At 59.1% G+C, this 57,168-nt stretch carries 46 protein-coding genes (2 of these 46 running past the window's edge); 23 read left to right on the top strand and 23 right to left on the bottom strand.

Annotation, left to right across the window (positions count from 1 at the left end; genetic code table 11):
- The 3 genes in view from ABEB25_RS18910 to ABEB25_RS18900 are tightly spaced (at most 56 nt apart) and all read left to right on the top strand, a layout consistent with a single transcriptional unit that may run on beyond the window.
- A protein-coding gene (locus ABEB25_RS18910; RefSeq protein ID WP_345737998.1) for a S41 family peptidase crosses the window boundary here: on the top strand, positions 1-63 show its end. Its footprint begins 1,383 nt before the window's first position; only the last 63 of its 1,446 coding nucleotides appear in the window; the start codon falls outside the window, past its left edge; the stop codon is at positions 61-63.
- Positions 64-75: 12 nt separating this feature from the next.
- Positions 76-759, top strand: coding sequence for an SDR family oxidoreductase (locus tag ABEB25_RS18905; RefSeq protein ID WP_345737997.1), 684 nt, complete (start codon positions 76-78; stop codon positions 757-759).
- Positions 760-815: 56 nt separating this feature from the next.
- Complete coding sequence (locus tag ABEB25_RS18900; protein WP_345737996.1) at positions 816-2,285, top strand: sulfatase family protein; 1,470 nt, start codon at positions 816-818, stop codon at positions 2,283-2,285.
- A 224-nt stretch (positions 2,286-2,509) separates the two neighbouring features.
- On the opposite strand, the gene ABEB25_RS18895 is transcribed toward ABEB25_RS18900, so the two are convergent.
- Positions 2,510-2,974 (bottom strand): EVE domain-containing protein, encoded by a 465-nt coding sequence (locus ABEB25_RS18895; RefSeq protein WP_345737995.1) that lies wholly within the window; start codon positions 2,972-2,974, stop codon positions 2,510-2,512.
- 193 nt (positions 2,975-3,167) lie between these two features.
- On the opposite strand from ABEB25_RS18895, the gene ABEB25_RS18890 reads away from it, so the two are divergent.
- Complete coding sequence (locus tag ABEB25_RS18890) at positions 3,168-6,572, top strand: PVC-type heme-binding CxxCH protein (protein ID WP_345737994.1); 3,405 nt, start codon at positions 3,168-3,170, stop codon at positions 6,570-6,572.
- A gap of 123 nt (positions 6,573-6,695) precedes the next feature.
- Here the strand turns inward: ABEB25_RS18890 and ABEB25_RS18885 are convergent, their stop codons facing one another.
- The 4 genes from ABEB25_RS18885 to ABEB25_RS18870 all read right to left on the bottom strand — a co-directional run bounded on the left by ABEB25_RS18885 (position 6,696) and on the right by ABEB25_RS18870 (position 12,730).
- Positions 6,696-8,771 (bottom strand): M56 family metallopeptidase, encoded by a 2,076-nt coding sequence (locus ABEB25_RS18885; protein WP_345737993.1) that lies wholly within the window; start codon positions 8,769-8,771, stop codon positions 6,696-6,698.
- A 5-nt stretch (positions 8,772-8,776) separates the two neighbouring features.
- Complete coding sequence (locus tag ABEB25_RS18880; RefSeq protein ID WP_345737992.1) at positions 8,777-9,154, bottom strand: BlaI/MecI/CopY family transcriptional regulator; 378 nt, start codon at positions 9,152-9,154, stop codon at positions 8,777-8,779.
- A 352-nt stretch (positions 9,155-9,506) separates the two neighbouring features.
- Positions 9,507-11,066 (bottom strand): sulfatase family protein, encoded by a 1,560-nt coding sequence (locus ABEB25_RS18875; RefSeq protein WP_345737991.1) that lies wholly within the window; start codon positions 11,064-11,066, stop codon positions 9,507-9,509.
- A 17-nt stretch (positions 11,067-11,083) separates the two neighbouring features.
- Complete coding sequence (locus ABEB25_RS18870) at positions 11,084-12,730, bottom strand: sulfatase-like hydrolase/transferase (RefSeq protein WP_345737990.1); 1,647 nt, start codon at positions 12,728-12,730, stop codon at positions 11,084-11,086.
- A 78-nt stretch (positions 12,731-12,808) separates the two neighbouring features.
- On the opposite strand from ABEB25_RS18870, the gene ABEB25_RS18865 reads away from it, so the two are divergent.
- The 4 genes from ABEB25_RS18865 (at position 12,809) to rlmN (ending at position 16,424) form a co-directional block, all read left to right on the top strand.
- Positions 12,809-13,825: a DUF72 domain-containing protein gene (locus ABEB25_RS18865; protein ID WP_345737989.1), complete on the top strand. Its 1,017-nt coding sequence runs from the start codon at positions 12,809-12,811 to the stop codon at positions 13,823-13,825.
- Positions 13,826-13,899: 74 nt separating this feature from the next.
- Positions 13,900-14,556, top strand: a complete 657-nt coding sequence (locus ABEB25_RS18860; RefSeq protein ID WP_345737988.1) for a DUF4412 domain-containing protein — start codon at positions 13,900-13,902, stop codon at positions 14,554-14,556.
- A 99-nt stretch (positions 14,557-14,655) separates the two neighbouring features.
- The gene (locus ABEB25_RS18855; RefSeq protein ID WP_345737987.1) at positions 14,656-15,261 is read left to right on the top strand and encodes a hypothetical protein; all 606 of its coding nucleotides are present in this window, start codon (positions 14,656-14,658) and stop codon (positions 15,259-15,261) included.
- 26 nt (positions 15,262-15,287) lie between these two features.
- A complete protein-coding gene (gene rlmN, locus ABEB25_RS18850; protein ID WP_345737986.1) occupies positions 15,288-16,424 on the top strand; it encodes a dual-specificity RNA methyltransferase RlmN in 1,137 nt (378 codons plus the stop codon).
- Positions 16,425-16,536: 112 nt separating this feature from the next.
- On the opposite strand, the gene ABEB25_RS18845 is transcribed toward rlmN, so the two are convergent.
- The gene (locus tag ABEB25_RS18845) at positions 16,537-17,316 is read right to left on the bottom strand and encodes a creatininase family protein (RefSeq protein ID WP_345737985.1); all 780 of its coding nucleotides are present in this window, start codon (positions 17,314-17,316) and stop codon (positions 16,537-16,539) included.
- Positions 17,317-17,394: 78 nt separating this feature from the next.
- Between ABEB25_RS18845 and ABEB25_RS18840 the strand changes: the two genes are divergently transcribed.
- Complete coding sequence (locus ABEB25_RS18840; RefSeq protein WP_345737984.1) at positions 17,395-18,657, top strand: alpha/beta hydrolase family protein; 1,263 nt, start codon at positions 17,395-17,397, stop codon at positions 18,655-18,657.
- A complete protein-coding gene (locus ABEB25_RS18835; RefSeq protein ID WP_345737983.1) occupies positions 18,654-19,265 on the top strand; it encodes a molybdenum cofactor guanylyltransferase in 612 nt (203 codons plus the stop codon). The genes ABEB25_RS18840 and ABEB25_RS18835 overlap by 4 nt, the downstream gene beginning before the upstream one ends.
- Before the next feature lie 260 nt (positions 19,266-19,525).
- On the opposite strand, the gene ABEB25_RS18830 is transcribed toward ABEB25_RS18835, so the two are convergent.
- From ABEB25_RS18830 to ABEB25_RS18820, 3 genes are all read right to left on the bottom strand, one after another.
- A complete protein-coding gene (locus ABEB25_RS18830; RefSeq protein WP_345737982.1) occupies positions 19,526-20,869 on the bottom strand; it encodes a Gfo/Idh/MocA family protein in 1,344 nt (447 codons plus the stop codon).
- A 149-nt stretch (positions 20,870-21,018) separates the two neighbouring features.
- Positions 21,019-21,783, bottom strand: a complete 765-nt coding sequence (bamJ, locus tag ABEB25_RS18825; RefSeq protein ID WP_345737981.1) for a BamJ family beta-barrel-assembly machinery protein — start codon at positions 21,781-21,783, stop codon at positions 21,019-21,021.
- 71 nt (positions 21,784-21,854) lie between these two features.
- Positions 21,855-22,769 (bottom strand): hypothetical protein, encoded by a 915-nt coding sequence (locus tag ABEB25_RS18820; RefSeq protein WP_345737980.1) that lies wholly within the window; start codon positions 22,767-22,769, stop codon positions 21,855-21,857.
- A gap of 220 nt (positions 22,770-22,989) precedes the next feature.
- Between ABEB25_RS18820 and ABEB25_RS18815 the strand changes: the two genes are divergently transcribed.
- Genes ABEB25_RS18815 through ABEB25_RS18805 form a run of 3 tightly spaced genes read left to right on the top strand, consistent with a single transcriptional unit; the run spans position 22,990 to position 25,051 of the window.
- Positions 22,990-23,406: a hypothetical protein gene (locus ABEB25_RS18815; protein WP_345737979.1), complete on the top strand. Its 417-nt coding sequence runs from the start codon at positions 22,990-22,992 to the stop codon at positions 23,404-23,406.
- Entirely contained in the window at positions 23,400-24,185 is a 786-nt protein-coding gene (locus ABEB25_RS18810; protein ID WP_345737978.1) for a metal ABC transporter ATP-binding protein, read from the top strand. The genes ABEB25_RS18815 and ABEB25_RS18810 overlap by 7 nt, the downstream gene beginning before the upstream one ends.
- Positions 24,186-24,193: 8 nt before the next feature.
- Positions 24,194-25,051: a metal ABC transporter permease gene (locus ABEB25_RS18805; protein WP_345737977.1), complete on the top strand. Its 858-nt coding sequence runs from the start codon at positions 24,194-24,196 to the stop codon at positions 25,049-25,051.
- A gap of 10 nt (positions 25,052-25,061) precedes the next feature.
- On the opposite strand, the gene ABEB25_RS18800 is transcribed toward ABEB25_RS18805, so the two are convergent.
- Complete coding sequence (locus ABEB25_RS18800) at positions 25,062-25,883, bottom strand: TIGR00282 family metallophosphoesterase (protein WP_345737976.1); 822 nt, start codon at positions 25,881-25,883, stop codon at positions 25,062-25,064.
- A gap of 50 nt (positions 25,884-25,933) precedes the next feature.
- Between ABEB25_RS18800 and ABEB25_RS18795 the strand changes: the two genes are divergently transcribed.
- Positions 25,934-27,259, top strand: a complete 1,326-nt coding sequence (locus tag ABEB25_RS18795) for an N-acetylmuramoyl-L-alanine amidase (RefSeq protein ID WP_345737975.1) — start codon at positions 25,934-25,936, stop codon at positions 27,257-27,259.
- A complete protein-coding gene (locus ABEB25_RS18790; protein ID WP_345737974.1) occupies positions 27,256-28,713 on the top strand; it encodes a shikimate kinase in 1,458 nt (485 codons plus the stop codon). The genes ABEB25_RS18795 and ABEB25_RS18790 overlap by 4 nt, the downstream gene beginning before the upstream one ends.
- Before the next feature lie 3 nt (positions 28,714-28,716).
- Here the strand turns inward: ABEB25_RS18790 and ABEB25_RS18785 are convergent, their stop codons facing one another.
- Together ABEB25_RS18785 and ABEB25_RS18780 are read right to left on the bottom strand one after the other, a co-directional pair.
- A complete protein-coding gene (locus ABEB25_RS18785) occupies positions 28,717-31,014 on the bottom strand; it encodes an exo-beta-N-acetylmuramidase NamZ domain-containing protein (RefSeq protein WP_345737973.1) in 2,298 nt (765 codons plus the stop codon).
- Positions 31,015-31,073: 59 nt separating this feature from the next.
- Positions 31,074-31,445 (bottom strand): type II toxin-antitoxin system RelE family toxin, encoded by a 372-nt coding sequence (locus ABEB25_RS18780; protein WP_345737972.1) that lies wholly within the window; start codon positions 31,443-31,445, stop codon positions 31,074-31,076.
- 132 nt (positions 31,446-31,577) lie between these two features.
- On the opposite strand from ABEB25_RS18780, the gene ABEB25_RS18775 reads away from it, so the two are divergent.
- The gene (locus tag ABEB25_RS18775; RefSeq protein ID WP_345737971.1) at positions 31,578-32,051 is read left to right on the top strand and encodes a DUF2059 domain-containing protein; all 474 of its coding nucleotides are present in this window, start codon (positions 31,578-31,580) and stop codon (positions 32,049-32,051) included.
- A gap of 4 nt (positions 32,052-32,055) precedes the next feature.
- Here ABEB25_RS18775 and ABEB25_RS18770 read toward each other — a convergent pair whose 3' ends face one another.
- Positions 32,056-33,234: a CobW family GTP-binding protein gene (locus ABEB25_RS18770; RefSeq protein WP_345737970.1), complete on the bottom strand. Its 1,179-nt coding sequence runs from the start codon at positions 33,232-33,234 to the stop codon at positions 32,056-32,058.
- Positions 33,235-33,342: 108 nt separating this feature from the next.
- Here ABEB25_RS18770 and ABEB25_RS18765 point away from each other — a divergent pair, with 108 nt between their 5' ends.
- The gene (locus tag ABEB25_RS18765; RefSeq protein WP_345737969.1) at positions 33,343-35,145 is read left to right on the top strand and encodes a M3 family metallopeptidase; all 1,803 of its coding nucleotides are present in this window, start codon (positions 33,343-33,345) and stop codon (positions 35,143-35,145) included.
- Between the two features lie 144 nt (positions 35,146-35,289).
- On the opposite strand, the gene ABEB25_RS18760 is transcribed toward ABEB25_RS18765, so the two are convergent.
- The 5 genes from ABEB25_RS18760 to ABEB25_RS18740 form a co-directional block, all read right to left on the bottom strand.
- On the bottom strand, positions 35,290-36,420 hold the full coding sequence (locus ABEB25_RS18760) for a hypothetical protein (RefSeq protein WP_345737968.1): 1,131 nt from the start codon (positions 36,418-36,420) through the stop codon (positions 35,290-35,292).
- Between the two features lie 30 nt (positions 36,421-36,450).
- Complete coding sequence (locus ABEB25_RS18755; protein ID WP_345737967.1) at positions 36,451-37,638, bottom strand: PQQ-dependent sugar dehydrogenase; 1,188 nt, start codon at positions 37,636-37,638, stop codon at positions 36,451-36,453.
- A gap of 217 nt (positions 37,639-37,855) precedes the next feature.
- Positions 37,856-38,851 (bottom strand): SGNH/GDSL hydrolase family protein, encoded by a 996-nt coding sequence (locus ABEB25_RS18750; RefSeq protein WP_345737966.1) that lies wholly within the window; start codon positions 38,849-38,851, stop codon positions 37,856-37,858.
- Positions 38,852-38,861: 10 nt separating this feature from the next.
- Positions 38,862-40,433, bottom strand: a complete 1,572-nt coding sequence (locus ABEB25_RS18745) for an MBOAT family O-acyltransferase (protein ID WP_345737965.1) — start codon at positions 40,431-40,433, stop codon at positions 38,862-38,864.
- 3 nt (positions 40,434-40,436) lie between these two features.
- A complete protein-coding gene (locus tag ABEB25_RS18740; RefSeq protein ID WP_345737964.1) occupies positions 40,437-40,925 on the bottom strand; it encodes a hypothetical protein in 489 nt (162 codons plus the stop codon).
- A 345-nt stretch (positions 40,926-41,270) separates the two neighbouring features.
- On the opposite strand from ABEB25_RS18740, the gene ychF reads away from it, so the two are divergent.
- Positions 41,271-42,386 carry a redox-regulated ATPase YchF gene (gene ychF / locus ABEB25_RS18735; RefSeq protein ID WP_345737963.1) on the top strand — a complete coding sequence of 372 codons (1,116 nt, stop codon included), beginning with the start codon at positions 41,271-41,273 and terminating at the stop codon, positions 42,384-42,386.
- A 64-nt stretch (positions 42,387-42,450) separates the two neighbouring features.
- Here the strand turns inward: ychF and ABEB25_RS18730 are convergent, their stop codons facing one another.
- The 4 genes from ABEB25_RS18730 to ABEB25_RS18715 form a co-directional block, all read right to left on the bottom strand.
- Positions 42,451-43,392, bottom strand: a complete 942-nt coding sequence (locus ABEB25_RS18730) for a hypothetical protein (protein ID WP_345737962.1) — start codon at positions 43,390-43,392, stop codon at positions 42,451-42,453.
- Positions 43,393-43,465: 73 nt separating this feature from the next.
- Entirely contained in the window at positions 43,466-45,949 is a 2,484-nt protein-coding gene (locus tag ABEB25_RS18725; RefSeq protein WP_345737961.1) for a heme-binding protein, read from the bottom strand.
- A gap of 173 nt (positions 45,950-46,122) precedes the next feature.
- Positions 46,123-47,400 carry an ATP-dependent Clp protease ATP-binding subunit ClpX gene (gene clpX, locus ABEB25_RS18720; RefSeq protein WP_345737960.1) on the bottom strand — a complete coding sequence of 426 codons (1,278 nt, stop codon included), beginning with the start codon at positions 47,398-47,400 and terminating at the stop codon, positions 46,123-46,125.
- Positions 47,401-47,558: 158 nt separating this feature from the next.
- A complete protein-coding gene (locus ABEB25_RS18715; RefSeq protein WP_345737959.1) occupies positions 47,559-48,206 on the bottom strand; it encodes an ATP-dependent Clp protease proteolytic subunit in 648 nt (215 codons plus the stop codon).
- A 350-nt stretch (positions 48,207-48,556) separates the two neighbouring features.
- On the opposite strand from ABEB25_RS18715, the gene rpsB reads away from it, so the two are divergent.
- Together rpsB and tsf are read left to right on the top strand one after the other, a co-directional pair.
- A complete protein-coding gene (gene rpsB / locus ABEB25_RS18710; protein ID WP_184209746.1) occupies positions 48,557-49,246 on the top strand; it encodes a 30S ribosomal protein S2 in 690 nt (229 codons plus the stop codon).
- 30 nt (positions 49,247-49,276) lie between these two features.
- Positions 49,277-49,882 (top strand): translation elongation factor Ts, encoded by a 606-nt coding sequence (tsf, locus tag ABEB25_RS18705; RefSeq protein WP_345737958.1) that lies wholly within the window; start codon positions 49,277-49,279, stop codon positions 49,880-49,882.
- A 256-nt stretch (positions 49,883-50,138) separates the two neighbouring features.
- Here the strand turns inward: tsf and ABEB25_RS18700 are convergent, their stop codons facing one another.
- The gene (locus tag ABEB25_RS18700; RefSeq protein ID WP_345737957.1) at positions 50,139-53,300 is read right to left on the bottom strand and encodes a DUF2339 domain-containing protein; all 3,162 of its coding nucleotides are present in this window, start codon (positions 53,298-53,300) and stop codon (positions 50,139-50,141) included.
- A 131-nt stretch (positions 53,301-53,431) separates the two neighbouring features.
- On the opposite strand from ABEB25_RS18700, the gene ABEB25_RS18695 reads away from it, so the two are divergent.
- The 3 genes from ABEB25_RS18695 to ABEB25_RS18685 all read left to right on the top strand — a co-directional run.
- Complete coding sequence (locus ABEB25_RS18695) at positions 53,432-53,644, top strand: hypothetical protein (protein WP_345737956.1); 213 nt, start codon at positions 53,432-53,434, stop codon at positions 53,642-53,644.
- 75 nt (positions 53,645-53,719) lie between these two features.
- The gene (locus ABEB25_RS18690; RefSeq protein WP_345737955.1) at positions 53,720-55,141 is read left to right on the top strand and encodes a class II fumarate hydratase; all 1,422 of its coding nucleotides are present in this window, start codon (positions 53,720-53,722) and stop codon (positions 55,139-55,141) included.
- Positions 55,142-55,265: 124 nt separating this feature from the next.
- Positions 55,266-57,168: the 5' portion of a PAS domain S-box protein gene (locus tag ABEB25_RS18685; RefSeq protein WP_345737954.1), read on the top strand. 1,343 nt of this gene lie beyond the right edge of the window; only the first 1,903 of its 3,246 coding nucleotides appear in the window; its start codon is at positions 55,266-55,268; the stop codon falls past the right edge of the window.

Below are 57,168 nucleotides of genomic sequence, written 5' to 3'. Positions count from 1 at the left end.
GCGAAACCCGTGGCCCTGCCGGATGTGCCGCGTGCGCTGCCCGCCAAGGAAGATGCGCCTTAAAGTTTCGCTCACGTGTCTTCCCAAGATCCGGCTCCCATCTCGCCCCCCATCGCTCTCATCACCGGGGGCGCAGGAGATTTGGCTCAGGCCATCCGTGCTGAGCTAGAGGCTCAAGGGTGGCAAGTGCATGCGCCGAGCCGCGCCCAAATGGACGTGACGGACAAGGCCCAGGTGCAGGCCGTTATGGGATCGCTGCCACGCCTGGACTTGCTCATTCACAATGCTGGTTTCTTGCGCGATGCCAGCCTGCTGAAGATGACGGAGAGGGACTTTCACGAGGTGCTGCAAGTGCATCTAAAAGGGGCGTTTCTCACAGCTCAGGCCGCGCTCAAAATCATGGTCAAGCAGCGCCAAGGGCACATCGTGACGATTGGTTCCTTCAGCGCCTTGTCAGCTCCTGCAGGACAGGCGAACTATGCGGCGGCAAAGGCGGGGCTGATCGCGCTGACTCAAAGTTTAGCGGCAGAATACGGGCCGAGAAACATCCGCGCTAACTGCGTGCTGCCGGGTTTTCTGGAAACGAAAATGAGCCAGCCTTTGTTGGAGAAACAGCGTCCGCAGATCGAGGCCGCGCATGCCCTGGGGCGGCTCAACACCCCGCAGGAGGCTGCACGTTACATTGCCTTTCTGCACACGATGGAAAACGTCAGTGGCCAGGTTTTCCAGCTTGATAGCCGGGTGCGTCGTTGGGTTTGAGACCAGGGGTGAAGTTCCTGCAAGCTCTGTGGTTTTACGTCGTTCATGTGCGCTCCATGAGTTTGCGCCGCCTGTTTTTCTCCGCTCTTGTTCTGCTTCCCTGTGCCTTGATCAGTGCCGCGAAGCCTAACCTCATTCTCATCAACATCGACGATTTGGGCTATGCCGATATCGGCCCGTTTGGCTCCAGCAATGCCACGCCGCATCTGGATCGCATCGCGAAGGAGGGGATGAAGCTGACCAGTCACTATGCGGCCCCGGTTTGCAGTCCTTCGCGGGCTTCTTTGCTGACGGGGTGCTACCCCAAGCGGGTGCTACCGATCCCTCATGTTCTGTTCCCCGGCGCTGCGGTGGGCCTGAGCGGGGATGAAACGACGATCGCGGAGGTCTTGAAAGAAGCGGGCTATAAAACTGCCTGCGTCGGCAAATGGCACGTGGGGGACCAGCCCGAGTTTCTGCCCACCGCGCAGGGTTTCGACAGCTACTACGGCATCCCTTATTCCAACGACATGGGCCCCGGGGCGGATGGTTCCAAAAGCAATCCTGGGAAGCCGCTGCCGCAGCCAAAAGGGAAGGCAAAAAAGAAAGCGGCGGCCGTGAATGATGAGACGGGGATTAAGGGCCCCACGCAGCCGCCGCTGCCGTTGCTGGAGAATAACAACGTGATCGAACGAGTGAAAGCGGAGGAGCAGTTCACCGTGACTCAGCGTTACACGGACAAGGTGTGTGATATCATCCGCCAGCACAAGGAGGGGCCTTTCTTTATCTACATGCCGCATACAGCGGTGCACTTCCCGCTTTATCCTTCGAAGGAGTTCATGGGTAAGTCGCCGAATGGTTTGTTAGGCGACTGGGTGCAAGAAGTGGATGCGAGTGTGGGCCAGGTGCTCAAGGTGCTACGGGAGCTTAAGCTAGACACGAACACGCTGGTCGTTTTCACCAGTGACAATGGGGGCTCGATCCCCCATGGATCGAACAACCAGCCGTTGCGAGGCAGCAAAGGCCAGACCTACGAGGGTGGCATCCGCGTCTGCACCCTGGCTTGGTGGCCGGGGCAAGTGCCCTCTGGCTCAAGGACCGAAGAAGTCACCAGCCACATGGACTGGCTGCCCACCTTTGCCGCCCTTGCCGAGGCGAAGCTGCCCACGCGCAAGCTGGACGGCAAAGATCTATCTCCTCTGCTTCAGGGTAAAAAAGGTGCCACAGGGCATGATGTGTTTCATTACTACCGAGGTTTTAAGATGGAGGCCATCCGCGCTGGGGCGTGGAAGCTGCATCTGGACAAAGGGGAGTTGTATGACCTGGGCCAGGACATCGCCGAAGAGAAAAATGTCGCGGATCAATACCCCGACGAAGTCAAACGCCTGCGCGCACTGGCCGATGAGATGAAAAACGATTTGGGCCTGGATGGGCCCGAGGCCCCAGGTGTGCGCCCGCTGGGCCGTGTGGCGAATCCTCAACCTCTTATCAGTGCCGATGGCACTGTGCGGGCGGGTTTCGATGGCGTGGTGAAAAAGCTGCCTTGATTCATCGTGGGAACGTACGCGGGGCCGGACGAGGATTGCTGGCATTGAAGATGCTTCGGTCGAGAAGGAACGGAGGCGTGAAGGTTCAAGGAGTGACGGCGTCCCGCCGTCATCTTGGGGCGGGTGCAGAGGGGCCTACCAAGACGCTAAAACGGAGTTCCGCGAGGACGCGAAACTCAGCACGCAAGATGCGTGCGCTCCATGGCGGACGGGGCTGTCGCTGCCTATAGCCCACCCAGCTCGCAGATCTTTTCCCAGTGCTTCGGCTCCACAGCGGTGATGGAAAGGCGGTTGCCTTTGCGCAGGATCAGCATGTCAGCCAGCGCTGGCTCGGCGCGCAGCATTTCCAGGGAGACGAATGTCTTGAAGGCGGCTTCCCATTTTACATCCACCATCAGCCAGCGGGGTTCTTCCAGCTTGCTTCCTTGGTCAAAGTATTCGGAGGAGGGATCAAACTGAGTGTGGTCGGGGTAGGCTTCTTTGACGATCTTGACGATGCCAGCAATGCCGGGGACGGGGCAACTGCTGTGGTAGAAGAACCCGAGGTCGCCCAGGGCCATTTCGTCGCGCATCATGTTGCGCACCTGGTAGTTACGCACGCCATTCCAGGGTTCGGTTTTCTTCGGGCGCTTTTTCAGGTCGTCGAAGGAGAAAACGTCGGGTTCGGATTTGAGCAGCCAGTAACGCATGGGATTGGGGCACGAAATACACGCAAGTGACGGAAAGGGAACGCTGAAAATGCGGTTTGGGGCTTCTTCTTGGCCCGGATCTGGGCAAAAGGGCTGCATGGAGGGCCTGTTGGCGGCGTATTTTTAGCCTTCGATTCGTTGGAGAACCCTTGACCCCCATCCCGGCTCCGAGTTTACTCGCCATCCCACCGTCATGTCCCGTCGCCTCACCCTTTCCCTCTTGCTCTGCACCGGCGCTGCCTGGGCCTCCCAGCCCAAATCCGCCTCTGATGTTCCTGATCCGAATCCCGAAGTGCAGAAAGCAGGTTTCGTGGTGCCTGAAGGGCTTGAGGTGACGCTGTGGGCGCAGGAGCCCATGATCGCGAAGCCGGTGCAGATGAACTGGGATGCCCAGGGACGCCTGTGGGTGGTGAGCAGCTCCACCTACCCGCAGATCAAACCGGGCGATGCGACCAAGGACCAGGTGGTGGTGCTGGAAGACACCGATGGCGATGGCAAGGCGGATAAATCCACCGTCTTCGCAGAAGACCTGCACATCCCCACCGGGGTGATCCCGGGCGACGGCGGGGCCTATGTGGCGAATTCGACGGAAGTGCTGTTTCTCAAGGACACCGATGGCGACCTGAAGGCCGATGAACGCACCGTGGTGCTCAGCGGCTTTGGCACGGAGGATACTCACCACCTGCTGCACACCATGCGCCATACGCCGGAGGGGCTGCTGTCCTTCCTGCAGTCCATCTACATTCACAGTCACATCGAGACTCCGCACGGCGTGCGTCGTCTCATGGGCGGTGGGGTGTGGGAGTTCCGCCCGGAAACTCGGCGCCTGGAAGTCATCAGTAAAGGCCTCGTCAACCCGTGGGGTTATGAGTTCGACCAGTGGGGCCAGTCCTTCGCCACGGATGGTGCGGGCGGTGAGGGCCTGAACTACATCTTCCCAGGCAGCGTTTTCAAAACTTCTCCAGGGGCCAAACGAACCCTCAGCGGCATGAGCCCCGGCCAGCCGAAGCAGTGCGGCCTGGACGTGCTGGATGATCCGCATTGGCCCGAGGAGTGGCAGGGCACCTGGGTGACCAATGACTTCCGTGGCAATCGCGTGAACCGTTTTAAAGTCACGCCCAGTGGCAGCGGCTACATTGCGAAGCAGGAAGCTGATGTTCTGGCCTCGAATCACCGCGCTTTCCGTCCCATTGACATTCGTGTAGGCCCAGATGGCGCGCTTTACATTGCGGACTGGTACAACCCCATCATCCAGCACGGTGAGGTGGACTTCCGCGATCCACGCCGCGACCTCGTGCATGGCCGCATCTGGCGCATCACGGCCAAAGGCCGCCCGCTGAGTGTGATGCCGAAGATCGTAGGTGCGCCGGTGCCGGAGCTTTTGGAAATGCTCAAGAGCAACCGCAAGTGGACGCGCCATTTTGCCAAGCAGGAACTGCGGGCTCGCGGCGTGGCGGAGGTCATCCCCGTGCTGAAAACCTGGCCTGATACGCTGGACAAAGCAGCTCCGGATTACTGGCACACACTGCTGGAAGTGGCCTGGGCGCGCGAAGGTCTGAACCGTTTTTCCCCGAAGCTGTGGCGTGAAGTTTATGCCAGCTCGGATGCCCGCGTGCGTGCGGCCGCCCTGCGCATCCTGTCCCACCGCTGGCGCGAGCTGCCAGATGCCATGGAACTGCTGAAAAAAGGCGTCAGTGATGAGAATGCGCAGGTACGCCTCTGGGCCCTGTCCGTGCTTTCAGACATGCGCCAGCCCAAGGCCTTTGAACTGGCCTTGAAGGTCCTGGATCAAAACATGGACGAAAGCCTGGACTTCCTTTTGGAACTGACGGCGCGTGAGCAGGCCGATGTCTGGATGCCCCTGGCCCTGAAGGGCGACCTGAAGCTGAACGATAACCCCAAGCACCTCGTTTATGCCATGAAGGCCACGGGCCGCAGCGCAGCACTGAAACCGCTGCTAGTCTCGCTGAAAGCGGGCAAGCTGGCGGCTGACGACGCTGCTGCCGTGATGGCCATGGCTGGTGATGCTGCCGATGCCGCGCAGGCACGGGAAATCGCCGAACTGGTGAATGACCCCGCCATGGCCGACAAGGTGGTGGGACTCATGGATGCCCTGGTGAAAGCTGGCAGCACCCGTGCTGTGAAGCCTGAGGGAGCTGAGGCCATCGTCACCGCGTGGTTGCAGAGCCCACGTGCAGAGATCGTCCACCGCGCCACCATTCTGGCCGGGGCGTGGAAGATCGAATCTGCCCGTGAAACGTTGCAAACTATCCTGGTGAAACTGGACACGGTTCCGGCGATCCGCGATGGCGCGGTGCAGGGTCTGGCCAAACTGGGCGGTGCAAAGTCGCGTGATTTCTTCAACCAAGTGTTCCAGGAACAGGCGGGCCTTCGCAGCCTGGCTGTCCAGGGCCTGACCGATACGGGGCCGCAGATCGCTGCCCAGCGCGCCATCGAGTTTTTCGCCACGGCGAAGACCGCTGAAGAAGCCGCGCCGATCCTCACCGCCTTCCTGAAGAACAAGCAGCTCCCAGGCGTACTTGCTAAGGAACTCGAGGGCAAAACCATCCCTGACTACGTGGCCGTGGAGGCCATCCGCATGGTGTCCACCCGTGGCATCAAAGGCCCGCTGGAAGAGGCCCTGCGCACGGCAGGTGGAGTGAAGCAGATGAACCAATCCCTCACGCCTGAACAGATGGCCGCCCTGGTGGCGAAAGTGAAGGAGCAGGGCAATGCCGCCCGTGGGGAGCAGATCTACCGTCGTCAGCAATTGCTCTGTCTGACTTGCCACGCCATTGGTGATTCGGGTGGTGTTCTGGGGCCTAACCTTGTGAGCATCGGCGGCAGCGCCCCGGTGGATTACTTGATCGAGAGCCTGTTGGAACCCAGCAAGAAGATCAAAGAAGGTTACCACATGATCATCATCGGCACGCACGATGGCAAGGTGATCAGCGGTGGGCTGGTGCAGGACGGCGGCGATGAAGTCATCATTCGCGATCCTTCCAACCAGATGCAGAAAGTGCCGAAAGCACAGATCGCCAGCCGTCAGATGAGCCCCGCCAGCATGATGCCCCCGGGCCTCACCGCCAGCCTGCGCGAAGATGAGTTTGTGGACCTCGTTCGCTTCCTTTCCGAACTAGGCCGCGAGGGCGACTACAAGATCAAGCCGAACCGCTACGTGCGCACGTGGCGTGTCATGGGCACGATGACCCAGGATGCCATTGACCATGTCCGTCACGTTGGCCTGCCTGCCCTGCATGAGAAGGATGGCGGCTATCCTTGGCAGCTCCTTTTCTCACAGGTCAGTGGTGACGTTCCCCTGAGCGAGATCCAGCAGATCAAGATGTATCCCTGGTTCCCAAAAATCATCCAGTTCAGCCTGAAGCTCGACAGTCCAGGTAAGGTCAAGCTGGGCCTCAGCAGCACCAAGGCGGTGGAAGTCGTGGTGGGAGATCAGACCGTGAAAGAAATCACGCCTGAGCTGACGCTCGACTTGCCTGCCGGGATTCATCCTGTGAGCGTCGTCATCGGCAAGGATGCTGGTGAACTTGCCAGTTTCCGGGTCGAGATTCTCGATGGTGCGGTGACTGTGCAGTGAGGTGCTGCCGCCACTTCTACGAAAGACGCTCTTCATCCAAGCTCGCTCATCGCGGGCTTGGATGAAATCTTTTGAAGTCGCGAGGTTTTTTGGGCAGTTCCTGTCCTCCCTGTAACTAGAGACTCAACGGGGCTCCAGGATGAAACTGTGATCATCCCATTGAAGCGTATGGTTCGAGAGTTCAGCGAGGTAGCGCAAGGCTTCCACCAGAGGCACCTCCTTGAGACTGAGGCTGATCTTGATGCCGGCAGGAGCACCGGGTTTGATGATGATATTGAGGGGAGATTCCTCCATGCGATCACAGGCAGTTTGCACTTTGTTTCGAATGAATTCAGCGGCCTCTTCCAAGGTGGCTTCTTTGAACTGGACCTGGGGCAGGATGATTTTGCGGCCCAGTTCACCGGCTCGGCCCTTTTGGATTTGAGCAGGGGCTGGAGTGGCCTTTATCAATGGAGTGGAACCGGTGGCAGGGATGAAGATTACGGCATGCGGTTCGACTTTGAATTTCATCTCCGCCAGTTCGCTGACGTATCGAACAGCCTCTCCTAACGAGACTTTTTTGAGTTCCAGACTGAGGATGTTCTCGGTGCCTGGGCTATGTACGACTATGAAGGGAACGCCTTTTCGAGTCTCATCGGGTTCAGCGGTGTCATACTCCTTGGCTTTCACGTTTAAAAACTCCACGACTTCCTCTAGGGTAGCTCCACGGAACTGGATATGTGGAAGCACGATGCGGTCGAGTTTTTCCAGCAAGTACTTGTTCGTAACGGTGGGGTCGGGGGCATCGTGAGCCAGGTAGTTGAGGTTGAGCTTGTGCGAAGCTTCCGCTTCAGCCTTCGTGCCAAAGTAGATCGCGCCGAAGGCGTTGTGATTGCTCGGGGGGGCGAGTTTGTAGAAAGTCAAATGTGGCAGGCCAGGGTAAGGTTGGGGCAGGGTGAGAGAAAACTGGCCGCGTCCTTTCTTCACAACGACTTGTTGGTTAGGTCCGTTTAAGATGCCTTTGGGCGGCGACTCCAGCGAGGTGATGTAGAGCCCCAGGGTGGCTCCATCTTGGCTGGTCAGTTCATACTCACCCGTGACGGTGAGAGAATCCGCCGACCTTTCTACGGACGTGATGTGCAGTGCATCCCCGCTGCGGAAACGTGACTGACCTAGAGCGAAGTTGAGGTCTTCCTTGTCCGTAGTGCCTTGGGGCGTCTGGGCACGGGTGCTGCCCAGGAAAGTCAGCACCGCCATCGCGCTCACCACGAGCATGCGCATGAGGGGATGAGATCTTTGAAATCGCGCAATGGCCTGGATGCGGGTGCGCAGAGCGGCCCCGCGCTGGAAGATGCCGACAAAACCCAGACTCAAACCATGAGGGCCGAAAGCGGACTCCATCTTCAGCAGGGCATGGCCATAGTGGAGGCGACATTCCTTGGAGCCATGGGTCAGCACTTGGGCATCGCAGGCGGCTTCGCGATCCGTGCGGGCTTTAAAGAACGCCAGCCAGAGTAGGGGATTGAACCAATGCACGGCCATTAGCCCACAGAGCAGCAGATTCATCGGCAGGTCCCCGCGCTTTAGATGCATGAGTTCATGCTTGAGAATGAGGCGGATTTCCGCCGGAGTGAATTGATCGCCTAACCGAGAGGGTAACATTAAAGTAGGGCGCCACACTCCGGTGGTGGCGGGGCTGCTCACCCGAGGAGACACCAAGACACGCGGTAGGCGGTTCAGATGCATCTCGGCTGCCAGTTGCTCGATTTCATGGAGAAGATCGGCAGGTGCTGGAATGGCGCTGCACCGATAGCGCCGCAAGGTGAGCCAAAGGGAAACGGTTCCACAGATCAGCAATGCGCCGCAGCCTACGGCCCAGGTCGTGGTAAGGGCGAACTGCCAGTCAAAAGGCTTTGCGGCGACGGGTGGGATTGTGACCGCTAGGGCGTCCATTTCCATGACGATTGGAAGAGGCTGCGCGGCTGGTGGAATCACGGATTCCTCTGCCGTGGAAGAGAGGAGGGTTTCTGCGCTCCATCGGCTTTCCAGCAGGCTCGGCATGAGCAGTGTGGCGAGAACAGGCAGCCACAGAGCGTAGCGCCAGCGGGGGGTGAGATACCGATGCAAAGCGGCCTGGATCAAGAGCACGGCTCCTGTAAGAAGTGAAGCACGAAGGCTGGTGGCGAGCACCCATTCAAAGAGTTGGGCAGACAGGTTCATGGTGGTTAGCGGTCGAGTGATTGGTCGAGCAGTTTTTTGAGCTCCTTCACCTCTTCAGGGGTGAGTTTGCTGTTCTGGGCAAAGTGGATGAGCAGGGGCTTGGCAGCGCCCTGGAAGACACGCTGGAGGAAGGAGTCACTCTCCGCCCGCACGCAGGCCTCGCGCTTCACAGCGGGCAGGTAGGTGCGGGTGCCGCTGGTGTTAGCATCCGTCTTCAGCGCGCCTTTCTCCACAAGGCGGGTGAGCAGAGTGCGCACCGTGTTTTCTGCCCATTTCATCGTGGGCTTGAGAGTGCGTGTGACTTCGGAAGCGGTCTGGGGAGCACGCTCCCAGAGGGCTTCCATGACGGACCATTCGGAATCGGAGATGTCAGGGGCTGGCATGATTTGTTTATTTCACTACATTTGTCGTGGTTAGGCAACTACAATTGTAGTGAAATGAGTTTTTATTTTGGTTCTTCGGTTTTTTGGGGGTGGGCAGAGGGCAAAGGATCTCGTTCGTGAAAGGGTGTGCTTTTACGCAAAACGGCGTTTCTGCACTCCACCCTCGAGAGCTCTCGACCGCCCCTCACCCCAGCCCTGCTCTCCGCAAGCGGGGCGAGGGAGGACGTTTTTTCGTCCTCATTGGCTGAAGACCAAACCACCGTCGTTCGCTTTTAAATCAGCACTCATTCGCAAAAGGGTGCCCCTTCCTCGAACGCGACACCTTCCACATTCAAGACCACTGCGCCGCTCCTCACGGCACGGGCTTCACCTTCGGCGGACGCGCGCGGTGTTTGTCATTCACTTCGACGGCTTTGGCCTTGATGGATTCCGCCAGGGCGGTGTCTTGGGCTTTGAGCCAGGTGTCGTAGCCCTTTTTGCGGCTGGCGAGGTATTGATAGGTATCAAAGATGGCTCCGTTGCCGAGAGCGCGGGGATCGCCTTCTTCTTTGAGCAGGCTCATCATCTTATCGCGCAGTTCATTCAGCACCGGGGTGAAAGCGAGGTCGTTGGCGAGGTTGCGAATGCCGGAGGGGTCATCGCTGAGGCGGTAAAGTTCATCGGCGGGGCGTTTGCCAAAGGCCATTTCATAATAGGTTCCACCGAGAGCTTTGATGAGTTCCTTCGTGGGACTGGGATCGCAGTTGCCAAAGTCGGTTTCGGGATTGCAGGCGGGCCAGCGTTCGGGGTGGAAGTTATGCACGTAAAGGTACTCGGGAGTGCGGATGGCGCGCACGGGATAACCCCAGTCGTTAGGCCGCCCGAGGTCGTGCCGCTCTTTGCCCGCGAGCATGATTTTGCGATCTTCGATGAAGCCTGACTTGGGCGAGCGGAGGATGTTGACGAGGCTCTTGCCCGTCATCTGTTCATGCGGTTTCACTCCGGCCAGTTCGAGGAACGTGGGGGCAAAATCGCGCACGTTGATAAAGTCCTCCACCACCCGCCCAGGCTGGATGCCTTTGCCCCAGCGCATGGCCAGCGGCAGGTGGAATCCATCTTCGTGGATCTGGCCTTTGACGTAGGGGAAGGGCATGCCGTGATCGGACGTGACCACAATGAGGGTGTTGTCCAGTTCACCTGCTGCCTCCAGGGTGGCTAGGGCTTTGCCGATGTAGGCATCGGCGTATTCCACTTCGATAGCGTAATCGGCCAGGTCACCGCGTACGATGGAGGTGTCTGGGAAATAAGGTGGCACCACCACGTCTTCCAGTTTCTTACCCATTCGTACTCCCGAGTCCGGTTCGTAGGCACGGTGAGGCTCCTGAAAACCCATCCAGAAGCAGAAAGGCTTGCCCCTTTCACGTTGGCTCATGAAGGCTTCGAAGTTCTTGCCGTAGTCGTTCTTACCCATGCCTTTGGCAGGAGGGGCGACGGTGTGTTCGTCGAAGCTGGGTCCGGCAGGGTTTTGAGTGCGGCCATTGAGTTTAAAATCACCCGGGCCCCAGCCTTTGCCGGTGAGGCCGAGGCTGTAACCAGCCGCCTGGACGAGATCGGGATACACGGCGAACTTGGGAGGGAAGATGCCGTTGTGGCAGGAGGCTTCCTCGAGCTGCCAGGTATTGCGCCCGGTCAGGATGCTGGCGCGGCAGGGGCTGCATTTGGGATTTGAGGTGTAGGCGTTTTTGAAAAGGATGCCTTCTTTGGCGATGCGGTCAAAGTTCGGTGTCTTGACCCAGGTGGAGCCATAAGCTCCAGCATCACGCCAGCCCCAGTCATCAAAGATGATAAACAATACGTTAGGCCGATCTGCTGCATTGGCGCACGTGCTGAGCAGCGCCAGAGAGGCGAACAAGGTGAGGAGAAAGCTTTTCATGAGGCTGGGAAAGCAGGTTATTTCTTGGGCGGATTGGGCACTTTGGCGGTGATGAATTCTTCGCGGCTGAGGCTGCCGTTGGCATCTTGGTCACGGGCTTTGAACCAACCTTCCGCGTCCGCGGCACTGCGCCCTTGGCGGAATTCGTCCCAGCTCAGCACCCCATCTTTGTCCCTGTCTTTTTGGGCGAATTGTTTCTCGCGGTTGGGATCATTCTTTGCGGCTTGATTCTTCTCAGCGGCTTTCTTTTTCGGCGTGCCTGCGATGGGCAGGGGGAGGTAATCGTAGTCCAGGATCATCTTTTCCTGAAGGGCTTCTTTGAGCTGCTGCTCGATGTCCTTCATGTCGGGCTGACCCGCGAGATTGCGCAGTTCACTGGGGTCGGTGTCCAGGTCGTAAAGTTCATAGACGGCGCGTGGGCTGGTGAACCAGAGGGTTTCAAAAGCGCTGTCGAGTTGCTTCCCCTCGTGAGCTTTCACGATGTCTTGCCAGCTCGGGTCCCCGGCGCTGTCCACGGGGGAGTAGCGGTGGCTGGGGGTGACGTTGTAGATGAGTTTGTAGCGGTCGCTGCGCACGGCACGGCTGTAGTCCACGCTCGCTGCTGAGACGCCTTCATTGAAGGTGCTGCTGCCATGAGGGCCGCGTTCGGCAAAGATGTGCTGGCGTGGTTGGAAAGGCTGGCCGCGCAGCAGGCGGAGGAAACTTTTGCCACTGATGCGGTTAGGCACAGGCAGGCCAGCGGCCTCCAGGCAGGTGGGGGCCACGTCTTCACCGGAGATGAGAGCGCGGGATTCGCTGCCGGGCTGGATGGTGCCAGGCCACCAGACGATGAGGGGGACATTCAGGCCCGGGTCATGCAGGCTGCCTTTGCCACTGGGGAAGGCCATGCCGTTGTCACCCGTGAAAACGATGAGCGTGTTATCCAATCCGGCGCGTTCTTTGACGATGTCCAGCACGCGTTTGAAGTCGGTGTCCATGTGCTCGATCTCGCTCTCGTAGCGGGACAGGTCAGCCCGCACTCCGGGCAGGTCTGGCAGGCTGCCGGGTACGGTGAGCTTGGCAGGATCGGGCGCGTTGGTGCCCGTGTCCCAGGGGTGATGGGGATCGCTGAAATTGACCCAGAGGTAGTAGGGCTTGTCTTTGGGACGTTGATCAAAAAAGGCCTTCATCGTCTCCGGGATGGTGTTCTGGCCAGTCGAGTCCACGTAGTCGAAGCGTTCTTTGAAAGTCTGGAGTTGGTTGGCCTCAAACACCCGCGCGCTGGCCTCGGGGCTGCGGCCAGAACCATCCAGATGATAACTGCGGCCCAGGACACCCACGAAATACCCGGCCTCCTTTTTCAGGATCTCCGGGTAGGTGATTTCATCGCGAGGCAGGGGCGAGCTGAATCGCGTGATGCGGCAGGCCACCGGAGAGCGCCCGGTGAGGAAGGTGGCCCGTGAGGGCACACACTGCGGGGCCCCGGTGAACATGCGGTGGAACTTCATGCCCTCCGCGGCGAATTGATCCAAGTGCGGAGTCTTCATTTCCGGCCGCCCATAGCAGCCTAGAAATGGGTAACTGTGGTCATCGCTGAGGATGAAGACAATGTTCGGCGGCGGTGCGGCGTGCAGTCCTGAGAGGGCTGAAAGGCAAAACAGAGCGAGGAAGAAAAGACGGCGCATGAGGAAAGAGCCCTGGGAACGAAAGCAAAGCGCCCGCGATTGCGACAAAAGCACAGCTTGTGTAATTTAGCCGTGCTGATGTTCACCCCTGCCGGTCCCACTCTACCCCATGCGGCTTTAAAAACTGCCCTGCATCTCTTGGCAGAGCAGAATATTTTCATCGGCACTTCTTCCTGGAAATATCCGGGCTGGAAGGGACTGCTCTATGAGGAGGAGCGGTATCTATACCGAGGTAAATTTGCCGAAAGTCGCTTTGAGCGCGAGTGCCTGGAGGAGTATGCGCAGGTCTTCCGCACGGTCTGTGTGGATGCAGGTTATTACAAATTTCCTTCGCCCAAGTACATCGCCGATCTCTGTGCTCAGGTGCCTGAGGGGTTTAAATTTTCCTTCAAGGTGACGGATGAGATCACCGCGCGCACCTTCCCCAAACTGCCGCGTTATGGTGAACGCGGAGGCCAGCGAAATCCGCATTTTCTAAATGCCGAGCTGTTCCGCAGCGCCTTCCTCGCCTCGTGCGAGCCGCATCATGAAAAGATGGGCGTGCTCATGTTTGAGTTCAGTCATTTCCACCCGCGTGATTTCCAGCGTGGGCGGGACTTTGTGGATCTGCTGGATGGCTTCTTCTCTCAGTTGCCCAAAGGTTGGCAATATGGCGTGGAGGTGCGCAATCGTTCCATGCTGCATCCGGACTACTTTGCCATGCTGCGCAGCCATGGCGTGACCCATGTCCTGAATAACTGGACGCACATGCCGAGCGTGGCGGAGCAGTTGGAGATCCCGGGTAGCCTAACCAGTGATGAATTTGTCGCAGCGCTGTTCCTGCTGAAGCCGGGCCGCACCTATGAGCAGGCGGTGCAGACCTTTCAGCCCTATCAGTCCACCAAAGAGATCAATGAAGAGGCGCGCCAAGCGGCGTCGGCCATCATCGAAATGCGCCGGGCGGATGCGGCACGGAGCAAGACGAAGCCTTCGTTTTTGTTTGTGAACAATCGGCTGGAAGGAAATTCCCTGCTCACCATCATCGCGGTGCTGGATCGGTTAGGTTTAGCGAGTGAGGCGCTACGGAAAGCAGGCCCATCCAAATCGGGTGTTTGAGCCGATTTCTGACGCATTTGTCAGGGAATCCAGATTGACCTGACGGGCGCGTTTCAGATACCATCAAAACCTTTATGAAAAAATCTCTTCTACTTCTCGCCGTTTCTTTGGCTGCCATTCAGACGTCTTTCGCCGATTGGGTGGTGATTCAAAAAGCCACGACTGATGGGCAGACACAAGAAGTGAGCATCAAGATCAAAGGGGACAAAACACGCATGGACGTGGGCCAGCAGATGAGCGTGGTCGCTGACGGTGCCGCTGGTAACATGGTGATGCTGATGCATGCCCAGAAAATGATGATGAAGATGGATGCAGAATCACTCAAGGCGATGATGGCCATGGCTGGAGGTGCGATGGGCGGCAACAAGCCTGCGGAGAAGCCGGTGGCCACTGGTCAGAAGGAAAAAGTGGGTGCCTACGATTGTGAAGTTTACACTTGGAGCGGCCAGATCGGCAGCGGCAAATTTTGGGTGGCCAACGACTTTCCTGGGTACCAGGAACTGAATGCTGCCCAGGACAAACTGATGAAGGCCATGGGCAACCCTGCCGCTGCCCTTTCCCCTCAGGCCAGCGATTTTCCTGGCATGGTGATCAAATCTGAAATGACCATGATGGGCAAGTCCACTGTGTCTGAGCTGGTCTCCGCCAAGGAAGAAAAGGTGGAAGACAGCGCCTTTGCCCTGCCTGAAGGTTATCAGGAAATGAAGATGCCAGCCGTCCCCGGCAAATAATCGGGCACGGAGCCTCAATGTTTTTTCAGGAGCGGTGGTCTGCGGGCCCCGCTCCTTTTTATTGGCAGGTCGGCATGGCCTGCCGTTATTTAGAGGACCATGTCCGCCCCCGCTGCCCATCGCCTGCCAGATGATCATCCAGCCTGGAAAGATCTGCGCCCGCTGGGATATGAATGCACACGCTGGCTGAATGCCATGACGATGCTGCAAGGGCGCTGGCGCAAAGGCAGGTTGCCTGAGTCGCTCACCGCCTTTCTGCAAAGCTGGATGCCGCAGGAGCCCCTGCCGACACCTGTGCCTGAGAGCTTCGAGATCCGCCTGGAGGCTGGGCTGCTGCGTGCGGAGGGGGCTCTTTCCCCCGTCCAGCATCCGGCTTGGCAGGCGCTGCTGCATCTGCCCGCCCTGCGGGATTTCTGGACGGCGGAACTGCGCGCCAGCCACTACGCCCACCTTTTGCACATCATCCCCCCGGCCTGGTGCATGGACCCCACGCCCCTGCCGCCGGGCAGCGTCATCGCCGGGCTGGGCCTGCCCAGTTGGGCGGAATTGCCCCGGCTAGAGACCTCGGGCCGCAGCTTTCTGCGCCACCCGGTGGGCGAGAACCAAGTTGTTTTAAGCACTTCTTCGGCGATAGCTGATGTCTGGCTGGCCCGCTACACCCTGCGGGACGGACAAATCACCCTGCAGGACGCCTTCCTGCTCTGACTTGTGCCTGACTGCCTCGTTTTACTTTGACCGCTGCCCCTCTCAAATCTGCCGCTCCCCTGTCCCTCCTCGGCCTGACGCCGCCGGAGATCACCTCCCTCATGGCTGAACTGGGCGAGCCCGCCTTCCGCGCCAAGCAGGTGATTGACTGGACCTTTGCCAAACGGGCCGTGAGCATCGAGGCGATGTCGAACCTGTCCAAGGGCCTCCGCCAGACGCTGACGGAGAAGTTTGTCACCCGGACGATGACCATCGCGACCGTGACCGGCTCCAAGGACACCACGCGCAAATTCCTGCTGAAGCTACACGATGGACGTTTTGTCGAAACCGTGCTCATCCCGGCCAATCCGGCGCTGTATGGCGAGGCCTCAGACCGCCATACGCTCTGCGTTTCCAGCCAAGTGGGCTGCGCCTACGACTGCAAATTTTGCGCCAGTGGTTTGGCCGGTTTCACCCGAAACCTGACCACCTCCGAGATCGTGGAGCAGATCGTCCAGGTAGAAGCCTACAGCGGAGAGCGGATGGATAATCTGGTCTTCATGGGCATGGGCGAGCCGCTTTCCAATTACAGCAACGTCATCAAAGCGATCGAGATCCTCAATGCTGAATGGGGCATCGGCATCGGTGCGCGGCACATGACGGTGAGCACCAGCGGCCTGGCCCCGCAGATCAAACGATTGGCCGATTTCCCCCTGCAAATCCGTCTCGCCATCTCCCTGCACGGGGCCAGTGACGAAGTGCGAAACAAGATCATGCCGGTGAATGAGAAGTACAACCTCGATGAACTCTTCGAGGCCCTGTCTTACTGGCGGTCCAAGCGCAAGCAGCACATCACCTTTGAATACATCCTCATCAAGGATGTGAACGATGGCCTGGACCAAGCACATCGTCTGGCTAAACGGGCCAAAGGGCTGGATGCCAAAGTGAACCTCATCCCTTACAATACTGTGGAGGGGCTTCCCTGGGTGCGCCCCAGCGAGCCGCATCAGGATGAGTTCCGCGATGTGCTGCTGAATGCCGGGGTGAAGGCCACGCTGCGCCGGGAAAAGGGGCATGACATCGCCGCTGCCTGTGGCCAGCTACGCCTGCGCCAGGAGACGGAACTGGGCATCATTGATTCTCCGATCCCTGAGAAGCGCATCACCATCAATGCTGGGGCTTGAGGCTGGATACGAGTCCCCGTTGTAGGGTTAGTCCGGCGCAAATGGTTAATAGCTCTTCCAGGCCACCGTAGGATGCCCCCTTTCTATGGGAGACGCCCTAGCGCTCGCAACTTTAGAGCGCGGGCTGATACAACGCAGTGGGATCTGCTGCTGCCAGATCCACCAGATAGCTGGCAAACTGGTTGGTGAGCCGCTCAAAATAACGCGCTCCCTTTTCCGCCGTGGCGTGCTGGGGATCGCCCGATCCTGTGTCATTTGTGGCCTGAGTCCAGGCGCGTGGTGCCCAGGCCCATTTCTCCCGCATGGCCGTGATTTTCCATAGGTTGTCCGTGCCTGGTCCCCATTGATCTTTGGGCAAAACCAGGTCGGGGTGCAGATGCAGCAGCAGGCTGGTTTCGCGTTCATCGGCATGATCACCCACGATGGTGAAGATGTCCTTGCCGCTGCTGATGCCGAACCAATTCACCACCGAGAGGAAAATGCGCGGGTGGCGGGCCTGCAGCTCCCGCAGCATCTGGCGGAAGTCATTGCCTCCATGGCCATTGAAGAGGACGAACTTCGGCACGCCCACGCCTTCCAGAGAAGCGATGATGTCCTCCAGCACGGCCATCTGCGTGCTGGGGTTCATGTTGATGCAAAAGGGGATGTCGAGCTGGCCCGTCTGCACGCCAAAGGGGATGTTGGGCAGGATGGCCACTTTGGCCCCAGTTTCCCAGGCGATGCGGCCTGCCTCGGCGCACATGGCCTCGTTTTGCAGGCTGTCTGTGGCGTAGGGCAGGTGCCAGTTGTGCGCCTCGGTGGCTCCCCAGGGCAGCACGGCGACTTCGTAGCGGGTGTCTTTGACCTGCTGCCAGTTCGTTTCAGCGATCATCCAGGGGCGGGGTGCGTTCATGGGAAAGAATACTCCACAGCCAGCCCCCTTTTGCCAAGCATCTTGACGTTGAGCCCTGCTACCCTCCATCATAGGCCCATGCGTTTGCTGGCTGCCCTACTGCTGTTCCCACTCCTCGCCCAGGCGGCGGGGTCTTTTTTCACCGTTGAGTATCCGCCTTCGGAAAAACCGGGGGAGCTCATCTATGGCGTGACCTACACCCTCTGGGTGCCGGAGGGCGTGGAGAAGATCAAAGGCGTCATCGTCCACCAGCACGGCTGTGGGGCCGGAGCCTGTAAAGGTGGCGAAACAGCGGCCTATGACCTGCACTGGCAGGCGCTAGCCAAAAAGCACGACTGCGCCCTCCTGGGCCCTTCTTATCATCAGGCCGATGGCCAGGACTGCCGCCAGTGGTGCGATCCGCGCAATGGGTCCGAGAAGACCTTCCTGCGCAGTCTGGAACACTTTGCGGCTGAATCAAAACACCCCGAACTCACCAAGGTGCCTTGGGCTTTGTGGGGGCATAGCGGCGGCGGTTTTTGGTCCAGCCTCATGCTGACTCTGCACCCCGAGCGCATCGCAGCCATCTGGTTCCGCTCCGGCTCCGCCTTTTATGTCTGGGAAAAAGGCGACATCCCACGCCCCACATTGACTGAGGCTGTCTATGGCGTGCCGATGTGTTTCAATGGCGGCCTGAAGGAGGAGCAGGACAAACGCCACGGCCCCGCTCGCGTGGGAGATCGCGCCATGTTCAAGGCTTGGCGGGCGCGAGGAGCCCCGGTGAGTTTTGCCCGCGACCCTCGCACCGGCCATGAGTGTGGCGACTCCCGCTACCTGGCCATTCCTTTCCTGGATGTCTGCCTCACCCAGCGCCTGCCCGAGACGGGGTACGCCCTGAAACCGGTGAAGGTGAGCGAAGGCTGGCTGTCTGAAATGGACGATGCAAAAACCGTTGCTGCGGGCGAGTTCAAAGGTGCTCTGGAAACAGCGGCCTGGCTGCCTGCAAAGGAGCTCATTCCGCTGCGGGCGGAGTACCTGAAAACAGGTGCAACGAGCGACACCACCCCACCTCCGACCCCGACTCAAGTGCGCCTCCAGAAAGGCATCCTCACCTGGGAAGCCGAGGCGGATTTGGAAAGCGGGCTCCAGCAGTTCATCCTCCTCAAAAACGGTCAGGAGATCGCCCGAGTTCCGGAAAAACCAGCGGGCAAATTTGGGCGCAAACTTTTCCAAGGCATGTCCTATGGCGACACGCCGGAGAAGCCCGTGGCCGAGATGAAATTCGTGGATCCTTCCCCCGCCGCAGATGCCAGCGCCTACCGTGTCATTTCCGTAAACAGCGTGGGTTTAAAATCCGAATGAGCCTGCCGCCACCCGCCACGCCCTTCGCCGCGCTTTTGCTAGCGGGGGGGCAGTCCAGCCGCATGGGTCAGGACAAAGCGCAGCTCGCCTGGGCAGGCCAGCCGCTGTGGCAGGCGCAGGCGCGCAAGCTTCATGCCTTGCAGCCCGCGTCCCTATTCATCGCCTGTCGGGCAGAGCAGGGCCTGCACGAGAGCGCACCGCCCGATCTGCAGGCCGAGTGGCTTTTCGATCCACCGGGGCAGGGAAGCGGTCCCCTGCTGCCCATCCTCCAAGCTTTGAAGCAGGCCGCGAAGCCCCTGCTCGTGCTGGCGGTGGACATGCCCGAGATGACCCCAACTTTCCTGGTTGAGATCCTGGCGCAACCGCTCGCCGGCAGTGCCCTTTTTTTTCGCACCGCCCATGGCATCGAGCCCCTCGCCGGTCTCTACACCCCAGCCATGATTCCTCTTTTCGAAGCGGCCGCTGCGGCGTCTCGCTTCAGTCTCCGTCGCCTCATCGAAGACGCGGTGGATCAAGGGCTGGCCATCGTCTTGCCCCTGTCTCCGGCTGATGAAGGGCTTTTTAACAATGCCAACACGCCTGGGGAGTGGCGTGGCTTGGCGAGGTGACACCCGCTTTTACGACGATGAAAATCGAGCGTACGGCGATCCCTCCATCTTGGCCTGATTTCCATATGGGTTAGGTAACCGGAGGTTTCGGTGCTTCGCACCTTCACCTCCGGCTCATGGCTTTCGCACTTCCGGGGCGTGGGGGATTCACGAGAATATTGAAAGCCTAACCAAAAGAGTGATCAAGGCACTCATCCCCAAATAAAAAAGCGGCCTCTTACGAGGCCGCCACTGGGTTCCACAACGAACTTCAGTAAATCTTAGACCACCCACTCAGGGCGGTAGTCGCGTGTGAGCCACTTGGCATCGCCGCCTTCGGCGAAGGTGCGCTCGGTCGGGTTCCACTTGAAGCCCGTGCCCGAGTAGTAGGCCATGTTCATGAGGTGGCAGGAAATGACGGTGGTGGCGCCGATGGCGACATCGCAGATCGGGCGCTCGCGCGTTTGGATGCTGTTCAGCCAGTCGTCGTGGTGGTTCTTGCTGTTGTAGAGCTTCACCTTGGCGTTCTTGAGGAATTCGCGCTCGGTGAGGATGACTTCGCGGTCCAGGGAGGTGCCTTTGTCCACTTCCTTGTCGAAGAACTTGTGAATGGTCTTGCCGCCGAGGACGAGCTCGAACTTGCCACGGTTCACGTGGATCTCGCCTTCGGTGCCGTAAATGGAGACGCCTTTGCCTTCACCATGGGTCAGGACGACGCCATTCGCATAGACGAGCTGGGCACCGCGCTTCTTGTCCGCCCCAGGGGAGCGGATTTCCACCGGGCCGCTTTCATCCACACCGAGGGCCCACTGAGCGATGTCAATGTGGTGAGCACCCCAGTCGGTGATCATGCCGCCGCCGAATTCGCGCGTGTTGCGCCAGGCAGGGAAATGGTTGTGAACACCGCGAGGGCTGAGGGCACTGTTGTAAGGCTTCAGCGGGCCTGGACCGCACCAGCGATCCCAGTCGAGGCCGGGTTCAGCGGCTTCTTCTTTGAGATTGTAAACGGGAGCCGGGTCACCAAAGGAGGTGGTGATGGTCTTGATCTCACCGATGACGCCATTGCGCACCAGTTCAGCGGCCACGCGGAATTCCTTGCTGGAACGCTGCTGGGAGCCGGTCTGGAAGATGCGGCCACTGTCGCGCACGGCCTTGGTCAGAGTCAGGGCTTCGTGGACGTTGTGGGTGAGGGGTTTTTCCCCATAGACATCCTTGCCAGCACGCACGGCGGCGATGCCGATGTAGGCGTGCCAATGGTCCGGCGTGGCGACGACGACGGCGTCAATGTCCTTGCGGGCCAGCAGCTCGCGGAAGTCATCGTAGGCGCTGCAGCCTTTGTATTCAGCCCCGGCTTTTTTGCCGTAGCTTTCTTCGACCTTCTTCTTGGCGTTTTCGCGGCGGTTGGTGTCCACGTCACAGACAGCGGTGACCTGCACATTTTCACGGCCGAGGAAGTTGCCCAGGTGGCCGCTGTTCATCTTGCCCATGCCGATGAAGCCGATGTTGATGCGGGAGTTTGGGGCGGTCTCTGCCGACCAGACGCGGGAAGGCAGGATAAATGGGGCAGCGACGGCACCTACAGCGGTTTGCAGGAAGGAACGACGGGACGGTTGGCTTTGGCTCATAAATGGAAACGAAACTGGCCTGAGAATACGGGGTTCAGGCACGATTTGTGCAGTTTCTGTCATAAAAAGACCGAGAGGCCCAGCTTATTAAGCACAAAAAACGGCTGCCAGGGTCTCTGGCAGCCGTTGGGGAAGGGGAGCGGATAAAATTACTTCTCGATCTTCAGGAGCTCGACTTCGAAGACCAGGGTCTCGCCTGGGCCGATGTCTGCACCTGCGCCGTTGTCGCCGTAAGCGAGGTCAGACGGGATGTAGAACTTGAACTTGGAGCCGACGCTCATGAGCTGCAGACCTTCAGTCCAGCCCTTGATGACTTCCTGCACGCCGAAGGTGATTGGCTCACCACGGTCCACGCTGCTGTCGAAGACTTTGCCGCTGAGGAGGGTGCCGTGGTAGTGCACGTTCACTTTGTCCGTAGGCACTGGCTTCGCGCCGTCGCCCTGCTTCAGCACTTCATACTGCAGGCCGCTGGCGGTGGTCTTCACGCCTTCTTTCTTGCCGTTTTCAGCCAGGAACTTGGCACCTGCGGCTTTGATTTCGCCAGCTTTGGCCGCCTGCTTGGCCTGCATTTCTGCCTGCTTGCCCTGCATCACTTTTTCGAATTCCTTCATGGCAGCCTCGAGTTCTTCGGGCTTGTACTTGGAAGGTTTGCCTTCGAATTGGTCGCGCACGGCACCCAGGAAGCTGTCGAGATCAATCTCAACGCCCTGCTGCTTGAAGTTGTTGGCGATGTTACCGCCGATCTGAGATCCGATGAAATAACTCACTTTGTCCATCGAGGCCGATGCCGCAGGGGCGGCAGTTTCGCCAGCAGGTTTTGCAGCTTTTTCGGCAGGTTTGGTGGATTCCGTTTGGGCGGACAGGGAAGAAGCGACGGCGAGCGTGGCGCAGACGAGGCGAAGAGTGGCTTTCATGAGTAGAGAACGCGAGACTCGGAGAGATGGGTGAAATGGTCAACCAAAGAAAATGACCTCCGAGGATGCGATCAGGATACGGATTTCGCCTCTTTCCGCCGCTTCATTTTTTTCGAGATCCAGACAATCAGGCCATAGACCAAGCCGATCCAGACACCCACGCCGACGCCCCTGGCGATCTTTTCCATGCCGCTTTCCAGCACGGGGCCTTCGACTTTGGGGTTGATAGCCAGAATGGCATCCCGCCAAGCTTTGACGCTGGCTTCGGCTTTCTTTTGGTCGGCCTCGCCCTTGTAGCCGACGGTAGCATAGAGGCTTAGCAAGCGGCCGTTGACGGGTGTCATTAGGCAGGCGACCACGCTCCGGGATTCATCGCGTCCGCCTTCGGCTGCAATCCCTGTTTTCATCGCCATGGTGAATCCGATGGAAATGTCTGTCTCTTCGAAATATCCCAGTACGGTGGTGTCGCTGATGCTCAGCGCCATGTCCACGCCAAAGTCTTTTTCAAACTTTTGGTTTCCCTGAGAAGCCAGTTTTTTCATTTCTGCGTCCAGCTTGGATCGCATGCCGTCGATGCCTTTTTTGACTTCGGCACGCATACTGGTGAATGTCCTTTCTCCGATCTCCATGGACTCGATGGACTTCACGGTCTGGACGTTAAAGTTGCTAGAGAAGTCAGAAGGCGTGCCTTTGCGGAGGAGTTCCACATCTTCGGGGGTTCCGTAAGTAGCCAGCAGTCGGTTGGTCTCTGGAAGCATGGTGGACAGGGCTTTGTCCCAAATGGTATTGATGCCATCGGCCCGCATGTAACCTTGGGGGACCGGAATCTTCACCAGTCGTCCACCAACGGTGATGTCTGCAATATCAGAGGAGGGTGGGGTGATGGCACTGGCCACCTCGGCACCGGGCACCTGGGCGCTGACACCGGAGCTGAGGCTGAGGAAAAACAAGACAACAGGTGACAGCCGGGATAGAGGCAGATGCATGTTGTTGATTAAACAAACAACTTATGACCGTCAATCAACAACTGGGAACAAGGCCAGGTGGGGGAAATGCTCATTTCTTGGCTTATGTGACGGCCCTCTACCCAGAGTTGACGGGAGGCCCTGAAGGACCGACTTATTGCAAATAATGCGCGGTTTCCCTCCAGTTCAGCTTTTCATTCTTGGGCTTGTTTTCGCCCTGCTGGCCTTCCCTTTAGCGCACATGACCACGGGGTATGATCTCGCTCCGCAAGCGGCTACGGCAAAGGCTGCGCCAGCCGATGGCTCGGCCCAGGTCGTCAAAGGCGGTTCCGACCACCCGGAAGGAGAGCACAAGCATGTGGAAGTGCAGACTCTGGTGCGTCTGCGGTTTGCCCATCGTCCGCTGAAGGTCAGCCTGAAGGAAGGGAACGTGGACCTGGCGGCAAAGGTGGACCTGGCGGTCTCTCCTGTGGAATTCAATACAGAGCTGGAAGTGTCCCACGAAGGCAACGAGCTGATGCTTAGCGTCACCTGGCCCGAAGGTACCCCGGATACCGCGCTGACGGTGGAACTGGAGCCTGACGGCTTCGACACCCGCCGCGAAACTCGCTGGTCCTCTGCCACCACCCTGGACGAAGTTTTGACATTCACATGGTAAAGCATACCTCACACGATCACCCTCCGTGCAAGGAGCACGTCTGCTGGGGCGGCGGTGGCTGCACGCACTCGCACCACCATCGGCTGGAGGTGCAAAACCTGCGCGTGAGTTACCAGGAAGTGCTGGCTCTGGACGGCATCAGCTTCAGCACTGAATGCGGGCGCAGCATCGCCTTGATCGGCCCGAACGGCGCAGGCAAAAGCACCTTGCTGAAGGCTCTGGCGGGTCTGTTACGCACGGACAGCGGCAGCATCCTCTGGCGTGGCAAACCGCTGACACGCAGCAGCTACGAGATCGCCTACCTGCCGCAGCGTGGGGATGTGGACTGGAACTTTCCCATCACCGTTCGCGGGCTGGTGGAGATGGGGCGTTACCCGAACCTGGGCTGGTGGCGGCAATACTCCATGCACGATGCGGAGATCGTCCAGCGGGCACTCACCACCATGAAACTACTGGATCTTCAGGACCGCCAGATCAGCGCCCTTTCCGGTGGTCAGCAGCAGCGCACGTTCATCGCCCGTGCTCTGGCGCAGGAGGCGCATGTGCTGCTTTTGGATGAGCCCTTCACGGGGCTGGATCGCCCCGCGCAGGAGAATCTAGCGCGCCTGTTCCGCGAGCTGACGGCCGAGGGCCGCCTGCTCATCGCCAGCCATCATGATTTACAGACGGTGGAAGGAAACTTCGACGATGTGCTGCTGATCAAACGCACCCAAGTCGCCTTTGGTGAAGTGGCCTCTGCTTTCACCCCCGAGCGCATTGCTGAAGCCTACGACCGCTGATTTTTCTCATGCCTGCTGATCTTCCCTCTCTTGCTGATTTCCTGGCGGAACCCATCGCCAAGCGGGCCTTGCTGGCTTGTTTGATGATCGGTTTCGCCAACGGTTTTGTCAGCGCCTTTGTCGTGCTGCGAAAGTCTGCGCTGAAGGTGGGTACGCTATCCCATGCGCTTCTGCCGGGCATTGCCCTGTCCGTGCTCATGGTCGGTCTGTCCCAATGGAGCGCCCTGGCCGGGGCGCTTTTTGCCGCACTTTTGGTTGGGCTGGGGTCTATCTTCCTCTCACGCACTTCACGGCTGGATCAGGATACCTCCATGGGCATCCTCTACACCACAGCCTTTGCTGGCGGGTATCTTATTTTGACCCAACTCAATGTTAGGCAAAAGCTGGACGAATGGCTCTTCGGCAGTATCGTCGGCATGGCGGACAGTGATATGTGGATTGCCTTTGGCATAAGTGCCATCGCAGTGCTGACGCTCACCGCTCTACAGCGCCCGTTACTGATCTATCTTTTCGAGCCGAACATCGCCGCCAGTCTGGGTGTGCCGGTGCGTTTTCTGAATTACGCCACCTTTGGCATCACCATCCTGGTGCTCATCTCATCGCTACAGGCGGTGGGCTGCATCCTCAGCGTGGGGCTGATGGTGGCCCCAGCGGCCACCGTTTATCTACTGACCAACAACGCCCGCGCCTTGTTCTGGGGCGGCGGATTGATTGGCGCTTTCGGCTCTGCGGCGGCATTCTTCCTCAGCTACCCGCTGGGCTGGTCGGTGAGCGCCAGTATCATCGTGGTGCTGGGCGGGCTCTTCCTGCTGGCGTACATTTTCAGCCCCCGCTACGGCCTGTTCAGCAAACGCGGACGGGTTTGAATGGCGGTGCTTATTCGTGCCAGACGCGTGCGATGCGCTCGATGGAGACGGCCTTGCCGGTGGTAGGGTCTAGCGTGATCAGGGCTCCATTCACCCGGACAGGACCGCGTCCCACGCCGAACTTGGTGGGGAGCTGGGTGTGGAATTTTTCCAGCACAGGCTCGATCTGGCTACCGATGATGGAATCCACCGGGCCGCACATGCCGGCGTCGCTTTGGAAGGCGGTCCCCTTGGGAAGCACGCGCTCATCCGCTGTCGGCACGTGGGTATGGGTGCCTACCACGGCGCTAACGAGACCGTCTAGATGCCAGCCCATGGCCACTTTTTCACTGGTGGCTTCGGCATGGAAATCCACAAAGATCACGGGTGTTTCTTTGCGCATCTCCTCCACGGCCTTGGTCACCGTGGGGAAGGGGTTTTCCAGCGCATCGCGCATGAAGGTGCGGCCCTGGAGATTGATGACTCCCACCTTGCAGCGCTTGGTCTGGAGGATCAGCGAGCCATTGCCTGGAGCCCCGGCAGGGTAGTTGATGGGCCGCAGCAGGCGCGGTTCATCGTAAAGAAAGGGGACGATCTCTTTCTGGTCCCAAATATGGTCACCGGTGGTGATGACATCCGCCTTGGCTCGCATGAGACTGATGGCGATCTTCGGGGTGATGCCCCGGCCAGCGGCGGAGTTTTCTCCGTTCACAATGGCAAAGTCCACCTTCAGCTCCTCCCGAAGCAGTGGCAGCAGGGTGATCACCGCCTTGCGGCCAGGTTCGCCGACGATGTCTCCCAAAAAGAGAATGCGGAAGAGTTCGGGCGGGGATTCTGCGGTGTCATCGGACATGCCCGCACTTAGTAGATGATGCCGGGCTGCATCAAGTCTAGGATGCAATCATGTTGTTCCTTTTCAAAAACGGCCGTTTTGTGCTGGGCTGCCTTTGGGGCTGTGCCATCGCGCTGCCTGCACAGGAGACCGTGCCGCTTGCGGCAGCGCCGGATCTGGATCGCTTGGCCAAAGTCAGTCCGTTGGGGAAGGTGCCGGACTGGTCGGCCCTCTCAGCCTTTGCGGGCACGCTGACCAAGGAAGAGTTTGAGAAGGCGTGGCGTGAAATTTACTCGCCGGAGACCGGGCTGCCCCCGCCTTTCCAGGTCGTGGCGGATGGCCTGCGGATCCCGACAGGGGATGCCCTCGAACCCGAACTGAAGCTGGCCTTCAAGGGGGCCGCCTCGGCGACGTCTCCAAAACCTGCCCTATCCTGGCGACGTGCGGCGGATCTGCCGCCACTTCAGGGTCGCCCACCATTGAGCGATTTGCACGTCGCCTTGGATCCCGGCCACATCGGTGGCCAGTGGGCGCAGATGGAGGAGCGTTTTTTGAGCTTCAGCCCCGGAGAAAGCATCCGGGAAGGGGACATGTCCCTGCTGACGGCGCAGGTTTTGAGCGAGCGGCTCAAGGCCCTGGGAGCTGTCGTTACTCTGGTGCGCGACAAACAAGAACCGGTGACCGAGCTGCGCCCAGGCGATTTTGATCGGCTTGCCCGCGAAACGCTCAAGCAATATGGGGTCCTCACTCCCGCCGCCAGTTATGAGGGACTGAAGGGCGATGCTAAAATCATCACCGTCCAGTGGCAGACGGAAAAGCTGTTTTATCGTGTCAGCGAGATCCACGCCCGGGCGGACAAGGTCAATCGCCACATCAAGCCTGACATTGTGCTCTGCCTGCATTTCAATGCGGAGTCCTGGGGCTCGGCGGATGCCCCGCAGTTCTCCCCACAAAATCATCTGCATGTGCTGGTGAATGGGTGCTACGCACCGGTGGAACTGGAGCAACAGGACGTGCGCTATGAGATGTTCTCGCGGCTTTTCAGCCGGGTGCATGAGGAGGAAATTCCCCTCGCCACCGCTGTCGCAGAAGGGATGGCCCGCGCCACGCGCCTGCCTGCCTACATCTACACCACGCCAAATGCTCGCAAGGCCGGTGCGAACCCGTATGTTTATGCACGGAACCTGCTGGCCAACCGTCTGTATCACTGCCCTGTCGTTTACCTGGAGCCTTTTGTCATGAATCATGAAGAAACCTACCGCCGCTTGCTGGTTGGCCATTTTGTCGGCCGGACCTTGATCGGGGGCAGATTGCAGCCCAGCGCCATCGAGGACTATGTGCGCGGAGTCGTGCAGGGCCTCGTTTCCTATTATCAATCTCAGCGCCGCCCCTCATGAGAGTACTCATCGTCGGTTGCGGCTTCGTCGGCGCACGCACGGCGGATATCCTCCATGCTGCCGGGCATGAGGTGGTGGGGGTGACGCATTCCTCCACCTCGGCGGAGCGGCTGATCCACAAACCCTGGCGGGTCATGGCCTGCGATGTCAGTGATGCCGCCTCAGTGGCCTCACTGCGGGCGCAGTGTGAAGGAATGGCGGAGGGAGCGACCCCTGCCTGGGTGCCTGATGCTTTCATTCATTGCGCCAGCTCCAGCAAAGGCGGGCCTGAAATGTACCAGGCCGTTTATGTGGATGGCATGGGGCATCTGCTGGCCACTTTCCCAGGTGCCTTTCCGCTCTACACGGGCAGCACCAGTGTCTATCCACAGACGGACGGTAGCGAGGTGGATGAAACCAGCCCCGCAGATCCAGGCAAGGAAACTGGCCGCCTGCTGCTAGCGGCAGAAAGACTGGCTTTGGAGAACGGCGGAGCCGTGGCCCGGCTGGCAGGCATCTATGGTCCTGGTCGTTCGTTTGTGCTGAAAAACCTCCTCGAAGGCAAAAGCGGCATCGAGGTGAATAAAGGGGCGCCCGATGGGCGGCTGCTCAATCAGATCCACGCGGATGATGCGGCTGCGGCGCTGGTACACATCGTCACTCAAAAGCTACTCGGCATCTACAATGTCGTGGATGATGCACGCCTAACCCAGCGCGAATGCCTGGAAAAACTGGCCCCTCTTTTTAATCTCCAGGTGCCTGCGGAAAAAGCACCCGATCCGGGGCGTAAACGCGGCTGGACGCACAAGCATGTCTCCAACGCCCGGCTGCGCGCCACAGGCTGGGCCCCGCAGTATTCGGATTATTTTGCGGCCCTGCGAGATGATCCCGAGCTCGCCCCTTCCATTTTGCAATTGGTGGCTGAGGGCAGCGAGGGGTATTTGCCTCGGGCTGAAAACATCCTGCTGATAGGGCTCATGGGCAGTGGCAAATCCACCGTGGGCCGTATGGTGGCGCAGATGCTCGGCTTCCAGTTTGTGGATACGGACCACCTCATCATTGATCAGGCGGGCTGCAGCATTCCGGAGATCTTTGCCAAGGAAGGGGAGCCCGGTTTCCGCCAACGCGAATCGGCAGTGTTGCGCAGTTTGTTAGGTCGTCGCCACTGCGTCATTGCGACCGGTGGGGGCATCATCACCCAGCCGCGTAATTTGCCCTTGTTGAAACATCTCGGTTTCATCACCTGGCTGGAGGCGGACGTGAGGCTGCTGGCCCGCCGCACTGCGGGTAACAATGACCGGCCTCTTCTGCGCGGCGAAGAACCTCCTTTGGTGAAGCTGGAGCGACTTTTGGGTGAGAGGAAACCCATTTACAAGCAGCTCGCGGACCTGCGTATCCAGACGGATGAACTCAGTCAGCAAGAAAGTGCCTATGGCGTGGCCGAAAGCGCCCGCATTTTCTTCGCCCAGCGCTGACCGCTAGTAGAGAAGGAAAGCTGCCCGCCTTGCCTCAAAGGCGGCCGTTTCTGAGGCCCAGAGGCGGCTGATCTCGATCCCGCTTTTGCCGTCTTTGGCGGCCTTGAGCAAGGTGGCGTGATTGAGCAGGGTGTTCACTTTCTCCAGGTTGAATTGCTTGGGATAAAGGCGCTGGAAGACAGCCACGATGGCCATCCCCGCCTGCACGGAACGGAGGGCATCGCGGTCGGTAATCTGGAGGCGCACACCGCCGCAGTTTTGGTCCTTGAAAATGCTGGCCGTGGGGGTGAACCGCACGGGCATAAAACGCAGCCCTGGCAGGCCTAGTTTGTTGAGCTCATAAGCGAGCTGCCGATCATCTGCATAAGGTGCACCCAGGATCTCAAAGGGACTGTCGGTGCCGCGGCCGACGCTGATGGAAAATTCCAGGAGGCCGATGCCGGGATAGAGAAGGGCCGCCTCCAGGCTGCGCATGTTGGGGGAAGGGTTCACCCAGGGGAGTCCGGTCTGGTCGAACAGCAGTTCGCGCCGCCAGCCTTCGACACGGATCACCTGCAAATCGGCCTGGATTTTGCGTTCTCCATTTAGCATGAGGGCCAGTTCCCCCAGCGTCATGCCGTGCCGCAGAGGAATAGCGTGAGTGGCGGTGAAGGTCTCCTTGTCCACGATGGATGGGCCTTCCATGGCGATACCACCGATAGGATTTATCCGGTCAAGAATGAAAAACTTTTTGTTAGCCTTTGCTGCGGCTTCGAGACACAGCCGCAGGGTGGAAATATAGGTGTAGAAACGGCAGCCGATGTCCTGGATGTCAAAGACGAGGGCGTCCAGCTCCGCCATCTGCTCTGGTGTCGGCGCACGTCTTTCGCCATACAAGCTGTGAATGGGGCGACCCGTTTTGCGGTCCACCGAGTCGTTGATCTTTTCCTGATCCAGCGCCCCTCGGATGCCATGCTCCGGACTGAATAGAGCTCGCAGCTTCACCTTGGGGGCCTGGGCCAGTAGATCAATCGTCGGGGTGCGCTCGGCATTGATGCCAGTCTGGTTGGTGATGAGCCCAACCCGTAGCCCCTGGAGGGGGGCGAAGCCGTCACGCTGCAAAACATCAATGCCATTGAGAACCGTGGGCACCTCTTTTTCACCGCGCTTGGGCATGGAGCCAGCCACCTTTTTGAAGTCGAATTCAGGCACGCAGCGGGCGGCCGCACTGCCGATCTCTTCGTAGAGATCGCGCACTCCGCTCCCGGCCTGGGGATGCAGGCGTGAACTCAGAAAGATGACAAAGGTCTTCGAATACGGGTCCAGCCACAGGCTGGTGCCGGTGAATCCGGTGTGGCCAAAGGAACCGATGGGAAACATGTCTCCTCGTGGTCTGCTAAAGGCGGATTCTAGATCCCAACCAAGGCCCCGCCGTTCATAGATGGTGGCCGCCGTTTGCACCCGCTGCATCTGTTGCAGGGTCTCCGTTTTTAAGACTCGGGTGCCTTCGAGTTCGCCGCCATTCAGAATCATCCGGGCAAAACGGGCGAGGTCGCCTGCATTGGAAAACAGGCCCGCATGGCCTGCGATGCCCCCCATGCGGCGGGCGGTGGGGTCGTGAACGACACTGCGCAGCATCACCCCGTTTTCATCTTTTTCCGTCGGGGCTGTCTTGGACTGCCAATCCGCAGGTGGCAGGTAGCGGGTGGAGATCATTTTCAGCGGCGAAAAAAGCTGCCTCTGAGTGAAGGCATCCAGGGACTCGCCACTGACACGCCGAACCACTTCGCCTAACAAAATGAAGTTGATGTCGCTGTAGCGGAAAAAGCTGTCGGGCGGGGCGTCTGGCACAGTGCCGACTGCACGCCGGATGCCTTCGTCATAGCCTGTCCACTCGGGTTCACGTGGAATGCCGGGCTTGAGGCCGGAGGTGTGGGTGAGCAGATGCCTCAGGCAGATGAGTTCGCGCCCCTCGCCCTGAAATTCCGAGAGGTAAGTCTGCACTGGTTTTTCGAGGTCCAGCTTCCCCTCTTCCACCAGTATCATCACTGCCGGTGCGGTGGCCACCACCTTGGTCAGGGAGGCGAGGTCGAAAATCGTCTCCTCGGTCAGTTCTTCCGGGCCTGGTTCCAGGGCGCGCTGGCCGCGCACGATGCGGTGCGTTTTCTCTGTCTGTTCCAGCCATAAAACAGCTCCGACGGGACTTTTTTTCGCCACGGCCTTTTCAATGGCTGCATCCAGCGTGCGGAGTGCCTCTGGCTTGAACTCCTGGGCTGGTGACAGGGCCGTCAGCAGGACAAAGAAGAGCAGGAGAGGACGCATGCCCGCAGCTAAGAGGACGCTGCGGAAAGAGTCAATCCTCCTTGCTCAGGGGCTCTGCTTCAGACGGTCTTCAGGGTTTTGGCCCCTTCGTCAATGAGCTGCCAAAAATGCTTGGATTTGCTCAGCGCTTCATCTTCGCCGCCACCGGGCAAGTTGCTGCGGTAGAGGAAATCGGCCAAGGTGTTTTTGTGCAGCACCCGGTGAATGCGGACGTCGCCATCATTCACCGCAAAGTAGATGCGGTGGTCGCCCGCACGGCAGCGATACAGTTTCTTGGCTGCGCGCTCCAGCACGCCAAACTTTTTGGCGAGAATGTTTTCGTCCAGGTCACTGGACTGAATATTCAGGGCCTCCAGGATGTGAAACTGGATTTGCGTTGGCAGCCTGGACAGCTCGGCCGCACTGATGTCATTGAAAACGATCTGGAGCATGAATCATCCTAAAGGTCAAAAGCGCGACTTCAAAGGCAAAATCTGCCGTCGGAATTTCGGTTAAAATCGTTTTGGGCTGCCCTTTTGGGATTGCCAACGTCATGACAAACCGCTTGGCTCGGATTTCTGCTTATGAAAAAACTTATCTCCTGCGCATTCCTGGCCATCGCTTTTTTGACTCCCGCCCTCGCGGTGGAACCCGAGCATCAGGCTGCCATTGAAAAAATGTTCAAGCTCATGCACCAGCAGGAGCAGTATGAAACCTCCATGACGGCCGGCTTCGAATCCGCCTTGGGTGGTGCGGTGGATCAGATGCCCGAAGAGCAGAAGGCGAAGTTCAAAGTCGCCATCGAGCGCGTCAAAGAATTCATGAAGGCCGAAATCGGCTGGGACAAGATGAAGGGTGAACTGGTGGAGCTTTATGCCCAGAACCTCACGCTGGCCGAAATCAACGCCGTGCTGCCGCTGCTGGAAAAGCCCGAGTTTCAGACCGTCGTCGTCAAGCAGCTCAAAGTGCTCCCTGAGGCCGCCAAAATGGGGGCCACCAAAGCGCAGGCATTGCAGCCTAAGATCATGCAGATCATTCAGGAAGAGATGACCAAATAAGGTCTCAAGGAATGGGCCTCAAAATTTGGGGCCAGGGGTCTTCAAAGGTGCCGCCACGCTGCCAGTGGCGCACCTCAGGCTCAGTGCAAAGGCATTGCCGAAGCCCGTCCATCAAAGCGTTTCGGTCACGGTCTGTCCCGATAACTGTCATTTCATTGAGCCGGTCCCCAAAGCGGGGATCGGCTTTTTTGAGCTGCAATTGCAGATGCGCGATCTCCTCCGGCAGCAGCTTGCCGAGCGGATCCTTAACCAGAGCCGCCTTCCAATAGGCCAGCAATTCCAGCCCCATGCTGCCCGCTGCCTGGTTCCAGAGAAGCACCTGCTCATCCCGCGAGGCGAGCCAGATGAACCCCTTGCTGCGGTGCACCCCCTGGCCTAACTGAAGGTGAAACAAGTCCCACAGCCTCTGCGGATGAAACGGGCGTGGATCTGTCAGTTCGGCGCTACCGATGCCGTAGGAACTGGATTCACCCAAAGCCTCCTGGCCGATACTGCCCATCCCTGCCAGTGCCAAGCGACAAACCTCATCCACTTTGCAACACGGCCCTTCCAGCAAAAGTGCGGGCGAGATATCTCCATGAGTGACAGGATGAATGGCCGCCAGCGGATTCAGCCTCTTTAGGCATTCCATCATCCCGGGCAAAGCTTCAGGAGGTGTGCGGTCTGTTTTAGTCAGCAGCAGAAGGTTGGAACACTGAATCTGCTCCGCCATCAGATTGGCCTCTGTGCGTCTGCCTATCTCTTTATTGTGAATAAGGCTTTGATGGAGCAGCACCCCGCCATCTTGATCTTCGGCAAAGGCTCTGGCATCGATCAGGGTGACTACGCAGCCCATTGTGTAAGTGGAGCGATGATTGATTTCTTCAATCAAGGGCCAGGGATGCGAACTGCCCGAAGTCTCCACGAGGATGTGGTCCAGATCCCTGCGTGGAGACCAATCATCGAGCACCCGTGCAAAGGCCTGCCTCTGGCTGCCACTGATGGAGCCTGCCGCGAGGCTGATGAAGTTACCAGTGGATTCCGAAAGGCGTTGTCCGCTGCGGACGAGGTCGCCATCCACATCCAGAGAGCTCATGTCGTTGACGATGACACCCAGCCGCTGACCCCTGCATTGACGCAAAAGGCGACGTAGAAGAGTGGTCTTGCCAGAGCCGAGAAATCCGGAAATGAGAGTGACGCGCATGTGCTTATAATGCAAATAAATTGCATTATAAGGTTTGGCAAATGCTATCCTGAGCCAGGTCCGCTTCCAGCCTGCTGGACAAGGTATTGAAATGCGCTAACAGGCCTCATGTCTTCGTCATCACCCGTCACGCCGGATCGCTGGTCTCTGGAATCTTGGTTTTCCGCTTTCGCAGCCCCTGATTACGTTGAGTTCAAATCGGCCTTGGTGAGGGACATCGAAGGTCTGAAGCAGCAGGCCACCATCGTTGGCGGCGATGTGCCAGCGCTCGCCCAGGTCCTTGTGGCCTATGAAAGCCTGGGAGATCGCCTGGGCCACCTTTCGGCCTATCTTGGGTGTCTGTCGGCCGATGATGCCAGCCATGAGGCCGTGAAGGCGGATGAAGCGTGGATTTCCACCTTGGAAGCCGAAAACATCAAGCTGCGCGCTGCATTGCAGTCTGCTTTGGCGGCCTTGAGCTATTCGGATTTCGACCGTCTGCTGACCGATGCTTCTCTCGCGGGGGCCAGCCATGCTGTGCGGCGCATGCGGGAGGAAGGGCGGCAGCAGATGCCGGGCGACCTGGAATCCCTGGCGGCTGATCTTAATGTCAACGGTCTCCATGCTTGGGGGCGTCTTTATGACACGCTGACGGGCAAGATGGTCTTCGACATGACTTTTCCTGATGGCCATGTGGAATCTGTGCCCATGGCGCGGAGGCGTGCGCTGATGTCGGATCCAGATCGCCGTCTGCGCGAAGCCTCCTTCCATGCTGGGCAAAAACCATGGTTGGATCATGCGGATACGTTGGCTGCGGGGCTCAATGGCATCGCGGGCACCCGCCTCAGCCTATACGAACGTCGTGGCATCTCGCACTTTCTGGACACTCCGTTGTTCGATGGGGCGATGAGCCGTGCCTCGCTGGATGCGATGCTCGAGGCGATCCATACGCACATCGAACTGCCACGCCGGGCCATCCGGGCAGCGGCTCGTCTGCAAGGAACGCCAGCGCTGCATTACTTTGATTTGGAGGCTCCCCAGGTGAAGGCCCCCGACGAAAAACCGCTGACCTGGGACGATGCCTGCTCCACGGTGGAGCGTGCTTTCAGCACCGCCTATCCTGCCCTGGGCCAGTACTTTCGCGACATGCTGAAGCAGCGCTGGATTGAGGCCCAGCCACGGGCTGGCAAGCGCCCTGGTGCTTTTTGCACGGGTTCTCTGCTGCGCCATGAAGAGCGTGTTTACATGACCTGGCATGGCACGGTGCATGACATGGTTACGCTGGCCCATGAGGCCGGCCATGCTTGGCACTCTTGTGTCCTGCGCCCGGCCCGTTCCTTCGCCGCCAGCTACCCAATGACCCTCGCTGAGACGGCCTCCAACTTTGGCGAGATGATCCTCCTGGATGGTCTCATGAGCGACCCTGGCCTGACCCCGGCGACCAAGGCCTACCTGCTGGATCAGGAAATGCTTCGCGCCCACGCTTACCTCGTGAACATCCCCATGCGCTACGAGTTTGAGAAGGCGTTCTACTCGGAGCGTGCCGCCTGGGAAATCTCCGTCACCCGCCTTGGCGAACTCATGGATCAGGCGCAGGCCAAGCTTTATGGCGACACCCTGCTGCCTGGTGGAACCGATCCGCTGTTTTGGGCCTCGAAGATGCACTTCTTCATCACGGGCGTGTCATTTTATAACTTCCCGTATGTGTTTGGCTACCTGCTCAGTCAGGCGCTTTTTGCCCGCTTCAAGGCTGAGGGGGCGAGCTTTCTTCCACGTTATGAGGCTTTCCTCGCAGCGACAGGCAGTGCCACCTGCGAAGAAGTCGCCCGCCAGACCCTGGGGGCCGATCTGACCTCGCCAGAGTTTTGGGCGACGGCTTTGCAGGCCATCACCCCGACCCTGGAGGCCTACGAGAAGCTGCCCCGCGCCTGAGCAAGGATCCGGGCTCACAGACTGGCAAGATGTCGCCTTGTTCAACCCTGCTGAGAGCGATCCTCCGAGCCCAGTCGCCCAAAACAAAAAAGCTGCATCCAACCAAAGGCGGTGGATGCAGCTCTTGAAATGCTCAGCCTAATTTTACTTTCTCTCGAAGTAAGGAATTCCCAGGCGCTTCGCCACCCGCAGAGGGCGGCGCATAGCCTCCTCCATCCGGAGGGCTTCATCAGGGCCGCGCACATCTTTGCAATCGGGATGTGACTCCGGGGCTGCGATGAGGCCGAGATGATGGAGGACGTGGGCGGTGCTGTGTTTGTAGGGGGCAGCACTCATCCGGTCATCCAGGCGGAAGACGAGGTCTTCAAAGGACTGGAAGGCCTCAAACAGCTTGTACACATTGGTGTCAAAGCGGCCGGTACCGGTCTTGAATTTCTTGTCCGTCACGCTGTCGAGCAACCACATGTCACGTGCAGCGGCGATGAGCGGGCAGGCGCTGACGCCGGCCCCGATGAGCAGGGGCAAGCCCAGGCGGATGGCCGTGGGGATGCCGTAGTCGTCGCCACTGTGGGGGGCAAAGGGCAGCTTCAGGTCCTTGCACATGGCCGCCCAGTAAAGGAAGTGCGGTTCATCCAGCGTGCTGATTTTTCCGCCAACATATTTTGGGTGATTGGCGATCTCATGCAGCAGCCATGGCTCATACGGGCTGGCCCAGGAGACAAAGGAGGGCTCCAGTGCGTGGGCGATGGCTGGGTGCGTGATGTGCTCCGCAATCTCAAAGTAGGCATCGCGGCGGGCCTCCGGTGCCAGCAGATTCAGCAGGCGGGAGGTCATGATCATCATCTCGCCATTGTCGTGGCTTTGGGCGATGTCCAGCAGCGGCCAGTAGCGCTCCGCTTTGAACACCTCATCCTTTTCCGCTCCGCGTGCGGTGATGCCGGCGATGAACTTTTGGTTGGGGAATTCTGCGCGGAACCGCTTTAGAACCTCGGCATACAGCTCGTTGCTGAGGTCAAAGATGTAACCGGTGTCTGCATTCAGAACGAAGACCATCTCCACGCCATAATAATCGCCGCACTGCTGCATCCAGCGCACGCTTTTGGAAAAGCCTTCCCAGTCCGGCTGGCGATCCTTGAACGGCAATAGGGTGGCCACGCAGAGGCGGGCCTTGGTGGTATGATCCACCAGGGATTCTTCGGGCGTGTAGGCCCAGACGGTGTCGTGCCAGGGGGTGGTGGGCTTGAGGTCGGCGGGATTGGAGATCAGCTCGCGCATGGGGAAAAAGTCAGGGGGCAAAAGGGGCAGTTACTTGCTCAGGCGGTAGATCGCACCGTTCCAGTCGAGCACCAGCATTTCGCCTTCAGCATCGGCAGAGAAGGCGGTGGGCTTGACGAGAACGCTCGGCTTTTTCTTCGGATTGTCGGCTGGTGTCTGCGGGCTGGTGTAGAGCAGGGTGTTGCTTTCCACCTTGCCTGCGTCGTCGGTCTTGAGGCCCCAGATTTTGCCAATGACAAAATCGCCATAGACGTAGCTGCCTGTGAGTTCAGGCAGAGCTTTGCCAGTGTAAACAATGCCGCCGGTGATGCTGAGACCTTCGCCGTGGTTGTATTCAAAGATAGGGTCAATGAGTTTGGCCTCGGCAGCCGGGGCGTCCTGGCGCAGGGGGAACGGGCGGGAACCTTCGCGGAAGCTCCAGCCGTAGTTGCCACCTTTGGTGATCCAGTTGATCTCTTCCCACAGGTCCTGGCCCACATCGGCCAGCCACAGGCGGTCCTTGGCATCGAAGTACATGCCCCAAGGGTTGCGGATACCATAGGCATAGACTTGAGGCTGGGCATTGACGCCGTCTGCAAAAGGATTGTCGGCAGGGATACCGTAAGCGTTGTGGAACTCGCGGCTGTTCACGTCAATGCGCAGCACTTTGCCCACCAGCACGGCGTTTAGCTGGGCCATGCGCTGCTCGTCATTGCGCTTGGAGGTATCGCCCACACCGATGTAGAGGTAGCCATCGGGACCAAAGAGGATGTTGCCGCCGTGGTGGTTCCAGTTGATGAGCGGGATCTCCAGCAGCACGCGTTCGCTTGCAGGATCGGCCTTATCTGCATCTGCGCTGACCTTCATTTCGCTGACGACGAGGCGCTTCGGCTTCTGCTGGGTGTAGCAGAGGTAAAACAGACCGTTGTCCTTATACTTCGGGTGAAAGGCCAGGCCGTTGAGACCTTCTTCAAACTTGCCGTTATCCGCCTCCATGCCGCGTGTGCTCAGGTCCAGGAAGGTCTTGGCTTCGCTGGCCTGCTCGTCCTTGGGGAGGATCAGGATCTGACCACGCTGAAGGGCCAGAAACTCGCGCTGGCTGCCATCCGGCGGGATGATGACGGCGATGGGAAATTTCGTCTCCAGCTTCTCATAGATGCGGGTGAGCTTGACGGTATCTGCCGCGCAGAGGCTGCTGGCAGCCAAAAGGCCGGTGGTGAGAAGGGTGGCGAGTTTCATGCGATGGAGATTGATACAGGAGTCGATCTTTGGGAAAAGACAAAACGTCAGGGAGAAGCGGGATTTGTAGAAAACTGCCAGGCGGTGTAAAATTGGAAGAATCTTCAGCTTTTCGCCCATTTGAAAGGCTCTGAACGAGAGACATTCGCGGCTGTTGTGGACATTCTTTGGCATGCCTTTTGGTTAGGCGCGACAGGGCAACTTTCTTCCGGGTATGCTACTGCGCGGAGGCCGGCAGCCACCCCTTTTCCTTCAAGATCGGTACGATGCCCTGGGCGATGAGGGTGTGGCCTTCGGGGCGGACGTGGCTGGAGTCGGAGTAGAGAGTGGAAATTTGTTCGGGAGTGAAGACGGACTTCATCGGCAGCTTCGCGACGGTGGGGCCGAGGAGGCGGGTGGTCCAGACATCCACGGCGCTGTCATCGAGGAGATAGCTGCCATCGGCGGCCTTCTTGCGGGTGGCCTGGGTCACCAGCAGGACGTGGATGCCTGCGGCCTGCAGACGCTGCACGCCCTGGGCGGTCACGCTTTCCACTTGGGCTTGCCAGGCCTTTTGGGTGGCCTCATCGGCTGAGGCTCGCAGTTCCGCATCAGCATCACCGGTGCCGCCGCCCTGGTTGCGCACGGCCAGGGGCAGCCACTGCCAGTAAAGCTTTTCCGTCTTCATTTCATAAAACTGCCGCAGCACTAGGGATCGCATGAGCCAGTTCTTCGGGTGCGGACTGTTGAAGTCCGTGCGGCGGCGCCACTCGCGTTCGTCTTCGTATTCATTGGTGGCCCCCACGTGCAGGATCACGAGATCCGGCTGGTAGTTCATGACTTGCTGCAGGACCAGGTCCTTGCGGCGCGAGCCGAAGCCGGGGAGAGCGAGGTTGAAGCACTCGGCCTGGATGCCTTGCGCACGCAGTTCCTTTTCAAGCTGGCCCGTGTAGGAGAGTTCCACGCTTTTGCCACGTGCCACGGAATCGCCAATGACCATGACCCGATACTTGCCGTTAGGCCGCGTCTTCGGGAAAGACTGCGGGAAAAAACGACGGCCACCGCTGCGCTGCAGCTCCACCTGGCCGTCGTCGGTTTCGTAAAAGCCGGCGGTGGGATGGTAGCCGTAGTCGAAGCGGCCCTCCATCGTTTTCACAAAGCAGAAACGCGTGACCAGTTCTGCCCCGATGAGGATCGTGACGAACAGGAGAAAGCTGCGGGTAAAGGCGCGCATCGTTTGACGGTTAGAACTGGAAGTAGATGAACTCCTGCTCGGAAGCGACGGAGCTGACGAAGGCGACAAAGAGGAGGAAAAAGACGGCCCCGCGAGCGATCCAGGGCAGGCGGCCCAGTTCAGCTTCATCGCGGGGTTTTAGCGTGGCCAGTTGCAGGAGGATGAGCGGCACGATGTGCAGCAGCAGCCAGAGGGCTGGTTTGGTCCAGTCCTCTCCTGGGGTCCAGATCGTCAGGGCGTGCAGCCACACGCCGAGCTGGCCCATGGTCTGCGCGCGGAAGATGGCCCAGCCGAAAAGTGTGAGTGTGAACATGAGGGCGACGGCCAGGACATGACGCGGGCCGGAGGTGGACTTTTCCAGGCGGCCCAGGAATGGCACCACACGATAAGCTGTCTGCATGGCGGCGTGGTAGGCACCCCACAGGACAAAGGTCCAGCTCGCCCCATGCCAGAGACCCGCGAGCAGCATGGTGATCCACAGGTTGATGATCGTGCGCGCCAGACCGGCGCGGTTTCCTCCCAGGGGGATGTACACGTAGTCGCGGAACCAACTGGAAAGCGTGATGTGCCACCTTTGCCAAAAGTCCGAGGGCCCCGTGGCCAAATAGGGAAAGCGGAAGTTCATGCTCAGGTGAATGCCCAGCAGCCGGGCAGAGCCACGTGCGAGATCCGTGTAGCCTGAAAAGTCCCCGTAAATCTGAAAGGCAAAGGCCACGATGCCCAGCAGGGCCCAGGGCGCATTCGGGGTGGCCCCAGGATTGAAGACGTAGTTCGCCACCAGGGCGCAATTGTCGGCGACGAAGATTTTCTTGAAGGCCCCCACCAGCAGCAGGCGCAGCCCGGCGTGTAGGTGCTCCCATTCCCACACGGCCGCTTTGGTAAACTGCGGCATGAAGATGGCGGGGCGCTCGATGGGGCCGGCGACGAGCTGCGGGAAGAAGGCGAGGTAAGCGGAAAAGGTGAGCAGATCCGGCGCAGGCTGCACTTTCCCTTGGTACACATCCACGGCGTAAGCCACGGACTGGAAGGTGTAAAAGGAGATGGCCACCGGCAGGATGATGTGTGGCAGCGTCCAGCCTGGATCCATGCCTGCCGCACCCAGGAGAGCGACGAGGCTGTCGGCAAAGAAGCCGAAATACTTGAAGAAACCCAGCACCGCCAGGTTCGTCAGAATGCTCAGCCACAGGAAACCCCGGCGGCGGGCCGCCTCATCCCGTGTCCAGAGCCATTCATGGATGGGTACAAAAAGGACTGGGTAGGCTGCCGCCACCATGAGGCTGGCGGGGCTGATGCTGACGTACTCCTTGCCGAAGAAAGCGCAGCCGCCCAGCCAAAGCAGGGGGGCGAGCGTGGTGAAGAGGATCTTCCCACGACCCTCCCGCATGCCGACCAGCGACCGTGCGCAGAAAAAATCAATGCCCGTGGAGGCCATGAGCAGCGCCAGAAAGCGCAGGTCCCACATGCCATAAAAGAAGTAGCTGGCCACCAGCAGCAGGGCCATGCGCCCCAGCCGGGGCAGCGGCCAGTACAGCAGCACCACCAGGGGAAGGAAAAGGGCGTATTGCCAGGACGTGAAGGTCATGTGTCAGCAGCATTCCGCTGCACACGATGTCCAGTTCGCGATCATCGGCCCTGCATTCACGATCAGGGACAGCGTAGGAAACACAGGCTGGGCAGCGGGCTGCGGATAGAGATCATGAGCCTCCACCACGCACAAGTCAAAGACATGATCCGCCTGAATACCTACTTCCGTGCTGCTGTTCAGCGTGCGGCGGAAGCGCTCTGCCCCATCGTGGTCTCGCTGGATCAGGCGTCGTTGCCTTTCTTCTTCGGGAAGCTGTAGGCGCAGCACGACATCGCACTGGGCTACCCGCAGTTCCGGTTTGCAATTCACATAGACCACCAGCTTCTTTTTCTGGACGTAGGGGTGGAAAGGCAACAGGTCGTCGCGTTCCCGGGTCTTGCTTTTGATGCGCCGAGTGAAGATGCCCAACAAAGGTACCGCCAGCACGCCATCATCAATAACTGCGATCTTTCGTGGAGAGATTCCTGGCAGCCCTTTCTTTCGGATCAATTTTCCCAAAGTCGATTTCCCAGAACCTGACTTTCCAGTTACGCATAGCAGCACTTGGCCCTTCGTTCTTAAAAGGTTTTGCACGGTATCACGCAAGGTCTGTTGCCAGACCAGGGGCGTAAGTACAGTGTGCGTGGGCATCGTAAAAAAGCGTTACACTTTAATTGTTACAAATTAGAAGCAAAGGAAAAGAGAGCAAGTCTCAATAGCGGGAGATTTGCACGGAGGAATCGAGTGATAGTCAGGGGATACAAAATTTGGTTTTCAGCCTGCAATGTCCCGTCACCCATTTCTCACCACTTTTCGTTCGCACGCGGGGTTTAGACCGCTATCCTCAGCGCCCTTATGCTCCAAGCTGGAATCGTCGGCCTGCCCAACGTAGGCAAATCCACCCTCTTCAACGCTGTCACCCGCACCCGCAAGGCGGAGGCTGCGAACTATCCCTTCTGCACCATCGAGCCCAACCAGGGCGTCGTCGTCGTGCCGGATGAGCGCCTTGCGGTGCTTTCTAAACTCAGCGGCTCCCAGAAACTGGTGCCTGCGGCCATCGAGTTTGTGGACATCGCTGGCCTCGTCAAAGGTGCCAGCCAGGGCGAAGGCCTGGGCAACAAATTCCTCAGCCACATCCGCGAAGTGGACGCCATCGTCCACGTCGTCCGCTGCTTTGAAAGCGGCGACATCACCCACGTGGACGGCAGCGTGGACCCCATCCGCGACATCGAGGTCATCAATACCGAGCTCATCCTGGCCGACATGGACAGCGTCTCCAAGCGCAAGTCCCGCACCGATAAAGACGCCAAGCGCGGCATCAAAGAAGCGCAGGCCGAACACGCCCTTTGCGAAAAGCTGCTGCCTCACCTGGATGCCATGAAGCCCGCCGTGACGCTGGAGCTGAACGACGAAGAAAAGAAACTTCTCAAAAGCTTCTTCCTCCTCAGCGGCAAGCCCTGCATTTACGCCTGCAACGTCTCCGAAGAAGAGCTGGCCGAAGCCTCCAAAAACCCTGATAAACACCCCCAGGTGGCCAAAGTGCGCGAATATGTGAAGCACGCCCACGCCGCCAGCGCCACCGTCGTCAGCGCCGCCATCGAGAGCGAGCTGGGCGAACTGCCTGAAGACGAAGCCAAAGCCTACCTCGCCGACCTCGGTGTGGAAGACAGCGGCGTGAACCTCCTCATCAAGAGTGTCTATTCCCTCCTGGGTCTGCAGACCTACCTCACCACTGGTGAGAAAGAAACCCGCGCCTGGACCATCACCAAAGGCATGAAGGCCCCCCAGGCCGCTGGCGTCATCCATGGTGATTTCGAGCGCGGCTTCATCGCTGCCCAGATCGTCCACTTTGACGACCTCACCACCCTCGGTTCCGAAGCGAAAGCCCGTGAGGCTGGCAAGCTGCGCATCGAAGGCAAAGAATACGTCATGCGCGACGGCGACGTCGTCGAATGGCGTTTCAACGTCTGAGTAACTTGACCCTTTCTAAAGTGAGGCCTTTCGCGGGGCCTCACTTTTTTATGCCCACAAGGCTCTATTTCACATAGGCTTTCAGCTTCGCATCCACGGCTTTGGTCAGCAGGGAGGTAGCCACGCCGGTGCTCTGGCGCTCTGTTTGAGCTTTGATATCCAGCGGCTTTTCCGCCATCTGGACGACCATGCGGGTGAGTTCACGCCCCGTGCGCCGGTCCTGCACGGTCAGCTCGACGGTGACATTGGAGTAGGTCACATAAGTTCCCTGGGCGCGCAGCACGGCGCAGCGGACGACATAGCCCTGCTGTTTCGGGGCTTCACTCACCAGAGTCTGAAGGCCCAGCTTTTCAAAACTGCTGCGGACGCTGTTGGCGATGCTTTTTGCTACCTGAGGTTTCAGGTGGCCAATGGCGGGTGAAGCATCGGGCACGATGACTTCCACCAGCCTGGAGCGATCCAAGGCTACGGGGGCGACGGGCACCGCTGTGCCGCTTACCTGCAGGATGCGTGTTTGCACCGTCTCCGTTTGGGGTACAGCAGGAGTGCTGGCGGTGGTGGCCGCTGGAGCGGGTTCATCATCCTTCGTCGCCAGATCCACCAATTCCACAATGAGCGCGATGGAGCCGATGATCAGGGCCGCCTCGCCAAAGCTGGCTCCGCTGGAGCCCACGGGGCCGTAGAACATAGGCACAATGGAAGAGGAGGCTGAGCCCGATCCGGCAACTGGCTTGGTCCGAGTAACCTGCTTTTTATCCAGGGCGTACTGGTAGCGGTAGGGCCTGCCGCCCATCTTTTGTTCGGCCACCGTGTGGAAGGTCTCGACCGCCGCTGTCGGATTCACAAGGAAGGTGCCTTCCATCTGAATTTGGACTCCGCCATCGCTTGTCGGTGTCACCGTTTTCTTCACCAGCGCCCGGTCCAGAGCCGTCATCCGGACGGACGACTGGCAGGAAACGAGGGCCAAGATGGAGATGCAGGCGGTGAGGGTACGGAGGGGTTTCATGAAGTCATCAGAGCAAGCAGAGCCCAAGACTCTGTCAAGGCATGTCTGGAAAGCGCCGCAGCAAGTTGGTGCGTTACTTCGTCCGGAAATACGGATGCTTGGGGTCCCCCTTGCTGAGCAGGTAGGCGAGGAGGTCGAGGATGTCGTCCTCCTTCAGCATGTTCACGAGTCCAGGGGGCATCATGGAGATCTTGCTTGGCTCGATGCTGGCGATGTCACCGCGTTTCAGGTTCTGGATGGCATTTGGGTCCAGCATGTTCACGTTCACCATCAGGGTGTCTTCCTTCAGGTTCATGATGCGGCCCACGACGAGGCTGCCGTTCTTCATTTTGAAGTCCATGCTGCCGTATTGATCGCTGATCTCCTTGCTGGGTTCGATGATGGACTCCAGCAGGTCCTTGGGACCGAACTTGCCGCTGACGCTGGTGAGATCGGGGCCGATAGCTCCGCCTTCGAAGTTGAAGCGGTGGCAGGCGTAGCAGCCCACGGCCCCAAAGCTGTTGCGGCCGTTTTCAAAATTGCGCCCGCCTTCCAGCCCCACGTTCATGACTTTCTCCAGATCGGCCACGGTCCAGTTTTTGATAAAGCTCAGGGGCTTGGCGGCAAAGGTGGGCGCTTTGGCTTCGGGCTTGGCCTCCAGGATGGGTTTCAGGGCGGTGATCTCCGCTTCGCTGAGGGCAGCCAGGCTGTCGCGTTTGATGTCCTCAATGAACATGCCAAAGCTGGCCCCGCCGGTGTAGGTGCCGGCGCGCTGGAACCACCTGAAGAACTCCTCACGCAGGGCAGGGGTCCAGCCCGTTTTGGCTAGGCGCAGGCTTTTGGCATAACCGATCTGCTCCTCCTGGGTAGGGCTGCTGTTCACCAGAGGCACGGTCTTGGCCACCACCCCTTCGTCGCCGAGGTAAACGAGCATCTCACACAGGTCCTGGCTAAGGCCGAAGTCTTTGTGGGGAAAGAGAGGGGAAAAGCGGGCGATGGCGTTTTTCTTTTGTTCCATCGTTGGTTGGGCCAGGCGCAGGAAGGCCAGGGTGTAATTGCGCAGCAGGGTGGTTTGGCCCAGGAGGTCCAGGCCTTCGAGAGGGATCTTGTCCAGGGCCGCGATGACGGCCGGCTGGTCTTCGGGGGAGCCATGGCGGATCATGGCCATGAGTGCGGTGAGGGCAGCGCGCGGTTCCTTTTCGCCCAGCGCCTTGTCCTTCCAGGAGGCCACAGGCTGGTGCTCAATGGCGATGCGCGCGGCGTTGCGGATGAGGCGGTCGGTGCTGCCCAGGTGTGGCCATGCTGCCGCGAGGGCCTGTGCATTGGCTTCGCCATGGAAGGCCTCCAGGCTGCGGCGCAGGGCGTGCAGCTTTTTCGCCTCGCCTTCCAGTTTCATAGGGGCGGTGGCGGTGGATTCGCGGCCGGTGTAAGTCACACGATAAAGCGCGGACTGGGTCTTGCGCCCGCCGATGGCAAAGTACATGGCGCCATCCTTGGGATTCACGACCAGATCAGTGAGTGGCAGAGGCTGGGCGCTGATGAACTCCTCGAAATCGGCGGCATAACCCGCGCCGTCAGGGCGCAGATGCACGGCGTACATCTTGCCGTAGCTCCAGTCATTGATGAAAAACGCCTCCTGATACTTGGCTGGGAACTTGGCCCCGTAACCAAATTGCGTCCCCGTGGGAGAACCTGGGCCGATGTCCGTGACCGGCGGTACGCTGTCTTCCCACCGCACAGGCCATTTGGCGGAGCCGTTGCGCCAGCCAAATTCGCTGCCGCTCAGCACCTGGCAAACACGGGTTGGGCGGTACCAGGGCAGGCTCATGTCCCACTCCATGTCGGCATCATAGGTGAAGAGATCGCCTTCATGGTTGAAGGCCGCACCGTATTGGTTGCGAAAGCCGGTGGTGGTGAGCTCCCACTGCTTGCCATCCAGGCTGACCTTGGCCACCCAGCCACGTGGGGCCAGGGCATCCTTCATGAAACCACGGCCATAGATGCGCGGCAGCAAAATGTCCTCCTGCCACACGGCGGGCACGCGGCTCTTGCTGAATTCAGTCAGCGGCGTCTGGTTGCCCACGATGACGTAGATGCTATCGCCATCGGGCCCAGGCACCACGTAGTGGGGGCCGTGCTCGCCCGCGCGTTCGGTGTAGCCGCGCAGCAGTTCGACTTTGTCAAAAGTGTCATCCCCATTGCTGTCGCTGACCTTGTATAAACCACGGCCTTGATACTCATCGCCATTCACCTGGAGATAGATCGCCCCTTTCACAAAAGCCATGCCCTGGGCGGCACCGATGGGCAGATCCATCTTTTCGATTTTCGTCTCCGAAGGGCTGCGGCCCAGCGCTGGCGGGGTGATGCGGTAGAGCGGGCCGTACTGGTCGGAGGCAATCAGGCGGCCTTTGTCATCCAGGCACATGCTTACCCAGGATCCCTGCTCTGCCTTGGGCACGGTGTAGAGCAGTTCGACTCGGAAATCCTTCTTCACTTTGATCTGCTCCACCGGGGTGGCGGCCTCATCAGCCCGCAGGCTGGCAGTCAAAAAGGCAAGGGGCAGGAGGTAACGGATCATGATCAGTTGGGTGGCGGTAAAAGGGCGGGTAACCTTGGTTCGGCAGGTCAACGCTAGCTCAGCCGGCAGGCTTGCATTTGTCGAAGATTCCACTGGCTGTGGCGAGCAAAAAATGGCCACCCAGGAGCTGCAAAAGGGGGGCAGACGACGGCCCCAAGTGACGGCGGGGCGGCTTACGCTGCGTTCCGCTCGATGCGCTTGCGCAGAATCGGTGGGCGTTCGCCCTTCACCACGGCTTCATTGATGGAGACGGAGCGCACATCCATGCGGCTGGGGACATCGTACATCACGTCCAGCATGATGCGCTCGAAGATGCTGCGCAGGCCACGTGCACCGGTGCCGCGTTTGACGGCCTCACGGGCCATGGCTAGGAGGCCCTCTTTATTGATGTTGAGGTCCACCCCGTCCATGTTCATGAGCTTCGCATACTGCTTCAGCAGGGCGTTTTTCGGCTCGGTGAGCACGCGCACGAGTTCTTGTTCGGTCAGGGCCTCCAGGGAGCAGATGACGGGCAGACGGCCAATAAATTCGGGGATGAGTCCGTAGCCGAGTAGGTCTTCCGGCTCCACCACCATCGGGCCTTTTTTCTCCTCTTCGGGCGACAGGGTGGCCATATTGAAGCCGAGTGTCTGTTTGCCCTTGCGGCGTTTGATGATGTCTTCCAGGCCAACAAAAGCGCCACCGCAGATGAACAGGATGTTCTCGGTATTGACCTGAATGTATTCCTGCTGCGGGTGCTTGCGCCCGCCCTGTGGAGGCACGTTGCAAACGGTGCCTTCGATGATCTTCAGGAGTGCCTGCTGCACGCCTTCGCCAGACACATCCCGAGTGATGCTGACGTTGCTGGTCGTGCGACCGATCTTGTCAATCTCATCAATGTAGATGATGCCGATCTCGGCCTTGGCGATGTCATAATCCGCAGACTGAAGCAGGCGCAGGATGATGTTTTCCACATCCTCACCCACATAACCAGCCTCTGTCAGCGTTGTCGCATCCGCGATGCTGAACGGCACGTTCAGAATCTTCGCCAAAGTCTTGGCGAGCAATGTTTTGCCGCAGCCTGTGGGGCCCAGAAGCAGGACGTTGCTCTTTTCCAGTTCCACATCGTCCGGCCCCGGCAGCTTGCGGGCGTTGCCTTCCTTTTTGGCCGCCAGTTGCTGGCTGTGCAGGATGCGCTTGTAGTGGTTGTGCACCGCCACGCTCAACACCTTCTTGGCCTGCGACTGGCCGATGACGTGCTGGTCCAAAATCGCCGCGATGTCTGCCGGTTTCGGCACGGACAGCACCGGCATCGTCTCGGATTCCTGCGCAGCTTCCTTATCGAGGATGGCCTTGCAGACGCCGATGCAGTTGTCGCAAATGTAAACCCCGGGCCCAGCGATCAGTTTGCGCACCTCCGCATGGCTTTTGCCACAGAAGGAGCACAAGGTAACGGTCGAAGCGCGAGGCATAACTCAGTGTCGCATCAATGGGGTGGTGGAGTCAAGCAGGCAAGGAAGGAGAAGACGTGGCCGGAAAAGGTGAAATCCCGGCAAAAAAGCGTCAAAAAAACAGGCCAAGCAGGAGACTAACTCCTCTCTTGACCTGCATCACTGCCTTGGAAGCCGCTTTAGGCTGCCACCGTCGGCAGCTCGCGGTTGCTCTGCAGCACTTTGTCCACCAGGCCGTAGGCCGCAGCTTCTTCAGCGCTCATGTAATTGTCACGGTCCGCATCGCGCTCAATCACCTCAGGGGTCTTGCCACAGTGGTGCGCGAGGATGCGGTTGAGCCGACGCTTCAGTTTGTACATGAAGTCAACCGTGCGCTCCACATCGCTGGCCGTGCCGCGGGCACCGCCGGAAACCTGGTGGATCATGATGTCGCTGTTTGGCAGGGCAAAACGCTTACCCTTGGTGCCGGAGGCCAGCAGCACAGCGCCCATGCTGGCGCAGATACCGATGCAGTAGGTGTTCACGTCGCAGGTGACGAACTGCATCGTGTCATAGATGGCCAGACCGGCTGTCACGGAGCCGCCAGGGCTGTTGATGTAAAAATGGATGTCCTTTTTCGGGTCCTGCATCTGCAGGAAGAGAAACTGGGCGATGATGACGTTCGCCACCTGGTCATTCACATCGCTGCCGAGGAAAATGATGCGATCCTTCAGGAGGCGAGAATAGATGTCGTAGGAGCGCTCCATGCGTCCTTCGCTTTCGATCACGACGGGAACAATGTAATTGCTGGGCGAGATGGAGGTGGGGAAATCTTCGGGGTGGGACATAGTAGTGTTAATCAAAGGGGGGCTGCGCAGCTTGTCAAACAAGGCCGTCGCTTCACCTGCAAACAATACGCACCGTCCGCCGTGGCCAGATGTTGGCAGTTTGGGGACTGCAAAGGTCTCTCTGGGGCCTCTACAAAGCCTGATGCCCGCTTCCGTGACACCCGCGCCACGAAAAAGCACTTGCCGAATTGGCTTCTGCCCCTACTTTTGCGCCCCTTTTCCCAGGCACGGTTGCCCAGGATCAGGGAATTTAACCTCAACTCGCCCCTCTTTCGGATCTGTGCCACCCCGGCATTGAGCGTCTGCTCCCTGAGCAAAACGTGCGGAAGATCGGCCCTTCAAATACCTACATGTCCCAAGCACTCGCAGAACTCGTCGAAGCCGGAGTCCATTTCGGTCACCAAACCAAGCGTTGGAACCCGAAGATGAAGCCTTTCATCCTCGACTCCCGCAACCAGATCCACATCCTCAACATCGAGGAGACCATCAAGCAGATCGACGTCGCCGCTGAGTTCCTTTCCGAACTCGCCCGCAAAAACAAGCGCATCCTTTTCGTCGGTTGCAAACGCCAGGCTCAGGAAGCCATCCGCGAAGCTGCTGAAGCCTGCGGCCAGTTCTACGTGAACCATCGCTGGTTGGGCGGTACCCTCACCAACCTCGAAACCATCCGCAAGAGCGTCGCCCGCCTTGGCTATCTGGAAGAGATCGAGAAGAAGCCTGAGTTCAAACTCATGTCCAAGAAGGAACTCGCCTCCCTGAACCGCGAGCGTATCAAGCTGGAGCGCAACCTTCGTGGCGTGCGCGGCATGGACAAGTTCCCAGACGCCGTCGTCATCGTGGACTCCGCTCGCGAGCACATCGCCGTGCATGAAGCCCGCCGCCTTGGCATCCCGATCGTGGCCCTCGTGGACACCAATGCCGACCCAGACAAAGTGGACTACCCGATCGCCGCTAACGACGACGCCATCCGCTCCATTCGCATCATTCTCCAGAAGCTGATCGACCCGGTCATCACCGCGACTGCTGAGCTGAAGAAGTAATTTTCCTCACCCCCTTCCCCATCCCGACACATGGCTGAAATCTCCGCAAAAGTCGTCATGGCCCTTCGTGAAAAAACGAATGCCGCCATGATGGAATGTAAAGCTGCCCTCAAGGAAGCCGATGGCGACCTGGAAAAGGCCGAAGTCATCCTTCGTAAAAAAGGCACCATCAAGGCTGAAAAGAAGGCCGACCGCCAGACGAAGGAAGGCATCATCGCCTCCTACATCCACATGGCAGGCCGCATCGGCGTCCTCATCGAAGTGAACTGCGAAACCGACTTCGTCGCTCGCAACGAAATCTTCCAGGCCTTCGTCAAGGACATCTCCCTCCACATCGCCGCCGCGAACCCTAAGTTCCTCGGTCGTGAAGAGATCCCTGAGGCTCTCATCGCCAAGGAGCGCGACATCGCTGCTGACCAGATCAAGGGCAAGCCAGCCGAAATCGCCGAAAAAATCATCCAGGGCAAGATCGACAAGATCTTCTCTGACCAGTGCCTCCTGGAGCAGCCGTTCATCAAGAACCCTGACCAGACCATCGGTGACTTTGTGAAGAGCAAAATCTCCGAGCTGGGCGAAAACCTCGTCGTGCGCCGCTTCGTGCGCTTCGCCGTGGGTGAAGACATCGCTACTGCCTAATCTGGCACACAGGTTCCAACCTGAAATACTTTAAGAGAGCGGGATGCAAATCCCGCTCTCTTTTTTTGAGCCTTGAATTTTGAGATGCCAGAGAGGGCAGTTTCTACTGAGGACTCTGAAAGGAGCGTCCTCAGGGATGAAATGCACCTGAGCCTGAGGGCATTTGATCTCGCTTGGTTTGAATGAAATCTCGTATGGTCGTAGCAGCCTTTTTGGGACACTCTTTAGTGCAGGATGAGCCATTAAAATGGATGTATCATCGTTCCCGTTCCTGCCGCGCATAAAAGCGTTGATACAGGAACGAGGCTCCAAGGGCGATGATGGCGACGACGATGAGGGCACCGATGCGGTAGATGCTTTCGATGTTGGCCAGGTCGTGGAAGAACAGCTTCACCAGCGTGATGCCCATGAGCCCGATCCCGGCATAGCGTGCAGCTCTGGCATCCAGCCGGAAGCCGATGATGAGGAGCGCCAGGGCAAAAAGGGCCCAGGCGATGCTGAAGGTCATGCTGCGGGCGAAGTTGCCGCCCCAATCGATGGAGATGAAACGCTCGCCAGGCAGGGTAAACCAGTCGGCAATCTCGATGTTCATCAGCAGGAACATCAGGATGCCGCCAAAGCTCCAAAGGATGGCGCGGAGATTGAGACCATTGAGGCGGTCGCGTGGCGGGGCGAGCCACCAGGCGGCGGCGAACATGGCCAGCGCGGAGATGCCGTAGATGTATAAAAACCAGTTCCAGATAGGAGTGTCACTGCGTTCTTGGTAGCTGAGAACGGAAGGGTTTAAGGCCAGTCGGACAAAGGAGGTGGTCAGCAGGCCAAAGCCTACCCGACGTAGCCCCTCATGCGGCACCCGGGTGTAGAGCCAGCAAAGTGCCGCCCCTTCCAGCACCCAGCCGAGGGTGATCCACTGATGATCAAACTGGACGGGAAAAATGAGGGTGATGAAGGCCAGGGCCACACCGCCAAACCAGGCGAGCTGGCTGTTGCGGACCAGCCGGTGAATTTCTGTTCCATGTGCTGGGGCCTGCATTTTCAGAACGGCCCAAAGCGAGGCCAGCGGAGGCAGGGCCAACAGTGCTGGAACCCAGCCCATGCGGTTTTCCAGGACTGGCAGGTGAGAGCAAACCTTGTAGATCAGGAATCCTTGCAGCAGCCATGTGACCGCAGAGACCACCCAGGGAAGAGCCACTTCTTTGAAGCGTGCTTTCCAGACAAACGGGTAGCTGGCAAATAGGGTGGCGATGCCAATGAACCAGCCTAGGGCCATCCAAGGCTGGGTGATGGAAACCCTCGGATGCAGATCCAGCCAGGTGTATTCCAGCAACCACATGCAGACGAGCGCTGCCAGCCCCAGGGCTGGCAGGCGGGAAAGGCGCATGAGCACCAGCAGCCCCAGAGACAGCAGCAAGCCGAGGGTGAATACCGGTGTGGGGTTGACCAAATCAAGGCGGTAGGTGGCGATGATCAGGAGGATGAAAGGCAGGGTGGCCGAGGCCATCGGCAGGAGGCCTTCCAGACTGCTCAGCCATTCGGAGCCGCTCCTTTTTTCCGCCCCAGTACGCTCTCGCAATCTGGCGGAAAGGACCGCGCTGGCCGCCGCAAAGACCAGGGAAAAACCGCCCAGGGTGGACAGAAATCCCCACGGGCTGGTGGCGATATCCAACAGGAAAAGCCAGAAGCCCATGGCCAGCAAAGTCACACAGAGGGCCAGCAGCACCGGGGCGAGGGCCAGCGTCACCCCCGCTACAGCGATGGTCATCAGGTTTAGCAGCAGGACGGTCGGCCAGATCATCCACGGCACGGTGGGCAGGGAAAACATGGGCACGATCACCAGCAGCACGGCCACGGGTCCCAGCCAGATGCCATGCCGCTGAGCCTGCATCGCCTCCGGCCGCTTGCGCATGGCCAGCAGGGCAAACCCCGTATGCATCAGGCCAAAGATGAGATAACTGACCAGCGCGGAGATCAGAGTCGCTTCAGTAAGCCGCAGGGAGCTCCACACCGCCAGATGGATAAAGCTGAGCAGCGCCGCCACCCATTGCGCCATCGCCACGCGTGGCTGCACCCAGATTTGCAGCATCACGGCCGCATTCAGGGCAAAGAGAAAGCCGTTCAGCACCAGCGGACGCGAGGTGATGAACTCATGTTCCAGAAACATGAAGGCCACGCCGAAACTCCAAGCAGTCAAGGCCAGTCCGCCCAGTGCCGGATGCAGCGAGGCCGTCTCCCTGGCCGAACTGGAAGCCTCGCGATGGTGCCTGCTCAGCCACCAGCTCGCTCCGGAAAACAAGATCGGGAAAAACACATGCACGGTCACTGGAATCCAGATCTTGGCGCTCAGGGCGTAGCCTCCCTTGTCGAACCATTGGAGGAACCACCCGGCCTCCAGCATGAGAGTGCCCGCCGCTCCACAAGCCACCAGGTAGGCCCAACCAGTTTTGCGAGTCACCGCCAGCAGGCCCAGGTCGATGAGCAGCACATAACCAAAAAGGCCGAGGGGATTGTCCACACCGGAATTGACAAAGACTGGGGTGAGAAACCCGCCCGCCATGCCCAGAACTGCGATGACCGGGGCCTGCATCCGCACTGCCAGAACGAAGGCCCCTGCGGTGATGAGCGACATGTAGGCGAAGGTGGTGAGGGTGCCAAAGGCGGGAAAGTGATAAAGCGCGTGGGCGGCATAAGTGACCCCGTAAAGGATTAGCACACCGGTGGCGGCCAGTGTTTGAGAAAGGACCGCATAGTCCCGGCTGCGGCGCATGAGGACGCCGGCGGTCACCAGACCTCCGCCGATGGCAAAGCCAATGGCCGTGCGCAGGGTCGGGGAGATGAGATTTCTCTCAAAGGCGTACTTCACAAAGAAAACGATCCCCAGGAACAGGGCCAGCCCACCGATCCAGGCAAACAGCTTCACCCCCAGAAACTGCTCCAGCGAGATGGCTGGCTTGGCGGCCTTCGTCGGCGAACTGCGCAGTGGGAGGGGTGCCTGTGGAGTCTGCGGGATGTGTGGTGGGTTTGCAGCCATCGGCGGAGGAAGCTCCACTTGAAGGGCTGGCTGCGCTGGTGAGGAGCTGTTTTCCCATGCTGGCAAGGGGGGAGGCTCGTCAGTCCCTGGCATGACAATTGGGGAGGTGGCGATCTGGGGGGAAATCTTTGGTGCTGGCACTGCTTCGCCCATGCCGGTCCTGCTGGCGGCTTGTGAAACCGGGGTAGCCACCTGCACTGGACTTGGCACAGGGGCGGCAGCGGGAGGCGCTTGCCGAAGCTCTAGAACTTGGGCCTGCAGCCGGGCCACGGCCTCGCGCAGCGCCTGGGTTTCCTTACGTGCTTCCGATGCCACATACCAGGCAATGGCCGGGCCAGCTAGAAAGTACAGCGCGAGGCCAAGGCCGAGAAGGACTAAGAGGGCTTCCATGGGCCAGTGTGGCGCGTCAGGTCCCAAAGTGCGAACAGGAAATCGGAGGAGGTCCGAAGGCCGGGAAATAGAATGAGCAGGCGAAAAAAACAATAAGCGCATCTCCTCCGGTGGCCGCGATGAAAGAGTGTATGAAAGACACGCTTATCACCCCAGTCCTGGCTGGCTCCGTGCTGGCTTTCACCCTGGCAATGGCTGCCATCGGTGCCCATGATGCGGCCAAGCCTTTTCCTGAAACCGCCGCGACGCGACCGATCGGCAAAGAGAAGAAGCAGGAGCCTCTGATTGCTGTCGTAAAGGAGGTTCCCGATTCCAGGGAGTTGCAGTCCTTCTCGGCACGCTAGATCCCAGGCTCTGCTTCCCCCCATGGGTTTCCTTTTTCGATTTCCGTTCTCAGGCAGATCTGCCAGCATGTCTGCATGAAGACCCGCCTCGAAAAAGACAGCATGGGTGAGATGAGTGTGCCGGATGACGCTCTCTATGGTGCCTCCACCCAGCGGGCGGTTTTGAATTTTCCCATCAGCGGCAGGCCGGTGCCTTTTCCGGTGATCCACGCTTACGGCCTCATCAAAGGTGCGGCAGCAAAGGTGCATCAGCAGTTAGGCCTGCTCTCCGCAGAAAGGGCTAGTCTGATTGTCCAGGCCGCGCAGGAGGTGGCAGAGGGCAGGCTGGATACCCATTTCGTTCTAGACATCTACCAGACGGGTTCGGGCACCAGCACGAACATGAATGTCAACGAGGTGATCTCCAACCGGGCCTGCCAGATCGCCGGGCAGCCCATCGGGGCCAAGGATCCAGTTCACCCGAATGACCATGTTAACCTGGGGCAGTCGTCGAACGACACTTTTCCCACCGCTTTGCACGTGGCCGTGGCGCGAGAACTGCAAGAGCGACTGCTGCCCGTGCTGGAGCGGCTGCAGGGGAGCTTAGCTCAGAAAGGAGATGAGTTTTGGGAAGTCCTGAAAATCGGGCGAACGCATCTCATGGATGCCACCCCTGTGCGGCTTGGCCAGGAATTCAGAGGGTATGCCCGCCAGGTGGAGCACGGGGTGGACCGCGTGCATAAGGCCATCAAGACCCTGGCGGAACTACCGCTGGGCGGCACAGCCGTGGGCACAGGGCTGAATTGCCATCCCGACTTTCCGGCGCAAGTCATTGCCTTGATCGCTGAAAAGACCGGGTTGCCGTTTCGGGAGGCGAAGGATCATTTTGAAGCGCAGTCCGCCAAAGATGCGCTGGTGGAAGTCAGCGGCCAGCTCAAGACCATTGCGACCAGCCTGTTCAAGATCGCCAATGACATCCGCTGGCTCAGTTCGGGCCCCCAGTGTGCGGTGGGGGAGATTTCGCTGCCGGCCACCCAGCCGGGCAGCAGCATCATGCCGGGCAAGGTAAATCCGGTGATGTGCGAGAGCCTGATGCAGGTCTGTGCCCGTGTTTTTGGGAACGATGCCACCGTCACTTGGTGCGCGGCCCACGGGAATTTTGAGCTGAATGTCATGATGCCCGCCTTGGGAGCTGCATTGCTCGAAAGCATCGAACTGCTGACCCATGCCGCTCATGTCTTTGAGGAGCGTTGCATTCGCGGGATCGAGGCTAACCAGGAGCGTTGCAGTGGATTCATCGAGCAAAGCTTGGCCTTGGTGACGGGGCTCAATTCGAAGATCGGCTATGATCGTGCAGCCGCCATTGCTAAGGAAAGTGTCCGCACGGGCATCCCGGTCCGGCAAATCTGCCTGGGGCGTCTGGCCGAACTCGGCCTCACGGAGCTGGAACTCAATGAGGCCCTGGATCCAGCCCGCATGTGCGCCCCAGATCCGCTTTCGGTGGGAGGCTTGGGCTGAAGGAACCTCTCAACGAATGACCATGGAGGATGACAAAATCACAAAACGAATGTACTTAGGGTCGTCCTGTGGCAGGCGGCTGCTTCGTTTGACCTGAGTTGTCGCCACTGTTGAACTGCTGAATATGGAATCCACTTCCGCCATGCCTCCTTTCCTGGGTTTAGCCAAGTTCGACGAGGATGAAGGCCCTGTGCGGCGCATTCTGGAAAGTATCGGAGACGGTTTTTATGGTTTTGATGACCAGTGGCGCTTTACCTTTGTGAACGAGGCGGGGCGCCGGATCCTGGCTTTTTACAGCGAGTCGGCAGATGCCTTGTTGGGCCGAAATTATTGGGAAATGTTTCCTTCAACACGTGGCACGGTGATTGAGACGGAGTTTCTCCGAGCGGTGGCGGAAGGGGTCTCGGTGGAGTTCGAAGTCTTTTACCCGCCTTGGGACTGTTGGTTCTCGGTGCGTGGTTTTCCCATCAGAGGGGGTGGGCTGTCCGTGTACTTTCGCGACATCACGAAGGATAAGGCCGTGGCGGCGGCGCTGAAGTCGAGTGAGGAACGCTACCGGTCTCTGTTTGAGTCCATCAATGACGGATTCTGTGTGATCGAGATGGTGTGGGATGCCGAGGGAAACCCGGTGGACTACCGATTTTTGGAGACCAACCTGGCCTTTGAAAAACATTCCGGGCTGAAATCAGCCCAGGGTAAAACCATCCGCGAGATGAATCCTCAGCATGAGGAGCATTGGTTTCAGATTTATGGTCGGGTGGCGAGCTCGGGAGAACCTGTCAATTTTTCTGAGGGCTCGGACTCGCTGGGCCGGTGGTTCGATGTCTATGCCTTTCCTATCGGCAGACGTGAGCAGCGACATGTGGCGGTCAAGTTTACCGACATCACTGAACGTTGCCTGAAGGACCGGGAGGTGGCCAGACTGGGGCAGGAAAACCGCGCCCGGTTGGCGGAGTTGGAAACCTTGCTGGAAGTGTTGCCGGTAGGCATTGCCATCTCCAATGACCCTGAGTGCAGCCACATCCGGATCAATGCCGCATTTTCCAGGATGCTAGAAGTGCCCAAGGACGGCAATGCATCAAAAACGGCACCCTCCGAGCAGGTTCCGATGAATTTTCAGGTGATGGATGACTCAGGTGCCGAAGTGCCCGCGAGGGATCTACCCATGCAGGTCGCGGCACGGGATGGGCGTGAAATCCGAGACTGTGAATTGAATGTGGCCTTTGAGGATGGCCGGGTGCTGCGTTTCCTGGAGTATGTATCCCCTTTGTTCGATGAACATGGCACACCTCGAGGCAGCATCGGCGCTTTTCTCGATATCACCGAAAGGCGGCAGGCCGAGCAGCGGCAGAAGTTTTTGCTGGCTCTGGATGATGCCGTGAGACCATTGAGCAATGCTGAGGAAATTGTGGCCGTTTCGGCTAGGCTTCTGGGAGAGCATTTGCGGGTGGACCGCTGTGCCTATGCGGATATCGAAAGCGATGCGGATACGATGAACATCGTGGGTGACTATACCCGGGGTGTGCCCAGCATCGTCGGTCGCTACGCATTCACTCAGTTCGGTACAGAGGTCTTGGAACTGATGCGTGCAGATCAGGCCTACGTGGTCAATGACATCCGCAGCCAACCGCCCTCATCTCCAGCCATGGCGGCCTATCAGGCTGCGCAGATCGTCGCGGTGGTATGTGTGCCTCTGCACAAGGATGGTAGATTGGTGGCGGCGATGGCGGTACACATGCAGGCTCCCCGGCGCTGGAAAAGCGATGAAGTCACCCTGGTCCAACATGTGGCTAACCGTTGCTGGGAGGCCCTGGAGAGGGCGCGAGTAACCCGGGACTTGAAAGAGAGCGAGGCCCGCTTTCGCCAGGTCGCGGATCTCATGCCGCAGGTCGTGTGGATGGCCCAGCCAGATGGATTCATCGACTATTACAACCTGCGCTGGCAGGAGCTCACCGGCCAGTCAGTCATTTCTAGGGGTGATGCTAGCTGGATGCCTGTGATGCATCCTGATGATCTTCAAGCGTGTT

This window comes from Prosthecobacter algae, assembly GCF_039542385.1.
GTDB lineage: Bacteria > Verrucomicrobiota > Verrucomicrobiia > Verrucomicrobiales > Verrucomicrobiaceae > Prosthecobacter > Prosthecobacter algae.
Note: the sequence above shows the minus strand (reverse complement) of the source record. Positions and strands in the feature narration are given on the sequence as shown.

Bases quoted from the DNA above. Each gene is read 5' to 3' on its own strand.
- ABEB25_RS18900 (WP_345737996.1), top strand. From the start codon at position 816: ATGAGTTTGCGCCGCCTGTTTTTCTCCGCTCTTGTTCTGCTTCCCTGT.
- ABEB25_RS18895 (WP_345737995.1), bottom strand. From the start codon at position 2,974: ATGCGTTACTGGCTGCTCAAATCCGAACCCGACGTTTTCTCCTTCGAC.
- ABEB25_RS18890 (WP_345737994.1), top strand. From the start codon at position 3,168: ATGTCCCGTCGCCTCACCCTTTCCCTCTTGCTCTGCACCGGCGCTGCC.
- ABEB25_RS18885 (WP_345737993.1), bottom strand. From the start codon at position 8,771: ATGAACCTGTCTGCCCAACTCTTTGAATGGGTGCTCGCCACCAGCCTT.
- ABEB25_RS18880 (WP_345737992.1), bottom strand. From the start codon at position 9,154: ATGCCAGCCCCTGACATCTCCGATTCCGAATGGTCCGTCATGGAAGCC.
- ABEB25_RS18875 (WP_345737991.1), bottom strand. From the start codon at position 11,066: ATGAAAAGCTTTCTCCTCACCTTGTTCGCCTCTCTGGCGCTGCTCAGC.
- ABEB25_RS18870 (WP_345737990.1), bottom strand. From the start codon at position 12,730: ATGCGCCGTCTTTTCTTCCTCGCTCTGTTTTGCCTTTCAGCCCTCTCA.
- ABEB25_RS18865 (WP_345737989.1), top strand. From the start codon at position 12,809: ATGTTCACCCCTGCCGGTCCCACTCTACCCCATGCGGCTTTAAAAACT.
- ABEB25_RS18860 (WP_345737988.1), top strand. From the start codon at position 13,900: ATGAAAAAATCTCTTCTACTTCTCGCCGTTTCTTTGGCTGCCATTCAG.
- ABEB25_RS18855 (WP_345737987.1), top strand. From the start codon at position 14,656: ATGTCCGCCCCCGCTGCCCATCGCCTGCCAGATGATCATCCAGCCTGG.
- ABEB25_RS18845 (WP_345737985.1), bottom strand. From the start codon at position 17,316: ATGAACGCACCCCGCCCCTGGATGATCGCTGAAACGAACTGGCAGCAG.
- ABEB25_RS18840 (WP_345737984.1), top strand. From the start codon at position 17,395: ATGCGTTTGCTGGCTGCCCTACTGCTGTTCCCACTCCTCGCCCAGGCG.
- ABEB25_RS18835 (WP_345737983.1), top strand. From the start codon at position 18,654: ATGAGCCTGCCGCCACCCGCCACGCCCTTCGCCGCGCTTTTGCTAGCG.
- ABEB25_RS18830 (WP_345737982.1), bottom strand. From the start codon at position 20,869: ATGAGCCAAAGCCAACCGTCCCGTCGTTCCTTCCTGCAAACCGCTGTA.
- bamJ (WP_345737981.1), bottom strand. From the start codon at position 21,783: ATGAAAGCCACTCTTCGCCTCGTCTGCGCCACGCTCGCCGTCGCTTCT.
- ABEB25_RS18820 (WP_345737980.1), bottom strand. From the start codon at position 22,769: ATGCATCTGCCTCTATCCCGGCTGTCACCTGTTGTCTTGTTTTTCCTC.
- ABEB25_RS18815 (WP_345737979.1), top strand. From the start codon at position 22,990: ATGACCACGGGGTATGATCTCGCTCCGCAAGCGGCTACGGCAAAGGCT.
- ABEB25_RS18810 (WP_345737978.1), top strand. From the start codon at position 23,400: ATGGTAAAGCATACCTCACACGATCACCCTCCGTGCAAGGAGCACGTC.
- ABEB25_RS18805 (WP_345737977.1), top strand. From the start codon at position 24,194: ATGCCTGCTGATCTTCCCTCTCTTGCTGATTTCCTGGCGGAACCCATC.
- ABEB25_RS18800 (WP_345737976.1), bottom strand. From the start codon at position 25,883: ATGTCCGATGACACCGCAGAATCCCCGCCCGAACTCTTCCGCATTCTC.
- ABEB25_RS18795 (WP_345737975.1), top strand. From the start codon at position 25,934: ATGTTGTTCCTTTTCAAAAACGGCCGTTTTGTGCTGGGCTGCCTTTGG.
- ABEB25_RS18790 (WP_345737974.1), top strand. From the start codon at position 27,256: ATGAGAGTACTCATCGTCGGTTGCGGCTTCGTCGGCGCACGCACGGCG.
- ABEB25_RS18785 (WP_345737973.1), bottom strand. From the start codon at position 31,014: ATGCGTCCTCTCCTGCTCTTCTTTGTCCTGCTGACGGCCCTGTCACCA.
- ABEB25_RS18780 (WP_345737972.1), bottom strand. From the start codon at position 31,445: ATGCTCCAGATCGTTTTCAATGACATCAGTGCGGCCGAGCTGTCCAGG.
- ABEB25_RS18775 (WP_345737971.1), top strand. From the start codon at position 31,578: ATGAAAAAACTTATCTCCTGCGCATTCCTGGCCATCGCTTTTTTGACT.
- ABEB25_RS18770 (WP_345737970.1), bottom strand. From the start codon at position 33,234: ATGCGCGTCACTCTCATTTCCGGATTTCTCGGCTCTGGCAAGACCACT.
- ABEB25_RS18765 (WP_345737969.1), top strand. From the start codon at position 33,343: ATGTCTTCGTCATCACCCGTCACGCCGGATCGCTGGTCTCTGGAATCT.
- ABEB25_RS18760 (WP_345737968.1), bottom strand. From the start codon at position 36,420: ATGCGCGAGCTGATCTCCAATCCCGCCGACCTCAAGCCCACCACCCCC.
- ABEB25_RS18755 (WP_345737967.1), bottom strand. From the start codon at position 37,638: ATGAAACTCGCCACCCTTCTCACCACCGGCCTTTTGGCTGCCAGCAGC.
- ABEB25_RS18750 (WP_345737966.1), bottom strand. From the start codon at position 38,851: ATGCGCGCCTTTACCCGCAGCTTTCTCCTGTTCGTCACGATCCTCATC.
- ABEB25_RS18745 (WP_345737965.1), bottom strand. From the start codon at position 40,433: ATGACCTTCACGTCCTGGCAATACGCCCTTTTCCTTCCCCTGGTGGTG.
- ychF (WP_345737963.1), top strand. From the start codon at position 41,271: ATGCTCCAAGCTGGAATCGTCGGCCTGCCCAACGTAGGCAAATCCACC.
- ABEB25_RS18730 (WP_345737962.1), bottom strand. From the start codon at position 43,392: ATGAAACCCCTCCGTACCCTCACCGCCTGCATCTCCATCTTGGCCCTC.
- ABEB25_RS18725 (WP_345737961.1), bottom strand. From the start codon at position 45,949: ATGATCCGTTACCTCCTGCCCCTTGCCTTTTTGACTGCCAGCCTGCGG.
- clpX (WP_345737960.1), bottom strand. From the start codon at position 47,400: ATGCCTCGCGCTTCGACCGTTACCTTGTGCTCCTTCTGTGGCAAAAGC.
- ABEB25_RS18715 (WP_345737959.1), bottom strand. From the start codon at position 48,206: ATGTCCCACCCCGAAGATTTCCCCACCTCCATCTCGCCCAGCAATTAC.
- rpsB (WP_184209746.1), top strand. From the start codon at position 48,557: ATGTCCCAAGCACTCGCAGAACTCGTCGAAGCCGGAGTCCATTTCGGT.
- tsf (WP_345737958.1), top strand. From the start codon at position 49,277: ATGGCTGAAATCTCCGCAAAAGTCGTCATGGCCCTTCGTGAAAAAACG.
- ABEB25_RS18700 (WP_345737957.1), bottom strand. From the start codon at position 53,300: ATGGAAGCCCTCTTAGTCCTTCTCGGCCTTGGCCTCGCGCTGTACTTT.
- ABEB25_RS18695 (WP_345737956.1), top strand. From the start codon at position 53,432: ATGAAAGACACGCTTATCACCCCAGTCCTGGCTGGCTCCGTGCTGGCT.
- ABEB25_RS18690 (WP_345737955.1), top strand. From the start codon at position 53,720: ATGAAGACCCGCCTCGAAAAAGACAGCATGGGTGAGATGAGTGTGCCG.